General features: G+C 34.1%; 45 protein-coding genes and 2 tRNA genes. 27 read left to right on the forward strand and 20 right to left on the reverse strand.

What is annotated here, in order from left to right; translation table 11 throughout:
- Positions 1-235: 235 nt before the first annotated feature.
- The 7 genes from map to A8L32_RS16450 form a co-directional block, all read right to left on the reverse strand.
- Positions 236-1,000 carry a type I methionyl aminopeptidase gene (gene map / locus A8L32_RS16420; RefSeq protein ID WP_075590979.1) on the reverse strand — a complete coding sequence of 255 codons (765 nt, stop codon included), beginning with the start codon at positions 998-1,000 and terminating at the stop codon, positions 236-238.
- Between the two features lie 700 nt (positions 1,001-1,700).
- Positions 1,701-1,973 (reverse strand): hypothetical protein, encoded by a 273-nt coding sequence (locus tag A8L32_RS16425; RefSeq protein ID WP_143525145.1) that lies wholly within the window; start codon positions 1,971-1,973, stop codon positions 1,701-1,703.
- A 107-nt stretch (positions 1,974-2,080) separates the two neighbouring features.
- A complete protein-coding gene (locus A8L32_RS16430) occupies positions 2,081-2,539 on the reverse strand; it encodes a hypothetical protein (protein ID WP_075590981.1) in 459 nt (152 codons plus the stop codon).
- 327 nt (positions 2,540-2,866) lie between these two features.
- Positions 2,867-7,516, reverse strand: coding sequence for a T9SS type A sorting domain-containing protein (locus A8L32_RS16435; RefSeq protein ID WP_075590982.1), 4,650 nt, complete (start codon positions 7,514-7,516; stop codon positions 2,867-2,869).
- 7 nt (positions 7,517-7,523) lie between these two features.
- Positions 7,524-11,468 (reverse strand): FG-GAP-like repeat-containing protein, encoded by a 3,945-nt coding sequence (locus tag A8L32_RS16440; protein ID WP_075590983.1) that lies wholly within the window; start codon positions 11,466-11,468, stop codon positions 7,524-7,526.
- Between the two features lie 441 nt (positions 11,469-11,909).
- Positions 11,910-12,824, reverse strand: a complete 915-nt coding sequence (locus tag A8L32_RS16445; RefSeq protein WP_075590984.1) for a hypothetical protein — start codon at positions 12,822-12,824, stop codon at positions 11,910-11,912.
- Positions 12,825-12,996: 172 nt separating this feature from the next.
- Entirely contained in the window at positions 12,997-13,740 is a 744-nt protein-coding gene (locus tag A8L32_RS16450) for a coiled-coil domain-containing protein (protein ID WP_075590985.1), read from the reverse strand.
- Between the two features lie 254 nt (positions 13,741-13,994).
- Between A8L32_RS16450 and A8L32_RS16455 the strand changes: the two genes are divergently transcribed.
- From A8L32_RS16455 to A8L32_RS16465, 3 genes are all read left to right on the forward strand, one after another.
- Positions 13,995-15,137 (forward strand): MFS transporter, encoded by a 1,143-nt coding sequence (locus A8L32_RS16455; protein ID WP_075590986.1) that lies wholly within the window; start codon positions 13,995-13,997, stop codon positions 15,135-15,137.
- 164 nt (positions 15,138-15,301) lie between these two features.
- Positions 15,302-15,985, forward strand: coding sequence for a stage II sporulation protein M (locus A8L32_RS16460; protein WP_075590987.1), 684 nt, complete (start codon positions 15,302-15,304; stop codon positions 15,983-15,985).
- 124 nt (positions 15,986-16,109) lie between these two features.
- Positions 16,110-17,339, forward strand: a complete 1,230-nt coding sequence (locus A8L32_RS16465; protein WP_075590988.1) for a hypothetical protein — start codon at positions 16,110-16,112, stop codon at positions 17,337-17,339.
- A gap of 58 nt (positions 17,340-17,397) precedes the next feature.
- Here the strand turns inward: A8L32_RS16465 and A8L32_RS16470 are convergent, their stop codons facing one another.
- Together A8L32_RS16470 and A8L32_RS16475 are read right to left on the reverse strand one after the other, a co-directional pair.
- Entirely contained in the window at positions 17,398-18,597 is a 1,200-nt protein-coding gene (locus tag A8L32_RS16470) for a T9SS type A sorting domain-containing protein (RefSeq protein WP_075590989.1), read from the reverse strand.
- A gap of 209 nt (positions 18,598-18,806) precedes the next feature.
- Positions 18,807-18,879, reverse strand: a tRNA-Gln gene (locus A8L32_RS16475).
- 422 nt (positions 18,880-19,301) lie between these two features.
- On the opposite strand from A8L32_RS16475, the gene A8L32_RS16480 reads away from it, so the two are divergent.
- The 6 genes from A8L32_RS16480 to A8L32_RS16505 all read left to right on the forward strand — a co-directional run bounded on the left by A8L32_RS16480 (position 19,302) and on the right by A8L32_RS16505 (position 30,432).
- The gene (locus A8L32_RS16480; protein ID WP_075590990.1) at positions 19,302-22,157 is read left to right on the forward strand and encodes a glycosyltransferase family 117 protein; all 2,856 of its coding nucleotides are present in this window, start codon (positions 19,302-19,304) and stop codon (positions 22,155-22,157) included.
- Between the two features lie 177 nt (positions 22,158-22,334).
- On the forward strand, positions 22,335-25,700 hold the full coding sequence (locus A8L32_RS16485) for a glycosyltransferase family 117 protein (RefSeq protein WP_075590991.1): 3,366 nt from the start codon (positions 22,335-22,337) through the stop codon (positions 25,698-25,700).
- Entirely contained in the window at positions 25,700-26,308 is a 609-nt protein-coding gene (locus A8L32_RS16490) for a polysaccharide deacetylase family protein (protein ID WP_075590992.1), read from the forward strand. Before A8L32_RS16485 ends, A8L32_RS16490 begins: the two co-directional genes overlap by 1 nt.
- A gap of 82 nt (positions 26,309-26,390) precedes the next feature.
- Positions 26,391-27,659: a phosphoribosylamine--glycine ligase gene (purD, locus tag A8L32_RS16495; RefSeq protein ID WP_075590993.1), complete on the forward strand. Its 1,269-nt coding sequence runs from the start codon at positions 26,391-26,393 to the stop codon at positions 27,657-27,659.
- 149 nt (positions 27,660-27,808) lie between these two features.
- On the forward strand, positions 27,809-28,786 hold the full coding sequence (locus A8L32_RS16500) for a DUF6427 family protein (protein WP_075590994.1): 978 nt from the start codon (positions 27,809-27,811) through the stop codon (positions 28,784-28,786).
- Complete coding sequence (locus A8L32_RS16505; RefSeq protein WP_075590995.1) at positions 28,786-30,432, forward strand: carbamoyltransferase C-terminal domain-containing protein; 1,647 nt, start codon at positions 28,786-28,788, stop codon at positions 30,430-30,432. Before A8L32_RS16500 ends, A8L32_RS16505 begins: the two co-directional genes overlap by 1 nt.
- Before the next feature lie 48 nt (positions 30,433-30,480).
- Here A8L32_RS16505 and A8L32_RS16510 read toward each other — a convergent pair whose 3' ends face one another.
- The 6 genes from A8L32_RS16510 to A8L32_RS16535 all read right to left on the reverse strand — a co-directional run bounded on the left by A8L32_RS16510 (position 30,481) and on the right by A8L32_RS16535 (position 35,164).
- Positions 30,481-30,987: a hypothetical protein gene (locus A8L32_RS16510; protein WP_143525146.1), complete on the reverse strand. Its 507-nt coding sequence runs from the start codon at positions 30,985-30,987 to the stop codon at positions 30,481-30,483.
- An 82-nt stretch (positions 30,988-31,069) separates the two neighbouring features.
- Positions 31,070-31,579 (reverse strand): outer membrane beta-barrel protein, encoded by a 510-nt coding sequence (locus A8L32_RS16515; protein ID WP_075590997.1) that lies wholly within the window; start codon positions 31,577-31,579, stop codon positions 31,070-31,072.
- Positions 31,580-31,801: 222 nt separating this feature from the next.
- Positions 31,802-32,284: an outer membrane beta-barrel protein gene (locus A8L32_RS16520; RefSeq protein ID WP_075591060.1), complete on the reverse strand. Its 483-nt coding sequence runs from the start codon at positions 32,282-32,284 to the stop codon at positions 31,802-31,804.
- A 164-nt stretch (positions 32,285-32,448) separates the two neighbouring features.
- Positions 32,449-33,048: an outer membrane beta-barrel protein gene (locus tag A8L32_RS16525; RefSeq protein ID WP_075590998.1), complete on the reverse strand. Its 600-nt coding sequence runs from the start codon at positions 33,046-33,048 to the stop codon at positions 32,449-32,451.
- 193 nt (positions 33,049-33,241) lie between these two features.
- Positions 33,242-34,537: a tyrosine--tRNA ligase gene (gene tyrS, locus A8L32_RS16530; RefSeq protein ID WP_075590999.1), complete on the reverse strand. Its 1,296-nt coding sequence runs from the start codon at positions 34,535-34,537 to the stop codon at positions 33,242-33,244.
- Between the two features lie 102 nt (positions 34,538-34,639).
- A complete protein-coding gene (locus A8L32_RS16535) occupies positions 34,640-35,164 on the reverse strand; it encodes a CvpA family protein (protein ID WP_075591000.1) in 525 nt (174 codons plus the stop codon).
- 112 nt (positions 35,165-35,276) lie between these two features.
- On the opposite strand from A8L32_RS16535, the gene A8L32_RS16540 reads away from it, so the two are divergent.
- Both A8L32_RS16540 and A8L32_RS16545 read left to right on the forward strand, forming a co-directional pair.
- Positions 35,277-36,794 (forward strand): GH3 auxin-responsive promoter family protein, encoded by a 1,518-nt coding sequence (locus A8L32_RS16540; protein ID WP_075591061.1) that lies wholly within the window; start codon positions 35,277-35,279, stop codon positions 36,792-36,794.
- Between the two features lie 79 nt (positions 36,795-36,873).
- On the forward strand, positions 36,874-37,488 hold the full coding sequence (locus A8L32_RS16545) for a deoxynucleoside kinase (RefSeq protein ID WP_075591001.1): 615 nt from the start codon (positions 36,874-36,876) through the stop codon (positions 37,486-37,488).
- 1 nt (position 37,489) lies between these two features.
- Here A8L32_RS16545 and A8L32_RS16550 read toward each other — a convergent pair whose 3' ends face one another.
- Positions 37,490-38,149, reverse strand: coding sequence for an outer membrane beta-barrel protein (locus tag A8L32_RS16550; protein WP_075591002.1), 660 nt, complete (start codon positions 38,147-38,149; stop codon positions 37,490-37,492).
- Positions 38,150-38,290: 141 nt separating this feature from the next.
- Here A8L32_RS16550 and A8L32_RS16555 point away from each other — a divergent pair.
- The 10 genes from A8L32_RS16555 to A8L32_RS16600 all read left to right on the forward strand — a co-directional run bounded on the left by A8L32_RS16555 (position 38,291) and on the right by A8L32_RS16600 (position 48,006).
- Positions 38,291-38,372 (forward strand) — tRNA-Leu (locus A8L32_RS16555).
- Between the two features lie 132 nt (positions 38,373-38,504).
- Positions 38,505-39,332, forward strand: a complete 828-nt coding sequence (locus A8L32_RS16560) for a hypothetical protein (RefSeq protein ID WP_075591003.1) — start codon at positions 38,505-38,507, stop codon at positions 39,330-39,332.
- Between the two features lie 100 nt (positions 39,333-39,432).
- Positions 39,433-39,720 carry a helix-turn-helix transcriptional regulator gene (locus tag A8L32_RS16565; protein ID WP_075591004.1) on the forward strand — a complete coding sequence of 96 codons (288 nt, stop codon included), beginning with the start codon at positions 39,433-39,435 and terminating at the stop codon, positions 39,718-39,720.
- A gap of 24 nt (positions 39,721-39,744) precedes the next feature.
- Positions 39,745-40,731 carry a replication initiation protein gene (locus tag A8L32_RS16570; RefSeq protein WP_075591005.1) on the forward strand — a complete coding sequence of 329 codons (987 nt, stop codon included), beginning with the start codon at positions 39,745-39,747 and terminating at the stop codon, positions 40,729-40,731.
- A 638-nt stretch (positions 40,732-41,369) separates the two neighbouring features.
- Complete coding sequence (locus A8L32_RS16575; protein ID WP_075591006.1) at positions 41,370-41,741, forward strand: plasmid mobilization relaxosome protein MobC; 372 nt, start codon at positions 41,370-41,372, stop codon at positions 41,739-41,741.
- 28 nt (positions 41,742-41,769) lie between these two features.
- Complete coding sequence (locus A8L32_RS16580) at positions 41,770-42,666, forward strand: DUF4007 family protein (RefSeq protein ID WP_075591007.1); 897 nt, start codon at positions 41,770-41,772, stop codon at positions 42,664-42,666.
- Entirely contained in the window at positions 42,656-45,871 is a 3,216-nt protein-coding gene (locus A8L32_RS16585) for a hypothetical protein (protein WP_083631382.1), read from the forward strand. Before A8L32_RS16580 ends, A8L32_RS16585 begins: the two co-directional genes overlap by 11 nt.
- Complete coding sequence (locus tag A8L32_RS16590) at positions 45,864-46,967, forward strand: phosphoadenosine phosphosulfate reductase family protein (protein ID WP_075591009.1); 1,104 nt, start codon at positions 45,864-45,866, stop codon at positions 46,965-46,967. The genes A8L32_RS16585 and A8L32_RS16590 overlap by 8 nt, the downstream gene beginning before the upstream one ends.
- Before the next feature lie 6 nt (positions 46,968-46,973).
- On the forward strand, positions 46,974-47,615 hold the full coding sequence (locus tag A8L32_RS16595; protein ID WP_075591010.1) for a hypothetical protein: 642 nt from the start codon (positions 46,974-46,976) through the stop codon (positions 47,613-47,615).
- Complete coding sequence (locus tag A8L32_RS16600) at positions 47,608-48,006, forward strand: nucleoside 2-deoxyribosyltransferase domain-containing protein (protein ID WP_075591011.1); 399 nt, start codon at positions 47,608-47,610, stop codon at positions 48,004-48,006. The genes A8L32_RS16595 and A8L32_RS16600 overlap by 8 nt, the downstream gene beginning before the upstream one ends.
- Positions 48,007-48,304: 298 nt before the next feature.
- Here the strand turns inward: A8L32_RS16600 and A8L32_RS16605 are convergent, their stop codons facing one another.
- The 4 genes from A8L32_RS16605 to A8L32_RS16620 all read right to left on the reverse strand — a co-directional run bounded on the left by A8L32_RS16605 (position 48,305) and on the right by A8L32_RS16620 (position 53,123).
- The gene (locus A8L32_RS16605; RefSeq protein WP_075591012.1) at positions 48,305-48,616 is read right to left on the reverse strand and encodes a hypothetical protein; all 312 of its coding nucleotides are present in this window, start codon (positions 48,614-48,616) and stop codon (positions 48,305-48,307) included.
- A gap of 94 nt (positions 48,617-48,710) precedes the next feature.
- Positions 48,711-49,511, reverse strand: coding sequence for a HEPN domain-containing protein (locus A8L32_RS16610; protein WP_075591013.1), 801 nt, complete (start codon positions 49,509-49,511; stop codon positions 48,711-48,713).
- A gap of 11 nt (positions 49,512-49,522) precedes the next feature.
- Positions 49,523-50,668 (reverse strand): DUF262 domain-containing protein, encoded by a 1,146-nt coding sequence (locus tag A8L32_RS16615; RefSeq protein ID WP_143525147.1) that lies wholly within the window; start codon positions 50,666-50,668, stop codon positions 49,523-49,525.
- A gap of 13 nt (positions 50,669-50,681) precedes the next feature.
- Positions 50,682-53,123 carry a hypothetical protein gene (locus tag A8L32_RS16620; protein ID WP_198931803.1) on the reverse strand — a complete coding sequence of 814 codons (2,442 nt, stop codon included), beginning with the start codon at positions 53,121-53,123 and terminating at the stop codon, positions 50,682-50,684.
- Between the two features lie 633 nt (positions 53,124-53,756).
- Between A8L32_RS16620 and A8L32_RS16625 the strand changes: the two genes are divergently transcribed.
- The 6 genes from A8L32_RS16625 (at position 53,757) to A8L32_RS16650 (ending at position 57,659) form a co-directional block, all read left to right on the forward strand.
- Complete coding sequence (locus A8L32_RS16625; protein ID WP_075591014.1) at positions 53,757-54,467, forward strand: hypothetical protein; 711 nt, start codon at positions 53,757-53,759, stop codon at positions 54,465-54,467.
- A gap of 88 nt (positions 54,468-54,555) precedes the next feature.
- Positions 54,556-54,975: a hypothetical protein gene (locus A8L32_RS16630; RefSeq protein ID WP_075591015.1), complete on the forward strand. Its 420-nt coding sequence runs from the start codon at positions 54,556-54,558 to the stop codon at positions 54,973-54,975.
- Between the two features lie 391 nt (positions 54,976-55,366).
- Positions 55,367-55,636 carry a hypothetical protein gene (locus A8L32_RS16635; RefSeq protein WP_198931804.1) on the forward strand — a complete coding sequence of 90 codons (270 nt, stop codon included), beginning with the start codon at positions 55,367-55,369 and terminating at the stop codon, positions 55,634-55,636.
- A gap of 832 nt (positions 55,637-56,468) precedes the next feature.
- A complete protein-coding gene (locus A8L32_RS16640) occupies positions 56,469-56,858 on the forward strand; it encodes a hypothetical protein (protein ID WP_075591016.1) in 390 nt (129 codons plus the stop codon).
- A gap of 31 nt (positions 56,859-56,889) precedes the next feature.
- The gene (locus A8L32_RS16645; RefSeq protein ID WP_075591017.1) at positions 56,890-57,324 is read left to right on the forward strand and encodes a hypothetical protein; all 435 of its coding nucleotides are present in this window, start codon (positions 56,890-56,892) and stop codon (positions 57,322-57,324) included.
- Positions 57,325-57,407: 83 nt separating this feature from the next.
- On the forward strand, positions 57,408-57,659 hold the full coding sequence (locus tag A8L32_RS16650; RefSeq protein ID WP_075591065.1) for an AbrB/MazE/SpoVT family DNA-binding domain-containing protein: 252 nt from the start codon (positions 57,408-57,410) through the stop codon (positions 57,657-57,659).
- The last annotated feature ends 12 nt before the right edge of the window (positions 57,660-57,671 follow it).

The raw sequence follows: 57,671 nt of genomic DNA on the forward strand, positions 1-57,671 counted from the left end.
AAAAGTAAGGCTGAAAGCCTGACCGTTTTAGCGGTATTGCTTTTAATATATCCATCGCACTTACAGCGCTCCATTTACAAGGTGCTTAATTCATAGGGTTATCACCCTATGCTGATACCTAACAGCCTTACAGGCTATACTTACAATGTTGTATAGAGAAAATTGGATACAAAGCACGATTTGTTTTATGTATTCATGCTGCTTATCTTAAAACGATAGGAGAAAGACCAACGTATTAATCCCATATTCCATTTGATGTGGTCAGAATGATTGGTTCTTCATCGGTAACTAATATTGTATGCTCGTGTTGGGCAACATAACCGCCTTTGTTACCTACTAAGGTCCAGCCATCATCTAATTGCTCAGCCGTATTTGAATGCGTAGCAATAAAGGTCTCTATGGCCACCGTCATACCTTTTTTAAATACCTCTTGGTTGGTTTCGTCTTTGTAGTTTAATATTTCCTCTGGCGCTTCGTGCAAGCTATTTCCAACACCATGTCCAGCCAGGTTTTCAATAACCACATAACCTCTCTCGATAGCTGCCATCTCTATTATATCGCCCACATCACAAACCTTTATGCCTGCTTTGATATAATGAATGGCTTTATGCAATATTTGCTTTGAAGCATCCACAAGGACTTGATGATGATGAATGTCTTTTCCCATTACAAAGGAGCCACCATTATCCGACCAAAACCCGTTTAACTCTGCCGACACATCAATATTAATTAAATCACCTTCTTGTAATATTTTATCCGCAGAAGGAATGCCGTGCGCGGCTTCGTTATTTACGCTAATGCATGTGTAACCAGGGAATTTATAGGTTTCGTAGGGTGCCGATTTTGCACCATGCTCTTTTAAAATCGCTCCTCCGTAATCATCTAACTCCTTGGTCGACATGCCCACCTTAGCATATTCCCTCATTAGTTTTAGTGTAGTCCCAACCACTTCACTGGCCTTTTTCATTCCATCTAATTGCGACTCTTCTGTTATTAACATTTATCTAGTTATTTATGGCTTATTATTTTTATATCAATGATGCTTAGCATCCGAAGCTATTAAAACAAGCGTTCTTCATTCTTGTTTAACCCGCTTTTTTTCGCAGGCTATCGCACTTAATTCATAGGGTTATCACCCTATGCTGTTACCTATGAGCCTTTCAGGCTATAAAATGCAATATATGCTTTGGGATGATAATATAAAATAGGGTTCACTTATGTACCTAAGATATTAATGCAACCCCATACGATTCTTTTTTTGTGCTCTGCTTATATCATCTCGTAAATAAAACACTGAAAGTGTTTTCGGTACTAGCATAGTCATTTATGGCTATGTGTTAGGCAAGATGCAAAAGCAAGGCTGAAAGCCTGACCGTTATAGCAGTATTACCTTTAATTATGCATCGCACTTACAGCGCTTAATTTACAAGGCGCTTAATTCATAGGGTTATCACCCTATGCTGTTACCTATGAGCCTTTCAGGCTATAAAATGCAATATATGCTTTGGGATGATAATATAAAATAGGGTTCACTTATGTACCTAAGATATTAATGCAACCCCTACGATTCATTTTTTGTGCTCTGCTTATATCATCTCGTAAATAAAACACTGAAAGTGTTTCCGGTACTAGCATAGTCATTTATGGCTATGCATTAAGCAAGATGCAAAAGTAAGGCTGAAAGCCTGAACGGTATTTCTTTATTCCTCAACAAAACAAACTCCAATACCTTTTTCCTCCAACAGCTTTACCGACTTAGAGCAAATATTATTGTTACATAGTAAACTCACTTTTAACAAGGGTTCTTTATGCTGAATATCCTCAGCAATAGTCACTATTTTAAGCGCATCCTTCATAATTATTCTACTCTTAATGAGCTTAACAATAGCTATATGTCCATCGGTAATGGCTTGTAGTTTTACCCGCGATGATAATCCATAATATAGAGGAGAGGTGTTCATTTTAATTTGCAAAAGTTGATGTTATAAGTATCTCTTTTATTTCCTATTTTTTCCAGTTGGTTCCATCCAAGCTAAAAGAAACTAGGCTTCAGGTAAATAGTTTTTAAGCGTTATAGGTATTACATAACGATATCCAGCTGTTTACCCTCGGCCAATGCTTTTTTATCTTTTTGCGCACCTAATACCGCTCCAATCATCAAGCCTATGGGCAGTCCAACACCCATGAACCCTATATTACCAATGATAGGTCCAATAACAATACCCATAGGTAAACCAAATACAACCATACCCAGTGCTAACCACCTGTGCTTATAAAAACCTTTAGGCACAAGTCCTGTTTCTTTCTCTAGTTGGTTATATATCCCTGACTGCATTTTAACGATATGCCTTCTGAAATCAACACCTGCATCGGGCAAAGCATTAAAATCCTTTATTTTGCTGTTAATAAAATCTATTATTTCGGAGGGTAATTCCTTTGTTCTTAATTCAGCTAAAAGCTGATTTAAGCTTGTAAAAGCTATTAGAGCTTTATTGTATTCGCTAATGTCGTGTCTGATTTTAGGTTCTATAATAGTCATTCGTCTTTATTGTTTTATCTATATTTTTGTTAAATGCCATGCCATTGCACACTAGCTAAAGGTTCCTTTTTATTAACCGAACAAATATAATAATTGGAACGAAAGGCTCTCGTATACTTTTAATTTATGGGAGGTTTTGTTTTTATATAAACACATCTAACATAAACCACAACAGCTCTCTACAGTCACAGGTATTAGATAACTAATGAAAGCATAAGGGCATAATTAATGAAAGTTTTTGCTATCAAATTAATGATTTTTCCAGTTTGTTTGCTCCCCAAAAATTAATATCCCTTTTTAGGAAAAGAGAATTTATTATAAATGCATCTATTGTTTATAAACTTTCTTCACGCTTAATTTATCATCTATTTGAACCTGCAATAAATATATGCCTTTAGGAAAAGCCGAAATATTAATCTTGTGTTTGATTGAAGAAAGCGTCTTACTAATTTGTTCTTTTGCTAAAACCGATCCTGAAACCGATAAAATGGAAATAGATACTTCTCCTATTTTTTCGTCATCAATAAAAATATTAATTTCATTTTGTACAGGGTTTGGTGCCACGGTACACTTTAAGGTTTCTTCTTTTATGTCACTTTCAACCGAAGTATCTTGCGCATGAGGCAATATATAAAGATATATACTTTGCTTCCCATTTATGCCGGCAACTGACATGATAGAGTTAGCTGATAATTTGTGTTTCTGTCCGTAATAACAATTACTAGCGATATCACTAGGCTGATAGGTATTATCAAATATCATTTCTCCCTCAGTCTGTGAGAAAATTCCAACTGTACCTTCATTTGAACTATCCCCATTGTAATAAGGGCTTCCAATAGTCATATATAGTTCGCTCATATTCAATGTTAATGGTACGGAATTATAACCATATCCTCCAGAAATCCAACTTTGGTTTAACAAATCGTGCGTTGAATCAACTGTAATTGTATTATTCTTCAAGGAGCAAATTCCTAATTCCCTTTTGTAGGTATCGAAATAAGCTAATGAGTTTTCAAAAGTGGATAGAATAACATTTGAATAAGATGAATTATTTTCATTCACTTCATCAATATAACTTAGTTTATCCTCTTCTAACGCCCATATTTTAATACTTCTTAATTGATTGGAAAGCACAATTCCATCATTCAGCAATAAACATTTATCACCTAACGATTCCCTTTCGTCACCCTGGATAGAATCAATGGGAGCAAAGGCCGCGTTTTCGTATTTTAGAAGTTTTGCTTTTCCAGCGTAACTTGCTTCGTGCGGCGACGACACAAGTAATTTTGAATTTTTAAAATCAAAGTTATCTATCTGGTTAAACCCGGCAATAGAAAACTGTGATTTAAACACACAGTTATAGTCGTTGATTTCAAACATCAGAAAATTTCTTTCGGAATCGCCACATAAAATCCTGTTTTGATCAATTTTTATATTTCTCCAATATCCTTCAGGAATATCCAAAACACCTCCTTCTCGCCAAGAGTATTTGGTTTTTCTAAACCATACCAATTTTTCAACTCTATATTGTCCAAGAAGAGCCACCGCGTATTCATCACTTAAATCAAAGTCTACTATGTAGTCATCCAATTTATTTATCCAATTATACTCCCCAATGTCATCTGCTCTATTAATTACATTTATAGTCATTTCTTTATCCAGACTTAAACCAGTTTCATCCTCAACTCTTATTCTTACATAACACTCTCGGTTTTTTTCGTAGTCAATTTTTTTCTCCAATTTTAATGTATCACCATCTAAATAAAATAAATCATTGTGATCATCTCCATCACCTGAAACAAGACTATAACTAAGCGTAGAGCCCATATTATAATCCAAACCTTTTAATACGCTTACTTTTTCTCCTTTATACACTTCTTCCATGATCGAGTTTCCATCATGATAGAGCAGATGTGGTGCTTTCTCTTCATGAACATACCCAATCGAATTACAGCTATGGATTGTAAGTCCCTCTTCATTAATTACCCCAAAGAACTTACGAGTTAAGCATAATATTTTATCGGAAGAAGCCAAACCATTATAGCCCCACTCAACCTTTTTAACAAAATCCCAGTGACCATCTTGTTCCATGTATATTTTTACATAATCCTGCCCCAGAACAGCACAACTATTTCTGGTTAATTCAAAACTATTTGCAGTTCTTTTTTCAATAGTATCTGGTACATATAACATTGTACAATCCTTGAAATCGAACTTTTCGCCATACGGATATAAATAAACAGCTCCAACATTTTCTTTAAAGTTAAGCTCTATAGATCGCGCAGCAACACCTACGTATGATCTAGTTATAGCAACATCAGTTCCAAACGATCCTTCTAAATCTGTAATCCCCTCCGGATAAGGAATGTCAATTGCTTCACCATTCCCTGTTAGATCAAAAATATGAGCAGATGTTCTTCCGTTATAAGTTTCCGCTGCATTGGAATATGCACCTACCAAACCGTACTTACCATATACATCCACCACATACCCAAAGTCAGCTCTTTCAGGTAAATTATCTGCCTGAAGAGATGATACCAGCGACCAATCCCCATTTCCCATGTTTTTATATCGATATGCTTTGTTATCGTCAGTACTACCAACCATTAAGTATTCATCAGTAATAGCAATCTTTTCACCAAAATCACCCCACGACCTGTTACTCTTTATCGTGGTAATATGGTTAAACGCATCATGCTCTCGCTTGTATATATAAATATGATTTGATCCAGTTCCTACTGCTAAATAATTTAAAGAAAGACTTACATCATAACCATAAGCATCTCTATAATAGTTATCATCTTCGGGAAACAGATCCTGGAGTTTCTTCCACCCATCAGCGCCTTTTCGGAATATACTTACTTTGCCCGGACTGTCATCACTATACTCTTCGGAGTAATGATAACCCACAGCAACAATATTCCCAAAAGCATCAACACTACTGGGCTTATCCTTGTATTCATCAGACATATAGCCTAAGTTTTGTTTTAAGGGTATATTATCCAGTACTCCATTTACTGTCAGTTGTTTTTCAAAAGCATGTCCTTTCTCATCTACAACACGTACAGTAAAAGAATAGTCTCTCTCATTCTCATCCAGCTCTTTTTTCAGGTACAGGTATCCATCTTCAATTGTAAAATAGGAGGCATCTCCCTCGGTACTGTTTAAAATTGTCCAGGTATGCTCTTCGTCCTTATCCATATCACCAGCCCATATCTTTAATACATCCATTCCAGCCGGTTCATCAATAAATATAGAGTAAGCGTTAAGGATAATATCAGAAGGAGATTCAGGCAAATCACCAATCTCTATTATCAATTTCTTTTCTGTAATGATTTCTCCATCACTTTCTATTTTAATTCTTACAGTGCAGATTGGTGTTTCTTCATAATCTATTGGCTCATTACTTTTTAGAATATTACCATCGAGGTAGAATAATTCGTTATGGGCATCTCCCTCTCCCGTTATTATAGTATATGTGTAAGTATCCTCTTCGGCCGAACCACTAATAATGGTACCTAAAGTACTGTTTTTGGGTTCATTTTCGTTAAATATATCATCGTAAACCAATGTTCCTATTGGAACAAACTGAGTTGGCGTTACAGGAGTGGAAGCTCTGTTAGCAGCATCAACACGCTGAACCGTTATGTCAAATACTGTATCCTTGGGCAATGTGAAGTTTGCTTTACGAACAAAGCCCATATTTCCATTTGAATGCGACATTAACTTACCAGAAGAAGTGGTAAAAGGAGCTTTTAAGAATTTATCTCCTTGCTTTAAACTCAGGTTATAAGTGTATGCATGGCTTGGTTCGTCTAAATCCCAGCTTACCTCTATTTCTTTTTCGCCAATATGATTAATCGTAAAATTTTGAATAGGTTGCGGAACAGCAACGGGATCAAGGTTATTTAAAAAGATCCAGTTAAAATCATTCGCCTCAACGTACAAATCCAAATTACCATCATTATTAAAGTCGGTAAAAGCTAACCGCTTTTCTCCAAAGTTAAAATCTGGCAATCCATCTAATTTGCGATCGAACCCAGTACCGTTGTTTAAGTATATTGCTGTTGCGTTCCTTTCGGAATAAATAAATTGACCAGACAAAATTATGTCCGCTAATCCATTATTATCAATATCGCCCACCGCAACTTTTGAATTACGAACCAAAGGTAAACTAAAATGCAATTTCCAGTCATCATTATCTTTCACCCACACTTCAACCGTATGCTCGTTTTCCTCCGGATGGATAACCACATCCATTTTGCCATCACCGTTAAAATCAGCAAATTCATATAACGATTTGTATTTATATGGAATTGACGTCTCCACTCTAGTAAAACCTTCCGGCAGATTATAATAGCAATTTACATTTCCCTCTATACTTGGACCAAATATATCCAAACGACCATCTTCGTTTAAATCAACAATCTTGAAATAATGTGTTAATGCAATATTAGTAGAAAACTCAGTAGGCTCCTGATTAAGATCATTCCAGTATTGATAAATACTGGGATAAGCATTTTTAATTACACCAATAGATTCAATATAAAAATCGTTATCAAAATCAGCAATTAAACCATTCCAATAAATATCCTCCAAGGACGTAGGCAAGGGTTGATCAATCCATGAAGAATCTTCGTTTCCCAGAAGAACTTTTTCTTGCAGTATGAGGTCTGGGATGTTGTCATGGTTCCAATTAACACTATGATAATACTTATCCGTTTTTATTTCAACCGTATCCGCCTCATCATACCTTAATTCACCTTTAACGTTAGGTATAGTTACTATTTTGTACGGATACCTGATTTGACAAATCAGGTCAGGAAATCCATCTCCAAGCATATCAATCCAATCTACATGGTTATAATCCTTAGCAGGCAGTTTTATACTATTATCTTCGCTATAAATATTTTGAGCCGTATTTAATATTGGGATGGCAAATAATAAAATTGCCACAATTTTATATTGTAATTTCATTTTTAGCTTAGTTAAGGTTAAACTTTTTTACACCAAACGACTCGCTGTCAATTTGCATTAGGATGATGTATATTCCGTTAGGATGTTCATTCAGGTTTACAATTACATCCTGGTTATTTGTGTTAAAATAGTCTTGGTTTTTCACACACTGACCAGCTGTATTGAATATTTTAATAACTCCTTCTCCAAAATTCAAGTCGGAAGGTGAGAGTCTCAAAACTTTGTTTGAAACATGTACTCTAAAGTAGTCGTCGAACTTAACCTTGTTTATCCCAACAATACTTTTTTCAACCATGAAATAATATCGATTCCTACAGTTCTTATCATCGTAAATATCTACCCATAAATATTGCGAATCATTTAAGTCAGACGTATTCACCATTACACTATTCTGGTCGCTTCCATTCCACCATGCTACCGAATAAGTATCCGGTATATTCAATGTAAGGTTGGTATTATCATCAACTATAGTGTCGTTTATTATACTTAAAGGCCATTCAGGCATTTCTACATAAATAGAATCAGTATATCTACAGCCGTTATCTCCCAATGCTTCAACAATATATTTACCAGGTTCGTTAATAGTCCTGCTAGAACCATAACTTGTTTGTCCATCGCTCCAGATATATTTGCTGATATCATATGAGTTGGTCGCATACATTCTTACATAAGGTCTATTGCATGATTCAATCGTATCGGAATCAAACCAGAAATAAGGCTGACGCAACATCTTTACATTTATTTGCCTTAGCTCTTCGCAACCATTACTTTTTGTTACAGTAACTTTGTAATCATCTGAAGCCACAATCTGTAAAGTGTCGTTAACTTCCTGAGTAAACCAATGTACTGCTGCATCTTCCACATTCAGAATTAAATTATTCCCTTCGCATATAGAAGTATCTGAAGGAAGATGAAAACTTGGTCCTTCCTTGGCTAAAACCGCTAATATATCAGAAGTATCCCGGCATCCGTATTGATCAATAGAAACTGTTTGGTAAGCTCCCGCTTCTTTAGCCCAAAAATAGGCATGGTTGGCTTCATTAATTATATATTCCTTTAATAACCAATTGTAAGATAACCCTCCACTAGCTTCTAATTTAATAGAGTCGTGAGGACATAAATTTACGTCATCTTGAGTTGAAATTCCAGCTATAGCGGGCCGAACTATTGACCAATCCACTATTTCACTTGTGTCGTTACCTAGTGCATGATGTAATACCAACTTATATTTACCCGCCTCTGACAACTCCTTAGTCGCAGTCATACCGTCATCAATCGTTACACTATTTAATATCATCTCATATTCATATCCCTCTACTTCAGGTAAATTAACTGTGGTTGTTGCATTGGAACAAATAACTGTGTTAACATTAGGCCAGGCATTTTCTACCAGACTTATAACTTTGTTCCCATTTATGTTTTTATAAATTCTTTGTAATCCTGATGGCCAAAAAACTTTAAGAGAATCAACTGTTGCTTGATCTCCTAATCCAAAATGAATTACATGAGAAGTACTGACATTACCCTGACAACTATTTGTTATTTGCCTTGATTGTTTAAAAATTTTGCCATCTACTGTATTGTATAAATCAACCCTTGCCCCAATAGCATTCCAATTACTTTTAATGCCTTTTAACTTAAACTCAATCCAATTGTTGGTCAGGGATTTCCGACTTGTTGCATATGCTCTCGAATAGTTAATATGTACCCAATCCAGATTTCCATTTTCATCCAAATCAGAAAGCATTAACCTATTGTTATAACCCGTATTGATATCTAGTTTATTGAGACCAAATGACTGATCCACAAAAACCATTTCGCCCATGTTATAAAATAAGCTTTCTTTTTCAGTTCCAGAATATAAAATATCTATACGTCCATCATTATTCATATCTCCCATATCAAAGCAAACCAGCGAATTTTCCCTTCCATCCAATTCTGCTTCTCTTAAAAAACCATAGTCTAAAGCCTCATATGTTCCAAGATTATTGCTTTTTATAATATAAAAATATTCGCTCGATCCTACGGCAAAATCTGGATAACCATCGTTGTTTAAATCTCCCTGCCGGATATATGTCCCCTTGGCATTATTGAATTGCTTTACCTGAGTCAATGAATTCCCATTATTTGAATACATATGTACCGAAGAGCTGGTGGTAACAATCATATCGAGATATCCATCCAGGTTAAAGTCAGCCCAACATAAATTATTGGCTGAGATATAACTGCTAAACCCTAAGGTTGAAAATGAAAAATCACCATTATTAATAAACAGCTTAATCATTGACTGGCTATCTATTCCTGACACATCATTAAAACCATCGTTATTGAAATCTAAAGCTTGTACTTTCTTAAACCCTTTTATGTAATTAAAATCAACAGTCTCCACATTGTATTTCTTTGGGCTGGCTACTACTCCATAATTCTCATTGGAAGCTACAACTTCATCTATTCCATCATTATTTATATCGCCCACCGAAATATTTTGACTGGTATAATAATTGGTTGGCATAAACGGACCTGATAAATCATCGTATTTCAGAGGCTCGGTATTAATTGCCCAAAACCCCTTGTTAGTTTGCCAGCCTGTTGTAGCTATGTAAAAATCAGGATTTGCATCATCGCTGAATTGCCCCAATGCTAAACATTGAATCTCTCTATATACATCCGTCAATCCAACAACCTCTATTTTTTCAAAGTTGTCTTCAATGGTATTATCAGAGGAATAAACTGGAAAATATTTTTCAGCTTCTCCTTCACAATATTGGTTGGAGTGTTTAAATGAGGCTTTATAATAACCTGTACTTGTTAATTCATTTATTGGGTTAACTTCTGTACTCGTACTTCCATCGGAGAAATTCCACGAGTACTGATCCCACTGAAACCAGAACTTAGTGAAAAACTGCTGATCGGTTGATCCCAAAATATTAATGGTATTATCCTTTACGCCAATGTTATCTTCCTGACCGTCACAAGTTTTATGTAACATTCGAACAATACCTTTATCCGTTGCCAGTAGCAAGGCATTCCCGGCCCATACCATATCGTTTACCGCAGTAATGTCGTTTCCTAATTCTATTTTTTGAGGTTGGGTATTACCACTATAATCCTGAAGGTATAAACCACTGGATGAAGCCACCAAAAAGTCGGAACCGTAATAACTGAATTCTAAAGCAACAAGTTCATTAATTTTATCCTCAGGCAAAAATGGAACCCAGTTTTTTCTATTGAAGTATAAACCCTTATCCGTTGCCAACCACCAGTACCAACTCCCATTGTCCCAAAATTCAAAATCATTGGGTGTAGGAATATCGGTTGATTTGTAATAAGAGGATCTAAACACATTATAAGACCTGGGTGTACTTACTCCTAATTCAAATTCATCATCAGCCAATATTTCCAGTTTCTGCCCGGTTCTAATATATTTTACCTTACCCTGGTTGTATTGAGGAACCGTATATTTCAGCTGTTGATCATCATCAAATTCAAAAGAATGTTTAGAAGAGTCGGCACAAACACCGAAACTATTTCTTTTGTGATTATTGGAAGGATAAGAAATTGAGAAGACATCTTTTATTTCAACTGTATCTCCAAGAATTGAAGCATCTATCGCTTCCAATTTATCATTATGAAGATAGAATAATCCTTGCCCTTTGGTTCCAATGATGGCTCCTGTGTTTGCCGCAGCAAAATCTGTTATTTCTGTTGTAATTTGTTCATCCAAGATATCTGATACATCACTTATCTTCCAACCTGGCTTAATAACGTACAGCTGGTTCGTTTCATCCGCGTTTTGACACCAGATGTCGCCATAACCGGAGACTTTTATCTTACTAAAGGAGTTCTCTTTAAAGAATACTTTATCAACAACAAATTGGTTTTGAGCAGAAAGAAATTCAGGGAATAGCACCAACAGTATTGGCAACAACAAAATTTGGCAAATATTTTTCATGGGTTCTGGGCAAAGATATTAACAGTATGCTGCCAAAATTAATCAATATTTTCGACTGATTTGTTAAGAATTACGGAAATTTATCGCTCCTCAAAAGCAATCTCCAATTTAATAACGCATTTAAACTTACATCACACCGTTATTCACATGGGTATTTACCATGAATTATATGCTTTTTTCTAACATCTACTGCAAACAAATACCCTTATTAAAAATAAAAACGTTTTTTGGTCCAGAATTCTGAAATATTTTATACTTCATGCAGTAATAGCTTAGGAATAATTCAGCAAAGCAGTATTCATTCATATTATTACTTCAATTTTTTGGTTTCAGAAAATTGAACATTTGCTGCGGTTAAAAATGTCCCCAGGCATAAATTATTATTAACAAGCTATTGATTTGATTATGAAGCTATCTGATAAACTACTAATAACTATTCACTTACTTCAAAAACAAAAAGTAACCAATGCTAAAGGATAAAGTAGGTTTTACGGTATAGATTTCGTATTCAGAGAAACGATGGGGCATTTGGTGGGTGTATTCAAAGGTAAAATCAAAGTCACCTAAGTTAAGCTCTACGGGGAAAGAGATGGCTGCACTTAAAAAGCCAAAGGTGTTTTTATAATTGTAATCGTAAACGGTTTCTAGTTGGATTTCTGAAACTACCGTTACATCGGATAGGTACTCATGTTCCGAGAAGAATAGATTTAAGTCGGGCGTAAACTCAAGCGAGTTACCATTTTTCCATTTAAGGAGTTTAAAACGTTTATACAGGTTAGCGGTCAGCTGAAAGCTACTGTATTCGCCTATCAAGTAAGAAGCTCCAAAGCGAGTAGCTACATACTTTGCTTTAGGAAATGAGAGGGCAGTACTAAAGGTGTTAGAGCTAGATATTTCGTGTCCTGCCTCGCTACTGATAGAAGTACCACGACTGTAGCCAAATCGCATACGGGCTTTGTCATTTTTTCCTAAGCTAAAGGAATAGCCTCCTGAAAACACATAGGAATTATTCACCGGAAATTCTGCTCCATACTTTACCATGCCCACACCAAACATCCAGCCGCGTGTGTTAATATAAAATATTTGCGGCAATGTACTTCCCACACCTGAGTAATAATCGCGCCCAGCATAAGGCGTTGAGCTAGCCATGGTAATACCCGAATACAGGAAATGATGATTTGTTTTTACATTTAAAAATTCATCTACAATAGCATCACCAGAAGGTAGGTTCTCGTTGTATTCCTCAGAAATCTCTTCTGTCAGTTGATCCAAAATATCATCGCTGCTTTGTGCTTGAGCACTAAAGGAAACCAAAATCAAGAAGCATATCCATAATATGTTTTTAAGAGATTTCATAACGATGATTTTAAGATTTGAATTTTTGGATGTGGAAGACTCGACTTGAAACTTTTAGTTAGAAAGGAATTTTCCGGAATAAATAATACGACAAGCGCCTTTAAACAAAACTCCCCCAGGAAGGAGACTCTCTTACCCTGAGGGAATTTATTGCTTTTTTTATATGAAGCGCTTAGCTTTGCGTACTTTCGCTTTGCTGCTTTCTATTCTTCTTTTCTTTCGACATTCTTTTGGCCACTTTGCGTTTAGCCGCTTTCTTTTGCTCGTCGCTTAATGTAGATCTCAACTCTTGACGATTTTCTTTCACTACACTTTTTTGCGCTTTTACCAACTCTTTTTGCTCGTCGGTAAATGTAGTACGTAACATTTCTTTTCTTTCATCTTTAGATAAAGCTTCGTTTTCCAGAATAGCTAATTGCTCTTCAGAAAATGTGGCTTTAATAGATTCGCGGCCTTCTTTTCTCTCCTCTTTATGTGTGGCTACCAACTCTTTTTGCTCATCAGTAAGTGTTCCTTTGAGGGCTTTAGCTTTCAATTCTCTCTTTTGCTCATCGCTTAAGGTTGCTCTAAACTCTTCCTTACTAGCATCCAATTCTTGCTTATTCTCTTTAGCCATTGCTTTTTGGTCTTCGGTAAAAGTGGCTCGTAGCTGACTCATTTTTTCCTTCGGCTTCAACTCATCATTTTCTAAAATAGCCAGCTGGTCCTCTGTAAAAGTTGCTTTAAACTCCTCACGATTAGCTTCTTTTTGTTGTTTCTGTTCGGCCAGCATTGCTTTTTGCTCTTCGGTAAATTCAACTTTTACTTTCGCATTTTTAGTAGCTTTGGTATCTACTTCTGCCTCTTGTGCAAAAGCAGCTGTTGAAATAAGTAATGTACTTAATAGGGCGATAGATATATTTCTTAACATTTTCATAATTTCTATTTTTTCGAGATTAAAACTGTTTAGTGAACGTTCAATTATAAGACTGAGCGTTTTTATCAAGGTTTAATGAAGCTGTTAAAAAAAAATAATCACAACTTGGAGAAATTACATTACGGCACTATTATTCTGACACTTACAATGCATTTAAAAAAATACATTTTTAACTATAATCATTTAATATTTAACAGATATTGAAGAATACTTACCTGTAATTGCTGTAATTTTGCAGCCATAAATAATCTGTGATGATAAACGCTTTTAAAATAATTAGCATATATATTATGCTATATATGGCCAATGCCTTGTGGAAAGTATTTTATAATATTTACTTGGCTGAGATTGGTTTAACGGGTAGCGAGATTGGCACATTAAACTCCATTATACAAGCTACCATTTTTATAGCGGTTGTTTTATGGGGCAGGTATGCCGATAAAAAAGGAATTCGCCCAACCTTGCGTATTGGTATGATTTTCACAGCTATATTTATGATCGTGTTGGCCTACCTACAAGACTTTTGGGCCCTGGTGTTCTTTTTACCTGTACTTACTTTTTTTTATCACCCTTTAGGAGCCTTAACCGATGCCATGGCTATGCAATATGCTGCCATCGAAAAAAAGCATTCTTACGGTAGTTTTCGCCTTTGGGGTTCGTTAGGCTGGGCAGTTGCCGCTACAGTGGGTGGGTATTTATTTACTTCAGTTTCTTTAAAATATACCTTTGTAGCCGCTAGCATTTTGTATGTGCTAATTGTGCCGTTTTTATCTACCCGTAAAAAAGTACGTACCTACAAAGCCAATTTTAAGTTAGTTGGCATAAAGGAAGTAATCGCCAACAAACCGCTGTTATATTTTATCGTTATTTTAAGCTTTTATGGCATCGTATGTTCTCCCATGTTTTATTACCTGAACTTATATTTCTCCGAATTAAATGCTTCTAATACTATAGTCGGCTTGGCTTATGCCATTATGGCCATCAGCGAAATTCCCTTGTTTTTGTTAGGCACTAAATTATTGAAACGCTTTGGCATCAAACCTATCATGATTGTTGCCATGGCTTCTATTGCTATTCGATATTTTGTGCTGGGGTATTTTCCATTTGTAAATCTGGCCTTGGCTATTGGTTTATTGCAGGGTGTATCTTTTGCTTTCTTTTTGGTGGCTGCAGTTAGCATCATTGAAAAACTCATGCCCGAAGGTCAGCATGCCACTGCCCAATCGGTTATTTGGGGCTCATATATTGGTATAGGGCAAACCTTAGGTAACCTTTTTATTGGAGCTATGCTTAGTTCCACAAATGTGGTTGGTGTTATGCAAATATCGGTTTATGTTAGTTTAGCATGCTTGCTAGCAACAATCTTGTATTTTAAAAAATACGCATTACAAGCTTAACTATTTTTATAAAACAAGAACTCTTTTATAACTTAATTATTATTTTTCACGTACTGCCACTGAACATATTTGATGCAGAATGACTATTTTGCATTAAAATAGATGGTGTTGTTATTTTAAAGCACCATATTTTTAGTGATTAACCTAGTGAAAAATAACTACAAATGGAGTTTTTAGATTTTTTAAAGTATGGTGCCATAGGTATATCTTTGGCCTTAGCTATTCTTTCGTATCGTTTACTATCAAAGGAACAGGAAAAAGATGCAGAACGACCTGCCTTTTTAAAGTCGATTAAAAGCTATATGTTTTTAACCGTATTTCTATCGGTGTTCTTTGGTCTGATTGAGGTGTTTATTCCCAGTAAAAAATACAGTAAAAATAATACGCATGTGGATAACATCTGGAACAAACACTTTCAAGAATACAACGATTCTACCATGAAGCAGAAAGTTCGTAGAATAAATGACCATATCAATACTGCAGAAGTAAATCCCGATGAAGTATGTGAACAATATATGGCTCAGCTAGAAAAATGCCAAAACCAATTGTCGGAATACGATCAGGGTTTCTACCAGAATATTATCAAGCTCAAAAAGAAACTACAATCTACTCCCGACAGTTGGACCAATCTAAAATTTGACACCGCCTCAAAAGGAGAGACAATCACCCTGCTTAAAAACATTTTCATCAGTCTGGGATACGATTACCACCAGCTTAGTAACCAACAAATCATTAGTAAATATGAAACCACCAAAAGTACTTGGGCAGAAGACAGGCAAGCCTACATTTTTAACTCAGATATTACCGAATTAATTAAGATATATTTAAGAACCTACGAGAACAATTAACAGCAAGTATTTGCTTAACTCGTAACTTATTCATCTTTAACCATTTTCTTGAAATAGTAAGACTTGGCATTTATTTTGTTAAAAATACTATTCACATTTTACTGAAATATTAAAACCTAACAAAATGACAAACCTAAAGATTTGCATTTCAATCTTATTTATTGCATTTACCCTAAACTCCAATGCTAAAAAGAAACAAGACAGCACATGGATTCATTATTTGAATGAGGTTAAGCTGAATTTTGATCCTTCCTGCGAATTGCTTAAAAAGGCTGACGTTGAGCGTAATCAATATTTCTTTATTAATGAAGATCATGGATACAATGCCAATCATCAAATAGCATTACAACTTTTAAAAGAGCTAAAAGAAAAATCAGATTTCTCATACATTATGCTCGAAGGTGATTTGATGGCTGCTCACAATTTAAACTATTTTCTATCTACAGGGGATACTGTTTTTCTTAAGAAATACATAGATACTGGTAAGGGTCTATTCGCTTGGACTAAAGAAAATTACAATTATTACAAAGCTATATATCACCTTAATAAAAATTACAAAAACAAATTACGTTTTATAGGTGTTGATGTAGCATTCTCAGTACAATCAAACATAGATACTATTGCCGCTATTCGCCGCAAATATGACCTAACATGTGATTTTCCTATTGGAGATAAAAAACAGAATAAAGTAAATGATGAGCAAGCTTCATATGCGCAGCATATTCTTAAAACAAACACCAGTAAGTTTTCTATAGAAGATGCATTTATACATGAGTATTGCACTCAAAACCTTATTAACTATTATTCCTGTTTGCAATCCTCTAATTGGGATCAAACCAGAGATAGTTTGATATTTGAGAATTATAAAAAACTGACATGTCATTATACGCTATCCAGTGAAAAGATGATGGGTTTATTTGGGAGAAATCATGGGTACCAAGCCAAAGAAAGTGACGTTGATTGGCTTGCTTCCAGAATAAAAAACGAAAGCCAAAAGCAGGTATATTCTATTGCATTATTTTATATTTATGGCGAAAGAATGATACCTGACCATTTTATTCCTGGCGTGCTTAAGTTATTCCGTTCTAAAAATAAACTGTACTATAACCTTAAAATAACCCACGATTATAACAACTATAAAAAAGGTATTGAGCAGTTTTATGCAGTCACTAATGAGCACTCTATTCACTCATTTAATTTAAACAAAACCAACTCACCATATAAAGAAGCAAACCACTTGGTTAAACCCAACACTAAAACAAGCTCAGTAATAACCACAGATTGTTTTCAAACCGCAATAGTTTTCAGAGACCCTAAACCAGCAACGCCTCTAGGAGAGAATAAGAAAGACTAAAAAACAAAAGCCATTCAGATGAATTCTGAATGGCTTTTGTTTTTTTAGTAATTTTAATCTACTGTATCACAATTTTTTTTGAAGTTTTAAGATTATCCGATTCTAGTACCATCACATAGGCACCTGCAGTTATATCACTCATTGAAAAAATTGTACCATCAATAATATCACTCTTAACGAGTTTACCTTCTAGGTCGTATAATTTACAATAACAGCCAATCGTGCCTTCCTGATCTTTAATTATAAGCCTTTTGTTAAGATGATCAAAATAAGCTAAATCGTCCATCTTAACTTCATTTACGGCAATATCGCTATTCGCTAAACCATCCCAACCAGCAATTCTGGTTAAAATCCACCACATGGCATAGGCCTTACGGTTCGAAGTAATATGTTGGGTTGTATGAGATCCTCGACTTATCATACCATTTGGTTCACGCTTATTTTCATAAAAACCATCTCCAATACTTTTAGAATCCTCATAATCTTGGTAAAACTTTTCTGTTCCTCCATAATTAGTCGAGTTCCCATCATCTCCAGCATCATCCCAGTAAGCGGAGGTCATATCATGTGAATCAATCGCGTAATAATCCAAACAAAAATATTCATTCTCAATGCAGTAGTTATTAATCAAATCTGCTTGATTTTTCGGTTTTCCGTCACCAATATTATCATCTCTATTGGCATGTCCCGTCATAAAAATAAAATGAACAGGAACTACTCTTGTTTTTCCTTCGCCTGTACCAATTTTACTTCCTCCTTCCCCATATTCATCAATTAAACTTTGCATTCCTGGTAGGTAATTGCCAGTTGCGTTATGGCCTTTAATATCACACCAAGACCACATAACTACATTAATCTCTGCATTTTCAGGAGCGTCCAAATAATTTCTAGTTGTTTGAATGAAAGCGGTTTCTTCCCTGCTTAAATCAGCAGCATCAACTCCTTGAGGCGCATAGTCAGCCAATGCATAATCATGAAATTCTAATTTTCCTGCTTGGGGATTATCATTGGTGATAGCAAATAGTTCATCATCTCCAGGTTTGTAATCTGGTAATCCAAACATTCCCCTACTCACGTGTGTTCCATGCGAAGTATGCTGGTAGGCAATTTTTAACTCATTCCTGGCTTTATCAATAAATTCTTTCGGAATTATCCGAAGTACCTCTTCATTTGCTACAACATGATCTGCAATAAAATTTTGAGCATCAATATTAGACATTAAAACACACCACACTATTAAAGCAATTAACCTCTTCATCTCTGTTTTTTATACAATTAGTTCCCTGAATTTGTGCTGCAAATTATGACAGTTTTGATACAAAGTCAAGTTAAAATGAGGCTGGAGTAAATATTCGAATATTATTTATACGAGATCTATGCAATGGTAAATTAATAGGAGATGGATAGTTGAAAATTTATTATAAACGAAAAAAGCTTGAAATCGTATGATTTCAAGCTTTTTTGTTGTTGTCCCATTAGGTTTCGAACCTAAACTCTTCTGTACCAAAAACAGACGTGTTGCCAATTACACCATGGGACAATCCCTATTGGCTTTTGTTTTAAAAGCGATGCAAATATACGGCATTTTTTAATACGCGCAAATATTTTTTAAATATTTTTCGAAAAAAAATTGAATGCGCAATGTGAGAGGTTATTTTAGATATCTGTATTTTATTGAAAGCCTTGTTCTTATTGGCTTGGCAGACTGAAATGGAATATTTTTATTTTTTTTTGAAGTCTCCTTGATATGAAGTGAAAGAGCAAAATATATGGACATTTTAAAACTTTGTCTGACGGGATATATGTGAAAACAATCATTTTCTTGAGATTAATCAGTTAAAATGGTTGTAATATTTAAAAAGTCAGGAACATTGCATTCATTTCATCTAAATATATTATACTTGCTTGCAAAGACATTTTACATATATGCATCAGTCATCTTCTCTTTTAAAGTCACCTAATATGATAGGTGGATCTTTTGTTTTTATTCTTAGCTTTTTGGTATATAATTTAACCTTATCACCAACAGTTAGCTTTTGGGATTGCGGTGAATTTATTGCTTGTGCCAATAAGTTAGAGGTGGGGCATGCACCAGGAGCTCCATTTTATTTAATGATGTCAAGAGCATTGTCTTTTTCTGCAGTACCGCAGAATGTAGCTTATTGCATCAATCTCTTTTCAGCCTTTGCCTCGGCATTAACGGTTTGTTTGTTGTATGGGAGTCTGATCATCATATTTCAAAAAATAAATAAGGATAGCAAGAATATCATTAACCATATAGCGGCGATTATTGCTTCTTTAAGTTTTGCTTTTACAGATTCGTTCTGGTTTTCTGCGGTTGAAGCCGAAGTGTATGCACTCTCTTTATTTTTTACGGCATTTACAGTTTGGGCTGTTTTAAAATGGGAGTTAGAGTATTCTAGTACTTCCTCCCATAGATATTTGTTGTTGATTGCCTTTTGTTTGGGCGTGTCGGTTGGTGTTCATCTATTAAACCTGCTGTGTATCCCTGTGGTTACCTATTGGGTTTATATCCATATAAAAAGGGAGCAGAAGCATAGACAATGGATTGGTTTAGCCTTAGGTTTTATTGTTCTGGTACTAGTTCAATTCCTTGTTATTCAAAATGGCTTATGGTTAGCTAAATATGTAGAATTACTATTTGTAAACACCTTTAATTGGCCTGTTCATTCGGGCTTGGTGTTTTACGTTTTTACTTTAATTACTCTTTTAGTTGCGGGTATTTATTTGACGCATAAAAGGGCGCAGTTATTGAACTTTGCTTTAGTAGCTACTTTGTTGTTTACTATAGGTGTTTCTTCTTATGCAATGGTGATAATACGTGCTAATGCTCAACCAGGAATCAACTTAAATAATCCATCGCAAGTATTTTCATTAGAATCGTTTTTAAACAGAGACCAGTATGGGCAACGGCCTTTATTAAGAGGTGCATGGTTTGGGGCTGAACGTATCAGTTATGAGCCCAAATCTAGTTATCGCCTAAATGAAGATAATCAATATGAGAGCTATGATAAAGGTGGTGAGGTGGTATACAAAGATGAGGATGTCGCATGGCTCCAACGTATGTATAGTTCTCAAGAACATCATATCAATGGTTATCGATATTGGTCTCAGCTGGAAGCTGGGGAGAAACCGAGTTTTGGACATCAGCTTGATTACCTTTTTAAATACCAATTGGGACATATGTATTTCAGATATTTTATGTGGAATTTTTCTGGGCGACAAAACCATTACCAAGGTCATGGCGATTTTTTAGGTGGAAACTTTACCACAGGCTTCTCATTTTTAGATAAGTATTCATTGGGCAGTAGAAACTATAAGCATGCCAAAGAACTGATCAGTAGAGGTAGTAATAAATACTTTATGTTACCACTTATTTTTGGTCTTCTAGGAATTCTATTTTTAGTCCGTATGAAACAATGGGACCTATTGGTTTTATTAGGTTCTTTATTTGTGATTACAGGAATTGCAATTGCATTTTATTTAAACCAACCACCCATGGAACCACGTGAGCGAGATTATGTTTTTGTGGGCAGTTTTTATGCATTCTGTATGTTTATTGGGCTTGCTATTTGGGCAGTGCTTAACAAGGTAATGCAATCTTCAAGTTCTCGATTGACAACACTCTTGGTGGCTTTAATACTAGCATTAGGCTTGCCAGGTATTTTGTTTGCAAACAATTTTAACGACCATAACCGTAGTGATCGAACTTTAGCGTCGGATCTAGCGAAATCTTATTTAAATAGCTGTGAACTTAATTCCATTTTGTTTACTTATGGAGATAACGACACGTATCCGTTATGGTATATTCAGGAGGTAGAAGAGTTTAGGCAAGATATACGAGTAATAAATTTAGGACTTCTATCTGCTGATTGGTATGTGCAGCAGCAAACGTTGGCTCAAGAGGGGAGTAAACCTTTAAAGTATACAATTCCGCTTAAGCGATACATAAAAGGTGATTTAGATTATGCAGCCGTTGTGGAAAAAGATATAGCATTGACAAGTATGAGCGGTGTGCTTAGTTTTGTAGGAGATAATAGCGAAGAGACTCAGTTGCAAACCCGAGGAGGGAGTAACGTAGATTTTATTCCTCAAAAATCTTTAGTACTAAATGGTGATTCTACGATACGCATCCATATCAATAAATCCTATTTGATGAAAGGTGAAATAGCATTTTTGGATTTAGTTAGTTCTAATCATGAGAATCGCCCTATTTATTTTGCCAATGGAACACCAAAATCAGCTATGCTAGGATTTGAACAGTATCTGCAAACCCAAGGAATGGTTTCTAAGTTAATAGGTAGTAAACCTTTGTTGGATGAAGGGCAACTGTATGAACTTTTAATGCATAAAATAAATATTGCTATTCCGCAAAATAGTTGGTGGGATGAAAGTGGAGATAATGCTTGGAAGCTTACTCGATTGCATACAGCTAGTTTGCAATTAGCCAATTTATTTATTGAAGTAGGTGAGTTAGCCAAAGCCAAAGCCTTGCTGAACAAATACTATGCATTAGAAATGATGTTAATTAATACATCTTATAAACAATCTTTAATATGGATTGAAACTTTGTATAAGTGTGGGTTAAATGAAAAGGCCTTAAGGTGTTTAGATAGAGTGAGTGAAATTTCTATTCAAAACTTGAATTTTTATTTAGATTCGGAAAGTAACTTGGGGAATAACATGTCAGCTTATGCTAATGAAGAGCAGGCTTTTTTAACCCAGTTAAATAAATTAGCCATAGAAATAGAAGCTAATGATATGGCTAATTATATCCAATCGCTTATTAATTATTAAGCGTTTTACGGTTTATTTTTTTATGATTAATGCGTTAAAATCAAGTTAAACCCGAAACATTATTCAACAATAAAAATGGGTTTGATAAAAATTACTTATTTTTGGCATCGGAGTTCAAAAAGCTGAACCTAAAACATTAAAATATTAATCTGATATTCAGAAGCTAAGAGACTAAATATGAAGAATCATAAACTGCTCAATAATTTGCTAGGATGGTTATCTTTTACCATTGCAGCTGTAGTTTACACCTTGACACTTGAACCAACGGCCAGTTTTTGGGATTGTGGAGAATTTATTTCAACCTCATATAAATTATTGGTTGGGCACCCTCCAGGGGCACCTGTATTTATGATTCTAGGTCGATTCTTTACTTTATTTGCACCAGATTCAGGTTCAGTAGCTTTTATGATTAACCTGATGAGTGGTCTTTCCAGTGCTTTTACTATCTTATTCTTATTCTGGACCATCACTCACTTAGGACGTCGAATTTTCATGAATGAAAAGGATGAGGCTTGGAGATCGTGGGCTGTATTAGGAGCTGGTTTTGTAGGAGCTTTGGCTTATACTTTTTCAGATACATTCTGGTTTTCAGCTGTTGAGGGTGAGGTTTACGCTATGTCTTCGTTATTTACAGCCGTAGTTTTTTGGGCCATTTTAAAATGGGAAGATGTTGCTGATGATAAATATGCCAACCGTTGGTTAATCCTGATTGCCTATTTAATGGGACTATCTATCGGGGTTCACTTACTGAACTTACTAGCCATTCCTGCTATTGTTTTGGTGTATTACTTCAAAAAATTTGAAGTCAACAAAGAAGGGTTGGCTAAGGCGCTAGGAATATCAGCCGTGTTATTAGTAGGTATCCTTTATGGAATTATTCCTTACACTGTGAAAATTGCCAGCTGGTTCGAATTAGCATTTGTTAATGGTTTTGGAGCGCCGTTTAATACGGGTATTGCCGTTTATTTCATCTTATTAATGGGTGGATTAATATTCGGAATTTGGTACACCCAGAAAAATCAAAAGGTTATTTTAAATACCATTTTATTAGGAGTAACTGTTATTTTAATTGGCTATTCTTCTTTCGCAATGATTGTAATTCGATCTTATGCCAATCCAACCATGGATCAAAACTCACCAGAGGATGTATTTTCAATGATGAGTTATTTGAATCGTGAGCAGTATGGCGATCGCCCTTTATTTTCCGGTCAGTATTACAACTCGCCATTGGATAGAAAGAAGTCCAATGATAAAGAAGGGGCTCCGATAAGAATTAAAACAGATACAGAATACAAAACGGTTGATCACAAACCGAACTATGTGTTTGATAGTAACACCACTACTGTATTTCCTAGGATGTACAGTAGAGAAGGGCGTCATATATCTCAATATAAATATTGGGCAGGAGGTGAACCTAAAGGTTCTACCGTTCAAATTCCCGATCCTGAAACAGGAGAAACCAAAAGTTTAACCTTGCCTAGTTTCGGACAGAACATAAGTTACTTCTGGAATTATCAGGTGATACATATGTATTTTAGGTATTTCATGTGGAACTTTGCTGGACGTCAGAATGACATTCAAGGAAATGGTGAAGTACACAAAGGAAACTGGATTTCAGGAATCTCTTTCTTGGATAATTCCCGATTAGGAGATCAATCGAAATTACCAGATATCTACAAAAATAATCCCGCTCGTAATAAATACTATTTATTGCCGTTAATTTTGGGCCTTGTAGGAATGTTCTTTCAATATAGCGCAGGTAAAAAAGGAAAACAAGGATTTTGGATTGTGATGTTGTTATTCTTTTTAACAGGTTTGGCTATTGTTCTGTATCTAAATCAAACACCGTTACAACCTCGTGAGCGAGATTATGCCTATGCAGGTTCGTTCTATGCTTTTGCCATCTGGATTGGTTTAGGGGTGCTTGGATTGGTTGAAGGGTTGCGTAGGTTCTTGCCAGGAGGAGCATCTTCTATAATTGCCACAGTTGTAGCCTTAGTATTGGTGCCAGGAATCTTACTTTCAGAAAACTGGGATGATCATAACCGTGCAGGAAGAAATGTAGCACGCGATTTAGCCTTTAATTATTTAGATACTTGCGACGAAAATGCCATTATTTTTACCAATGGTGATAATGATACTTTCCCGCTTTGGTATGCTCAAGAGGTAGAAGGTTATCGACCAGATGTAAGAGTTTGTAACCTAAGTTATTTACAAACCGATTGGTATATCGATCAAATGGGACGTAAAGCTTATGATTCTGATCCATTACCATTCTCATTAACGCATGACCAGTATGTTACAGGTACCAGAGATGTAGTGCATTTACTACCTCGTTTTAAAGACCGTGTGGATTTAAAAGAAGCGATTAAGTTTTTAGCGAGTGATAATCCTAAAACAAAAGAAATACCAGGTTACCCAGGACGAATTGAGCATTTACCAGCTAAATCATTTAGCATTCCTGCAGATAGTTTAAGGATTATTCAAAAAGGGATAGTAAGTGAAGAGGATGCACATTTAATTGTTCCAGAAATAGAGTTAGACCTAAATAAGGAGTATATCTTAAAAAATGAATTAATGATTTTAGATATGCTTTCGAATAACGATTGGAAGCGACCTATTTACTTTGCGGTAACAGTAGGACAAGATAATTATGCCAGCTTGGAGGATTATTTCCAATTGGAAGGATTTGCTTATAAGGTAGTGCCTATTAAAACAAGATCTAACGAAGGTCAGTTTGGTAGAGTGGCTGCGGATAAAATGTACGATAAGTTCAAGAACAAATTCCGTTGGGGAGGATTCGATGATCCGAATGTATACTTAGACGAGAATCATCAGCGTATGGCTATGAATATCCGTAATAATATGTCGCGTTTAGCTAATTCATTATTAGATGAAGGAAAAGAAGAGAAAGCTGTGAATATATTGGATATGGCTTTGACTAAGTTGCCTGTGGATAGAGTTCCGCATAACTACTTCTCTATCTTTTTAGCGGAAGGATATTATAAAGCTGGACAGGAAGAAAAGGCCGATAATATCATGACGACTTTTGGTAAGCAGACTTATCAGGATATTGATTTCTTTACTTCGTTACCTCCTACAAAACAAAATAATGTAGGTGATGATTTTCAACGTAGCTTAGCTATTTATACGGAGTTAGCTAATATGTCTGTTAGAATGGATCGCGAGAAAGTAAGAGAGCAGTTAAGTGCATATCTTGCAAAAGTTCCTGCAGGAGTATTGCCAGATAACATGCTATCTATTTTTGCGGCTGAAGGTTTTTATATGGAAGGTAAAGTGTTAGAAGGTGATCAACTGCTTGAAAGTATTGCACGCCGAAGTTCTGAGATTATTCGTTATTACCAAGGTTTATCAGCTCAAGAAAAACAAAGGTTAGAGTATAATTACCGTCAAAGTATCATGTTCCAGAGCGAGGTTAACCAGTTAATGATAAAGTATAATCGTACAGATATGTTAAAGAAGTTAACGGGGCAAGAGGTGAGTAAAGAAAAGAGCTTGATGAAAGGTTTCGGGACTAACTAATGGTTCGTCCTCCGTTTGTAGGAAGGCTTATGCTGCCAGGTGCTACTTGGCGGCTTAATCATCAAAGTAAAGATGTATATGTTACTTTCGATGATGGCCCCATTCCTGAAATAACACCTTGGGTATTGGATGAAGCAGATAAGTGGAATGCCAAGCTTACTTTTTTTTGTGTTGGTGAAAACGTTCATAAACACCCCGCTATTTTTAAGGAAGTAATAAACCGAGGGCACGCAGTAGGCAATCATACCTATAACCATTTAAAAGCATGGAATACGGAGCGAAGCAGTTACTTCGAAAATATTGATTTAGCGGATCAAGTAATCCACTCAAAAATATTCAGGCCACCATATGGGCAGCTTTATCCGTGGGATATAAAACCATTACGCAGTAGGTTTGATAAGGTGGTGATGTGGGATATTTTAAGTAAGGATTATGATACAAAGCTAAGTGGAGAGCAGGTTTACAAAAACATAGAAAATCATATTAGACCAGGTTCTATCATTGTGTTTCACGATTCGCTTAAAGCAGAGCAGAGAATGAAATATGCTTTTCCAAAAACATTGGAGCTAATAGCCCAAAAAGGATATATAACAAGAGTAATAAAATAAAGATAAAAGAATGCTAAAAAGGGTTGATTATAAGTATTAACAGTATTAATTTGAGACTACTTTTTAACAAACAAAACTAACGATGAAAGTACTTTTACTAGGTTCAGGAGGTAGAGAACATGCATTGGCATGGAAGTTAAAGCAAAGCCCAAAGCTTACAGAATTATTAATAGCCCCAGGTAATGCTGGTACTGCGGATATGGGAACAAATATTGATATTGATCCAAACGATTTTGAAGCAGTAAAAAAGGTGTCTGTCGATAATCAAATAGACATGTTGATAGTTGGGCCTGAAGAACCATTGGTTAGAGGAATTAAGAACTTCTTTTTAAACGATCCGCAGTTAGCAAGCATACCAGTAATTGGACCTGGTAGAAGAGGAGCTCAATTAGAGGGAAGTAAAGAGTTCTCGAAAGACTTTATGTTCCGTTACGGAATACCAACTGCAAAATATAAAGCCGTTACCTTAGACAATCTGGAAGAAGGTTTATCATTTTTAGATGAAATGAAAGCGCCATATGTGCTAAAAGCAGATGGTTTAGCTGCTGGTAAAGGGGTGTTAATCATCGATAGCTTAGATCAAGCTAAAGCTGATTTAGAAACCATGTTAAAAGGTAAATTCGGTGAGGCCAGTAAAAAAGTGGTTATCGAAGAATTTTTAGATGGTATTGAGTGTTCTGTTTTTGTTTTAACAGATGGTTCGGCTTATGTGGTGCTGCCTGAAGCTAAAGATTACAAGCGAATTGGCGAAGGAGATACAGGTTTAAATACAGGTGGAATGGGAGCTATTAGCCCAGTTCCTTTTGCCGATGAGGACTTCATGAAAAAAGTTCATCGAAGAATTATCCAGCCAACTGTAACTGGTTTGCAATCGGATGAAATCCCTTACAAAGGATTTATCTTTATTGGATTAATTAAAATTGGTAACGATCCTTATGTAATTGAGTACAATGTACGTATGGGTGATCCAGAGACAGAGGTAGTAATGCCTCGTATTAAAAGTGATTTATTAGAGCTTTTTGAAGCTACTGCGGCAAAAAATCTAAAAAATTGCACCATTGAAATTGATGACCAAACAGTTACTACAGTAATGATGGTGTCGGGCGGTTACCCAGAGGCCTATGAAAAAGGCAAAGAGATGACTGGTTTCGATCAAGTTTCTGACGGTATTGCTTTTCATGCAGGAACAAAATTGCAAGATGGGAAAGTAGTTACCAATGGAGGTAGAGTAATTGCCATGAGTGGTATGGGTGCCAATATGAAAGAAGCTTTAGCTAAATCATATAAAAATGCAGAAGTCGTTAATTACGAGGGTAAATACTATCGTAAAGACATTGGTTTCGATTTATAAGTTAGTACTCGCTCGAAAAAATTAAGCACATAAAAAAGTGGTATTTTGCTTGTATTAATTAAGAAAATTAAAAATAGAGTTGGATGTAATCTCAGCTTTAACTCAAGACTAGTAACTAACAGCTAATAGCCAAAAGCTAAACGGCAAATATGATTATAAAACTGATACATAATAACAAGATAGGAGCATATGCCTTTATGCTCCTTCTTATTATTTTATTTTGGATAAAGCCATTGTTGGCGGGTGTTATCGTTGATGTTGCCTCATTTAAAAATGCCATGCCATTGTGGAACTTATTTAAGTTTACCGCTCATTCGGCATGGTTAGGTTTTGTTTTCTCGCTGGTGCTGGCGATTATAATTACCCTTTTTGTTACTCGATTTAACTCGCGTTATGCATTACTAAGCAAGCAAACTGCCTTATTGGGTTTTGTTTTTATTTTATTGGTTGCGGGAGTGTCTAAAGTACAGCAGTTTAATCCTAGCTGGATTGCCTGTTTGTTCTTAATCATTGGTTTAGAATTCTTGTTTCAAGGACATAATTATCGCAAAGCCATGCGGGAGTGTTTCTTGGCCTCGTTCTGGCTATCAGTGGGTAGTTTGGTGAGTTATAAAGTAGCGCTTTTATTTCCGTTGGTATTTATTTTAATGATTACTCTTAGGCTAATAAATATTAAAACATTTTTAGCAGCATTAATCGGTCTTGTATTGCCTTGGCTATTTTTATTGGGCTATGCACTTACTTGGGGTAGTATAGCCGAATACAATAGTTATTTACAATTTTCGTGGGATAAAATATATGAAGTTTTTCCTCACACAGCTGTGTCTTTGGGTTATTTAATTACGCTTGCATTTATTTTTATACTAGCTCTTTTTTCGGTTATTGGAGCTTATGGCACAAAAAAAATATATACCCGAAAACAATACCAGGTATTTATTTTTAGTGCATTATATATCATTGGTGTAGAATTAATCAGTGGATTAAACTTTTCTTTAATGCCAATGTTAGCTGTGCCCTTATCTATATTGATAGCGCACCTCATCGATAATATTCGATCTTCATTCTGGCAAAATACCTTGCTTATAGGTTTAGCTGTGGTAACTATTGTAGGGCAATTTTTAATGTAATGGATGCTTCAAAACCTACATTAGCTATTTATGCCATTCAGGACAGAGTAGATTCTGAAACCCCATATTTTGTGCATGATCATGCCATAACTTTAATGAATCAAGGTAAGGTTATCAAGCACCTTACTTTAGAACGATTAAGCAGGGTAAAGCACGATAATAAATTACATCAGTCTTTATACCAATTACTAAAGGATGAAAAGCTTTTGGTAGATGACTATGATATTGTATTTGTGGATAATGTGGTAGGAAGAAGCTTTATTTCCAGTTGTGGAAAAATCCGCTTTGAAGCGCCTTTAAATGAAAATTTATTGCCCAATGCTGAGCTGGGGAGATGTTGGTGGCTCGATCATCAGCGAAGTGCTTATGCCCTTAATCATGAGTTGGCCCATGTAGCCAGTTGTTTGCCTTTTTATGGATCGTATAAAGAGAATAGCTTATTGATTCATTTTGATGGAGGAGGTAGTCTTTCTAATTTTTCGGCTTGGCATTACAGCAATGGTAAATTAGAAAATATCACCTATCATTGGAAACTAAAATATTTGTCTTCCTTTTTTAATGCCAACGCCTTGGTATTTGCCATTATTGGTGCTAAATACGAACATCAAAATTCGGTTCCTGGTAAGATGATGGGTTTGGCTTCTTATGGCAATTATTCCGCCGAAATGGAATCGTGGCTAAAGGAGAATAACTTTTTTAGTGATTGTTGGGGTAAAAAAGGAACGTTCTATAAAAAAGCCAAAGAAAAATTCGACTGGAAAGCAAATCAGTTGATTACTGGTGATCCTTTTCTTCAGGATATAGTGGCTACTTTACAGCATATATTTATTCGTGACTTTTTACTGGAGTTAGAAAGTTTACAGAAGAAAATAAAGGCCGATTATCTATATTATGCAGGTGGTTCTGCATTAAATATTGTGGCTAATAACGCCATTTTAAAAACACAGTTATTTAAAGATGTTTTTATTCCGCCTTGTACCGAGGATAGTGGTTTGTCTTTAGGAGCGGCTGCCTTTATTGAGTGGCAAAAACATGGAAAGTTAGATGTTCATTCTGCTTATTTAAATAATTGGCAATTAAACAACGAAACGGTCATTGACCCTCAGGAGATTAGTGAAGTAGCTAAATTAATAAGTCAGGATAAAGTGATTGGTATTTGCAATGGTTTTGGCGAAATTGGTCCGAGAGCTTTAGGTAATAGAAGTATTGTTGCTAAGGCAGACAGTAAAGAACTTGCCAATAAGGTCAGTGTTTTTCATAAAGGTAGAGAATGGTACCGACCAGTAGCACCTTTGATGTTGGAGGAGAATGCTAAATATTATACTGGAAAATCGGAAATACATCATCTGAGCGATCATATGCTACTTGACTTTGCTATTCAATCGGATAAAAAAGGCGAGATTGAAGGGGTAGTGCACATTGGAGGTTCGGCAAGAATACAAACGATGCGTAACGAAAAGCAAAACCCATTTATGTTTGCGCTATTGCAGGAGTTAGATAATAACTTTGGTATTAAAGCCATCATAAACACTTCGTTTAATAAAAGGGGAGAACCCATTGTTCACAAGCCAGAAGGAGCCATTAGCTCAGCTATAAACATGAAGTTAGATGCTGTGGTTATCAATGGCAAGTTAAAATTGCTATAACTGTAGCTGTTTTCTGTTGGTGACCCTCAGCAATCAGTGCTTCGCTCATTACCGCACAAACACTTTCCAACCATCTTTCATTTTATACTTTACTTTTTTATCCGGAAATATTTTATTCAACGAAATATTGGTGGCCAATCCAATAGCGGTAGAGTAGAGTATTTCCTCAGTACTACTTAGTTGATCGGCATAGTTACGCATGGCGTAGTATGCACCTAAGGTGGCACCAACGGTTAAAGTAGTTTTTAGCAATAGCGATCCAGCCGATATTTTCCGAAATCCTTTAATATCTTCTATGCGAATTTCTTTTACCTGTGTAGGAGCAGCAAACAAGCGTGCTTTGCCAATCAATACAGTACTATCATTTACTTCTATTATGTTGTTAGTATATAGCTCCATTTGTTTTAGGTAGCCTTGGTACTCCACAACAATCATCGATCCTTTGATAAAAGGTATCGATTTTCCTTCTACTTGGTTATAGAATATAATACCTGTTTTCTGAGAGAATAATTGAACTCCAATAAAAAGTAATCCTATAATAATGATTAGGCGCATTTTCTTTTTGCTGTAAAAATAATAGAATAATAAGCATAAAAAAACCGGCATTGAGCCGGTTTAAAATATATTACATTTCGTATTAAAAAATAAAGCCCATCGTAAGTGCCACCTGATCATAACCAGCGTCATACTTAATCTCTCCAAAATACTTTTTATAAGTAGCTCCAAGGCCTAAATTGATTCCTGCCAACCCTTCCGTAGTACTATTATTCCCATAAGTAGTTCCATTCGTAGGGTCATAGGAATAAGAATAATTTTGAGCTGTCATTTTTTGTTCATTATAGTTAATACCTGCTAAGCCATATAGACTATATTTTTCTTTTACCAGGTAATTGTAGTGTATATCGCCGTTTATTTGCCACGAGGTGTATCTATTATTACTTGTATAGCTAGGAATAATGTAGGTATAACCAGTAGATAATGTAATTCTCTCATTAAAGGAGTAATTCGCTCTTACGTTTAAACCGCCACCAATATTTTGATTAGCCGAAATTTGGTTTCCTAAAGTTAAACCACCACCTAGTTTAAACTGAGCAAACATAGTACTAGTAGCTGTTAATACAACAGCGATCAATAATAATCGTTTCATAATTTATTTTGTTAAGATTAATTAAAAATATGCATTCGATAATCAAATATAATGCCATGATTAATGGCGGATTACAGAAGCACTTATGAAACAAAAGTAGATAATCATAAGTTACAATAGAGTTGCAGTTAGGTTAAAGGTGTGTTAAATAAGATACTTAACTCTATGGCATAAAAAACCAGCACTAGGCTGGTTTTAATATTGTAAAATTTAGTGTATGTTTTATTTTCCTCCGAAAAGAACACCTACTGTAATTCCTAATTGATCAAATGCAGTATCGTACTTAAGCTCCCCAAAAAACTTCGAGCCAAAGTTTATACCAGCACCAATGTTTAAACCAACTTCGCTATCGTCGAAATCCTCAACTTTTGCATACGTATAATTCAAACCTCCCAAACCATATAAACTATATGTTTCCTCACTTAGAAAATTATAATGAGCGTCTGTGTTTAGTTGCCATAAAGTATATTTTAAATCGCCAGGAGCGCTTGGGAAGAAGAAAGTAAAACCAGGTGCAATCGACCACTTTTCGTTAAAAGAATAATCGCCTCTTAAGTTTAGACCAAATCCTAATTTTCCACTTAGGTCATCATCAATTGATACTTCTGTACCAAGTGTTAAACCACCACCATATTTCCATCCTTGAGCGTTCGATGTTGTGACTACAGCAGCAATAAGTGCTACTACAAATAATAATTTTTTCATTGTTTTGTTTTTAAGGTTAAATAATGCGTTTAAATATTTGATAGGCGAATGTAAGAAAACTATAATTAGAAGCATATCTGTTATAAAACCATTCATCTAAGTAATCATGCCTTTTAAAAGAAATAATTGACTATTAATGTAGCTAATTAGAGTGTTTGCGTAATCTATAGGTAGACCGAAATACCGCCTGTAACACCAAATCCATCAGTTATAAGTTTAACCTCACTTCCTTCGGAATAATAGTTTAATTGTAGCTCATCATAAGTTGTGGTTGAATTAAAGTAAGCAATTCCAAAATCGAGAGAAACATGGTTTCCTAAGAATACGGCTACCCCGCCCCCTAAATCATATCCAAATGCTTTGGCTTTTTGTTTTTCACCATCATAATTCTGAATTACTTGACCATATCCAAAATCTCCCCTTAAAAAAGGGCGTACATTAGAGTTGCCAAAATAATAAATGGCATAAGGCCCTATTAAATAGTTTGTACTTATATCCTTGTCTTCTTTACTTCGAGCGTAGTCAATTGATAAACCCAACGCAAAATTATCAACTACAAAGTACCCTATAGAAGGCTTAAGTTTTAATTCTGAAGTTTTAGTAGCATTGTCTGTGTCTTCACCATCAAATTCTACTTTTTGATTTACTGAAAGAAAACTAAAATCAGATGAACCAGCTAAGTGAATGCTGCCTTCATTTAATTGGGAAAAAGAAAAAGTGCTCACTGTAAATAAAACGGCTAAAGCCGAGAAGAAAGTCTTCATGTGTAAGTAGTTAAAAGAGTTCACATGAATACACCAATTTTGCTTCTAGTAAATAGTTAGGGTGTAGTTCATGGTTTGATTAATAATTATTGATTAGCAAAATCGACGCAATATATGATAAAATACAGAAAACAAAAAAGCCATTGCTAATCAAATAACAATGGCTTTTAATATATAATATCTGAATATTGTACTACTCCGCAATTACTACAAAAAAGTTCTTTTTACCTTTTTGAAATAACAAATATTTGTCGTTAAGCAAGTAGTCGGCATTAATAACCGTTTCTGCGGAGGTCACTTTTTCTTTATTTAAGCTAACTCCGCCACCTTTAACCGTTTTACGAGCTTCTCCTTTAGAGGGGAAAATTTGCGTTTGCACCGCCATTAATTCTAATACATCAATGCCTGTTTCTATGTCCGACTTAGATATATTAAAAGTTGGAACACCTTCAAAAACGGAAAGAAAAGTATCTTCATCAATACCTTTTAGGGCTTCCATGGTCGACTTTCCAAATAGTATCTGGCTAGCTTCAACAGATGCATCGTAAGCTTCTCTTCCATGAATCATTACAGTTACCTCTTCGGCCAACCTTTTTTGAAGGGCACGAGCATGAGGAGCCTCTGCATGTTCTTTCGCTAAATTAGCTACTTCTTCTTGCGAAAGCAGCGTAAATATTTTAATATATTTCTCTGCATCAGCATCCGAAGTGTTTAGCCAGAATTGGAAGAACTTGTACGGACTTGTTCTTTTAGGATCTAACCAAATATTACCCGATTCTGTTTTTCCAAACTTACCACCATCGGCTTTGGTAATTAATGGGCAAGTCATAGCAAAAGCTTTGCCTCCTTCGCTCATTTTTTTAATTAGCTCGGTTCCTGTTGTGATATTTCCCCACTGGTCTGAGCCTCCCATTTGTAACTTACAATCGAACTCCTTATATAAATGTAAAAAGTCGGTTCCTTGCACCAATTGGTAGGTGAATTCAGTAAAAGAAAGCCCTGCATTTCCATCACCACTGATTCTCTTTTTTACAGAATCCTTGGCCATCATGTAGTTTACAGTGATGTGCTTGCCGATATCACGAATAAAACCAAGGAAAGAAAAATCCTTCATCCAATCGTAATTGTTCACCATTAAAGCTTGGTTTTTTTCGTCACTTTCAAAATCTAAAAAGCGGCTTAATTGTGCTTTTAAACAATCTTGGTTATGACGCAGTGTTGCTTCATCAAGTAGGTTACGCTCATCTGATTTTCCAGAAGGGTCACCAATCATTCCTGTTGCTCCTCCTACCAATACTATTGGTCGGTGACCAGATACTTGAAGGTGTTTAAGCATCATTACAGACACTAAGTGCCCAATATGAAGAGAGTCGGCAGTAGGGTCGATGCCCACGTATGCAGTGGTCATTTCTTTTTGCAATTGCTCTTCGGTTCCAGGCATCATATCGTGAATCATGCCACGCCATTTCAGTTCCTCAACAAAATTCATGGTAATATAATTGAATGTTTTTTTATGCTGTTTATTTTATGGATGCGCAAAGATAATAAAGTTAGAAGAGTATGGGATGCTTGGCAAAAACTTTATCTTGAATTAAATAGTTGCTTTGGTGGCATCTTCCACTTTATCCATAATATTTTCTTTATCAAAATTTAAATATGGGAAAACCTTTGGTGCGAACTCAGCTAATGGTTCATAAATGATGGAACTTTCGCGAGTTTCTTGTGGTAAAACGTCAAAAGTTTTATCAAATGAAGTAAATACCGATAACAGAATGCTTAAAATAAATCCGTATTTAATAAAGGAAAAGGCAGCACCTAGTATTCGGTTTACAAGCCCAAGGGCAACCGCTTTAACTAATTTATCCACCATCTTAGCAATTAGGTGAACGCCAACTACAATGCCTATAAAGGTGACTAAAAAAGAAATTATACCTATGTAGTCGCTATTAAAATGCTGAGTAAGCCAGCTTTCGGTAAAATTGGAAAATTTAATGGCTCCAAGTACACCCAAAACCAAGGCCGCTAAGGAGGCCAATTCAACTATTAATCCGTTTTTAAAACCTTTTACAATAGCGATAACCAGAATGATACCAATTACAATGTCGAAATAGTTCATTTCCCTTTTTAGTTTAATTTTTGCTAAAAATAGCAAAAAGCCTTATTTTATTACTTTTCAGATGACCTTATTTATAAGGGAAGTATTATATTTAAAGCATAAAATAAACCCTATGCCAATTCTAAATTCTATTATATCCCTGGTTAATATTCGACGATTGTCACAAATTGACCATTTTAAATCAAACCCCGAGGAGGTTCAGTATGAGCAACTTTTTGATTTGATTAAAAAGGCAAAAGATACTGAAATAGGGAAATACTATGATTTTGGGTCAATAAAAAGAGTCAAAGATTTTCAAGAGCGTGTGCCTGTTCAAAAATATGAGCAGATGGATACCGTGATTGATAAAATAAGGCATGGTGATAGAAATGTTTTATGGCCAGGCGAAATTAAATGGTTTGCGAAGTCTTCAGGAACCACCTCATCTAAAAGTAAGTTTATTCCTGTATCTAAAGAAGCTTTGGAAGATTGCCATTTTAGAGGAGGAAAGGATGTGTTGGCTATATACAATAATCTTTATCCTGATACCGAAATGTTTTCGGGAAAAGGTTTAACCTTGGGAGGTAGTCAGGAATTAAATCAATATAACAGAGATTCTTTTTACGGCGACTTATCTGCTATTCTTATTGGTAACTTACCTTTTTGGGTTAATTTTATTCGCACACCCGACCAATCTATTGCGTTAATGGATAAATGGGAGGAGAAACTAATTAAAATGACCGAGGCTACCATGGCCGAAAATGTAACTTCACTAACAGGAGTGCCATCCTGGTTTATGGTATTAATAAAACATATGCTTCAGTTTTCGGGTAAAGATAATATTCTGGAGATTTGGCCTAACCTGGAACTTTTCATTCATGGAGGAATCAACTTTGGGCCTTATCGTGAGCAGTATAAAAAAATAATTCCTTCGGATAATATGCGATATATGGAAACCTATAATGCTTCGGAAGGTTTCTTTGCGATTCAGGACGACCCGAATGATTCAGCTATGTTATTGATGTTGGATTATGGAATTTTTTATGAATTCATTCCTATGGAGGAGTGGGGTAAGGATTATCCTAAAGCATTAACCATTGATGAGGTGGAGCTGAATACCAATTATGCCATTGTAATTTCTACTAACGGTGGTTTATGGCGTTATGTGGTGGGAGATACAGTACAATTTACTTCAACGCGTCCACATAAAATTTTAATTACAGGTAGAACCAAGCATTTTATCAACGCCTTTGGTGAAGAGTTAATTGTAGATAATTCTAATAAAGCCATTGATCATGCTTGTAAACAAACCGGCGCTATCATTAAAGAATACACAGCAGCTCCTATGTATATGAGTACCGAGGAAAAGGGAAAACATCAGTGGATGATTGAGTTTGAAAAAGAGCCTAACGATTTGGCCAAGTTTTCTATTGAGCTCGATAATAAACTACAGGCTGTTAACTCAGATTATGAGGCAAAGAGATATAAGAACATTACCCTTGAGTCTCCGAAGATTGATGTAGCTCGAAAAAACCTATTCTTTGACTGGTTGAAGAAGCACAATAAACTGGGTGGACAAAATAAAGTACCGCGCCTCTCTAATAATCGAGATTTGATGGAGGAATTAGTAGCCATCAATCAAAAATTATAGGAGCATGACAAATTTGGTGCTTTAAGGTTTGTATTTTTTATACTTTTGAGCGAATTAACAATCAACTAAAACACACAACATGCATATCGCAATAGCTGGAAATATAGGGTCAGGAAAGACTACGCTTACTACATTGTTATCAAAACATTATGGTTGGGATTCTCATTACGAGGAGGTAGATGATAATCCATATCTGGCTGATTTTTATGAGGACATGCAGCGTTGGGCATTCAACTTGCAAATATTCTTTTTAAATAGCCGTTTCTCTCAAGTCAATGAGATTCATAAAATGGGTAAAACGGTTATTCAGGATAGAACTATTTACGAGGATGCGTATATTTTTGCACCCAATTTATATGATATGGGTTTGATGAGTAAGCGCGATTTCGATAATTACACTTCTCTTTTTGAATTAATGAGCAGTCTGGTTAAAGCACCTGATTTATTAATTTATTTACGTGCTTCTGTGCCTAAGTTGGTGGAGCAAATTCAGAGTAGAGGAAGGGATTACGAAAGCAGTATACGCTTAGATTATTTGAAACGACTAAATGAGCGTTACGAAGCTTGGGTTGAACAGTATTCGCAAGGCAAGTTATTAATCATTAATGTAGATGAATATAACTTTATCAAAAATAAATCTGATTTAAGCTCTATCATTGATAAGGTAGATACGCATGTAAACGGATTATTCTAGACTACTTCTTACCAAAAAATAATTTAGCTGTAAGTTCCCAATGGTTTTGTTTACCATGGGGATTTATAGTTACATCATCCTCAGGAAAATATTCAGGTTCGATATTTGGAATAATAGAATATCGAATACCAATTGTAGCGTATTGTTTTCTGCTTATTTGGAGTAAAGTGCCTATTTCGGGACCAAAACCTGCATGAAAAGTATTGCTAACATAGTTTACAGGGTCAATTCCATTGTCTGGCGTAAAGTTGACTAAATTACGTAGGTAATAAAAGCCAAAAGTCACCCCAATATATGGACGGACAGCATCTCCATTAAAATAAAATGCACCTTGAGCAGTTAAACTTGCCATCTGATAATTGACCTTTATATCTCCCTTAGGACTTTGATTCCAAGTATCTTTATCTTTAGGAAAGTAGGTATATGCTAACTCAGAACCTAACGATATTTGTGGGTTTGCAAAATATACCGTGCTCAGGTTTATACCTCCACCCATATTAGCCACATCGTTAAAACCAAAGTCATCGTTGCTTAATGTATTGGTTGGAGCTTTTATACTTATCCCTCCGCCATAGTAAAAACCATCTTGTGCAAAACTAAGCGTAGGTACAATGAATAGGCAAGCAGCCAAGTATAGTGCGTTTCTATAAAGTGATTTCATAGTGATTCTTTTTATCGTTGCTAATATAATTGATTTCACTTTAGTGAGATAAGCTATTTGCTGAAATATTTCGAGGAAAAATTTGCAAACCGTGTGCTTTTACATATATTTGCAACCGCAAAAATGTTAGCAATAACATTTGCCCAGATGGCGGAATTGGTAGACGCGCTGGTCTCAAACACCAGTGGGGCAACCCGTGCCGGTTCGATCCCGGCTCTGGGTACTTCGCAACCCCTTAACTAATTAATAGTTAAGGGGTTTTGTTTTTTACAGGGGCTAATAGGGGGCAAATATTTCCTGTTCTTCTTCTCTTTTACTTCCTTTGACGACTTTGTACAATATTAATTAATCTTTTATGAATACAGAAGAAAAGTCGTCAAACTATGTAAAGTTAGCTGCCTTAATGGTCAAAATTATTAAAAAATACTGTAATGACAGAAAGTTAAGTTTATACTACTCTAAACCGAGTTATTTTCGGTTACTTGAAGTTACTTATAACGCAAAACTACAATATTGGTCCTATTTCGCTCTTCTTTCTCTTTGCATCATTAGCTTCTTTATTTTATTAGGCGTTCTTTTTGTTCTGATCAATAAGTTTTGGATCTATTTTATAATTACAATTTTAATTACTGTTATATCTTATAATATTCTGATAAAGCATCTCTTTTTGTTCGATTTAAAGAATTGGTTCAGAATATTAAGTGTTTTTAGAGCCAGTGAAAATGAAAGTTCTCTTGGATTAAGATATACTCTCTATGAGATTATTTCTGAATTTAAAAAGGAAGATCCATATGTTAGAATCAGAGAAAGATGCACGTCTAAAATTTTCATTGAATTATGTGATCGGAATTTTGAAAGAAACTCTAAAGAAACTAAGATTGAAAATTTAGTATCACTTTACTACCTCCTTGATAAGAAACTAGCGTTAAAAACTACTAGTTATGAATTATTAGATATCGTCGGGACACTTCTAAACATTGCTCCCAACAGTCTAAGGTCTACGCACCTTCAGAAGTTGAATAATGTTATTAAGTTTTCCGAAAACGACTCTATCAATAGTCAGAAAATCTCAGATGAAGTAAAACGGAATATTAAGAAGACTGTGAAACTATTAAGAAGTCTAGCAGATGATCTTGAAAAAAAATCAAATAAACATTATATCATAGAAGAAAATATTGAATAATTTACCAATATCCTAATAGGATATTAACGAAAGAGAATTTTTTTAGCTATTTAATTTGCAGTCATACAATATTTTACAAAAATCGACTAAAATTAATAGCATGGAACAGATGATTTTATTGAATTCAACCGAATTTTATCAAAAACAAAAAGATTTAATTAAATCAATTCTTGACGAGTCTCTCCAATCGTTAAATACATTAAAGCAAGAGGAAGTATTAAGTATGTCTGATGTATGCGCCTTGTTACAGAAGAGCCGCCAGACGGTAATATCCTGGTCTGATCGCGGCATATTAAAGCGTAGGTATATAGGTGATTCCTCGGTTTTTTACTTACGAAGTGAAATCATGGCTGCAATGTCCACTAAAAAAAATAATGAAGAAAAGTAATCATTTTTTAATTGGAAATAAATTATGGATACTTATACTATTATTTATCAACCCAATCGGTTGACAGAAGCTGCATATAAATATACTCTTCTTCAGGAAAGAACGTTAAATGCAATTGTATTTCACTTACAAGATTATATTGTGCCCCAAATTTCAAAAAAAGTAGGATTTAGGCAACTGGATTTGTTTAAGAAAAATAATGAAGGTGTTATTCGTTTAAAAATTGCGTTAAATCATATTGGTAAACCAAATCAATATGATAGGATAAGAGAGTCTATTGTAAAGCTTGCTGGAGTTGTTGTTGATATTAAAGAGACTACTTCAAGTGGTATAGAAATGATAAGATATTCAGGTCTATTAAGAGCAAATATTCCATGCAATACTAAAAGAAATTCATACGTAATAATAGAAATAGAAAAAAAAATAGCAACTAAACTAATTGAGCTTGAAAGAAACATCAGAAATGAAGCCATCAACTTCACTCGTTATGAATATGAAATATGTCAACAATTAAAAGGAAAATATGCACCTAAAATATTTAAACTTATCTCTAGTTATCAAGGAAAGGGTGAATTTGTTATAAGCCTAGATCGTTTCAGAAGGATATTGGGTATTGAAAACAAGTATCTTAGGTATATTGATTTGCAAACTAAAGTACTTTTACCTGTTCAGAAAGAGCTAAAGCTTAAAGCTAAATTGTGGTATGATTGTGAACAAAAAGGGTTTGTGAAAAAGAAATTTGGAGAGGTATCTGCCTTATACTTTTTTCTTTATTCACAAAAGCTCTATGAAAGAAGAGATCTTCAAAAAGATAATATTATTAGAATGCTAGAATTACATTTTAGTTTTGGGGATACAGACATAGAAGAATATAAAACATTGCTGATGAATCCAAATAATCATCGTACTTTGAAGAATTTGATATTGCGAGCGGATAGTGCAAATAAAAAGATTATAATAAGAGATAAAAAAGCCTACTTGAAGGAATGCATAAACAATGAATTTTATTAAGTAGTTCACTTTTTATCATATATCATCCTTAATGTTCACTTTTCCTCACGGAATAGTTCACTTTCTTTCATATCTTATTCATTTTCTTTCACAAATAAGTTCACTTTTTGTCACGAAATATACGTGTAAGGAACTGAATACTATAATCTTATTGAGGATACAATCTACAATTGATAAAAACAATTTATTCAATATTTAATTAATCTTCAAAAATTGAATAATAGAGACCAAATTCATATAGACATAAGGGAAAAAAGGTAGATGTTAGAGGATAGTTTAGTAAAATTAGTATAAAGAAGAAGAATATGAAAATTGTATGTTCACTTTTTTTCACTACAAAGGTTGGTGAATTTGTAGAAGTTCACTTTTTCTCACTATACTAAATGTTTACCAATTAATAGTGAAAATCAAAATCCGAATTCAGGTCCACATATTTCCAAAGTAGAAGTATGAGATATAAATATTCAACAATATTTAAGTTGTAGATGAAATTGTTTAGTGATCGGAGCAAGTTATAGAAATGTCTATCCATTTACTAAATGGACATATCACTTGCCTTAAGATTTAATAATCTTAAAGAAGGTAATTACCTGTCCTACGGTTGGATAATTTGTGTTTGACAGCATTAAGAAAATAAAATGAGAGAAGTGAAAGAACCAAAGAGAAAAGAGAAAAGGAAGGCTAAAAACCTAGTAAATTTTTGGGTAACTGATGAAGAGTTAAAACGGATAGATGAATTAGCTAAGCCATTTAAGAATAGAAGCTATTTTTTACGAAACTTATTAAAGAACCATAAGCTTAAAATTCCATTGCCATCTATAAATTTAGATGCATTTCTGACTTTGGGTAAATCGGCTACAAATCTTAACCAAATTACAAGAAGAGTTAATTCAGCAGAGGCTAATATATTTCAGCGATCTACAAAAGATGAATTATTGAAAGTAATAGAGGAACTTAGAGGTGTGCTTGTCGAGGTTCAAAGGGAGATGCTTGTGAGAAAGTATAAATAATTAATCATAAAAACCTATCTTTGAATTTATGAATAAACTAAAGTTCTCTGGGCACGAAACATTTATAATCAGGACATTCTGGCCCAAGAAAGGATACGATTTTATCAATAATGGAGGGAGTTTCAATGCAGATGATGCAGTTGTGCATTTAGGAGTTGGAAAAAATATGGTTTCTTCCATTGCGTTTTGGATGAAAGCGTTTGGGCTTTTTGATGATGAAAATAAGGAGCTTACAGAGCTAGCACACTTCTTATTCGGAGAAAATGGTGTTGATCCTTACCTAGAAGATATTAATTCAATTTGGCTTTTACATTACAATCTAATAAAGACTAACTTTTCAAGTATCTACAATGCAGTTTTTAATCGTTTTAGAACGGAAAGAATAGTGTTTACGAAAAAACAATTAGCTTCCTTTATTTTTAGGTTATATAAGGAAAACGATGACACTAACTTTAATCTAAGTACAATTGAAAAGGATATACAGGTTTTTTGTAGATTATATAATACACCAGATTACAGGAATATTAAAAAAGATTTTGAAGATGAAGTTAGCAGTTTGATGCTGGAATTGGAATTAATGAAATCCTCCATTGATAAACAGGAAATTGATGGTTCTAGTAAAAGAGTAGAATGGTATAATCTGCAATTAGACGCAAGGCCAACATTGTCTCCTCTTATAGCATTGTATGTTATTTTAGATCAATTTGAAGGAGATAAAAATATAGCTATGAGGCGTCTAGAAACAGAACCAAATGGTCCTGGAATGGTTTTCATGTTAAGTAAAGAAGGGTTGTATAAGCAGCTTAAAGAGATAGAATCATCAATACCAGGAGTTATTGTTTCGGAAACATCAGGAAATGTCGTTTTAACGTTACCGGAAACAATCAATAAAGTATCTATACTAAGAAGTTATTATGCGAACTAATATATTTTCCCCTTCAATTAACATTATACGGGATCAAAATAGCGAACTAAACTATATCCCTACAAGAAATGCAGAGAATGCTTTTAATAAAATTGTCTCCACATCTGAAACGGGAACCAAATCTTTTAATCTAATAGGAGCTTATGGCTCCGGGAAATCCTCTTTTCTATTAGCCTTTGAAAGAGTATTAAATAATAAAAGTAGATATTTTGTAGGTCCTTCCATAGGTGAAGTTAAAGAGTATAAGAAAAGCTTTATTGTAGGGGAATATAATTCTTTTAAGAATGCTTTTTGTAAAGAGCTTAAATTAGATTCTAAAAAAGATATTCTACAGCAATTAAGTAAAAGAGTTCAAAAATTAAAAAAGGATAAGAATGGTCTTATTATAGCGGTTGATGAGTTTGGTAAATTTCTTGAATTTGCGGCAAAAGAGAGCCCCGAAGAAGAGCTTTATTTTATTCAGCAATTAGCTGAATATGTAAACAATCCTGGATTCCCTTTATTTTTCATAACAACTTTACATCAACCATTTGAAGATTATGCGCTTGAACTAAGTAAAGTACAAAAGAAAGAGTGGGATAAAGTAAAAGGGAGGTTAATTGAAGTTACTTTTAATGAACCAGTGGAGCAACTTCTTTTTCTTGCTTCAGAAAGGATTGCGTCTAAAAATATCCCGAACAATATTACTAAGGAGCATCAAAGAAATCTTTTCGAGGCTATTAGTCAATCGGGAGCATTTCCAATGAGGGATTACTTCTCATTTGAATTTGCTCAAAAGGTATTTCCTTTTGATATTTTATCAGCTTCAGTGTTAACTTTAGCATTTCAAACATACGGACAAAATGAAAGATCACTTTTTACCTTTTTGGAATCTCATGATTATTTAGGTTTAAGTGACTTTGGTAATGGGGATGGATTTTATAATATCGCAAATGTTTATGATTATCTAATTTATAACTTCCATAGTTTATTGAACTCCCGTTTTAACCCCCATGGGGTTCACTGGAGAGCAATAGATGATGCTCTTGGAAGAGCAGAAGCATATTTTGAAGGGGACCTTTTGGAGGCTAGAAAAATACTTAAGACAATTGGTTTGTTGTCAATTTTTGGACGTTCCGGACAAAAAATATCTTCTGATTTTTTAATTGGTTATGGAGAACATGCTTTAGCTCTTAGTAATGTCAAAGATATACTGGAGAAACTTGAAAGAAAACAATTGATTCGCTACAGAAATTATAGTGATAGGTATGTGCTTTTTAAAGGAACTGATTTTAATATTATTGAAGAACTTGAACTAGCCTCGGATAAAATATCAAAAGATTTTTCAGTTGTTAATTTACTTAGAAAGCAGTTTAACTTTCCGATTCTCCAGGCTAAAAGAAGTTTTTATGAAACAGGTACTCCTAGATATTTTGTTACAGAAATTACCGAACAGCCAATAAACAAGGAACCGCAGCACTCTGTTGATGGTTATATAAATTTAATATATAGTGATACTTTATCCATTGAAGATGTCATAAGGTTTTCAAAATCAAACTCACATGCTATACTTTATGGTGTTTATACAAATTTTGATGATGTAAGAGAGAGTTTAATTGAGTTGGAAAAGATTGAATTAGTTAAGCAGAAATGTAACGATGATTCTATTGCGCTTGGAGAATTAGAAAGTCAATCAAATGAGCTTAAGGCTGCATTAAATAAAATAGTTGAAAAGTCTTTCTTCGGAGAGAATGCATTTGTAAAGTGGTTTTTTCAGGGAGAAGAAGTATCGTTTAGGAATTCAAAATCACTAAATTCATTTCTATCCAATATCTGTGATATAACTTATTATTCAACACCTATTTATAAGAATGAGTTGATTAATAGAGAGAAGCTTAGTGGTACGATATCAGGAGCAAAGAATAGGTTAATTAATAATGCCTTAATCAATGACAATGTAGAGGATTTAAGGTTTGATAAAGGTAAATTCCCTCCAGAAAAAACAATTTATTTGTCATTATTGAAAGCTACAGGACTTCATGGTTTAGTTGATGGAGAATATCAATATTGTAGCCCTTCTGATAATTCGTTTAACGATTTATGGAATATATCTGAAGAATTTTTGGATGAATGCAAGGTAGCTCCACGCTTTTTATCTGATTTAATAAAAAAGCTTTCAGAAAGACCTCTAAAGTTAAAGCAAGGTTTTATAGAGTTTTGGGTGCCTGTGTATCTGATTATCAAAAGAAGAACTTTTGCTTTATACGAAAAGGATACTTTTATTCCGGAAATTACGGGTGATATCATTGAGATTGCCATGAAGCAACCTCAGAAGTATAAGCTAAATACGTTTGCGTTAGATGAAAATAAACTTAAGCTATTTAATAAATATCGACACTTTTTAAATCAGGTAGAGGAAGTTTCTCCTAATTCAAACTCATTTATCGAAACTGTCAAACCTTTCTTGTCTTTTTATAAAAGGTTAGTTCTATTTAGTCAGAACACAAATCAAATAAGTAAAGAAGCACAACGATTAAGAGTGGTCCTGGCCCATACCGAAGACCCTGAAAAAGTATTCTTTGATGAAATTCCAAGAGCTATTGGATATTCAACTAAAGATTTATTTTCAGATGAAAGTATGGAAAGTTTTACAATTGCACTTAAAAATGCGACTAGCGAACTAAGTGCTGCATACTCTGAATTAATCAATAGAATTGAGGAATATATAAATAGTATAATTGATAGTAGTCAATTATCTTTTCCTGAGAATAAATTGCTTTTACAGAAGCGATTTAAGAAAATTAGAAAGGAACACCTTAAAACGAAAAATAAAGTCCTTTTACAAAGGATTAACACACCGTTAGACGACAGGCAATCATGGTTGACCTCCATTGCTTCTGCGGTTGTAAATAAAACACCAAATAACTTTTCGGATGATGATGAGAAAGCATTTCAAAATCTATTCCAGCAGTATATTTCTGATTTAGATAATATTTCAGATATTAGCAAAAAGGATATTGACTCAGAAAAGGAGGAAGTATTAAAACTGGAAGTGACGTCATTTGTAAAAGGGGTTCAGAAGCACTTAATAAGAATGCCTAAAGTAAAGAGCCGAAGGTTGGATGAGAAGAAAAACTCAATTAGAGAATTTTTATCATCTGAAGATAAACAAGAAAATATTACTTTGCTTTTAAAATTATTACAAGAAGAAATAGATAATGAGTAGAAAGGTAAGACATGTGATGGGGATATCCGGGGGGAAGGACAGTACAGCCTTGGCTATATATATGAAGATTAACCATCCTGAGATAGATATGGAGTATTACTTTTCGGATACCGGCAAGGAATTGGAAGAGGTGTATACTCTAATTGAAGAGTTGGAAAGCTTCTTGGGGAAACCTATTTTAAAACTTAAAGCAAATAATAGTCATAAGGATCCGTTTGATCATTATTTAGATTTATACAATGGTTATCTTCCTTCGTCTATGGCAAGGTGGTGTACTAGCAAGCTTAAGCTTGAACCGTTCGAAAGCTGGCTTGGTGAAGATTTAGCGATAAGCTATGTAGCAATTCGAGGAGATGAAGACAGGGAAGGGTATGTTTCGACCAAATCAAACATACAGACTATCTTTCCTTTTAGAAAGCATATGTGGAGTATGGAAATTCTCCATAAAGTACTTCATAACTCAGGTATTGATAAGCTTGAGAAAATATACAGCGAAATTGGAGAGCATAACAAGCAGGATCGTTATAGAGAGGTTATTACACATAAACAATCCGCTAAGTACCTGTTTTCCCAAAAACTTGGAGATCTTTTAAATTTAGGGATAGCAACGTTCAATCTTGCCGTTTATGAGTTTTTAAAAGGAAGTGATTATCCTATTGCTCAACTTGAAGATTACGGTTTACTTAAAAATGAAGATTCCGTTGATTTACAAGGCGTATTTGATTTATTCAACTCTGCAGGAATTAATCTACCTGGTTACTACAATGAGGTTGAGTATGAGGTAGATGGTGAGATCGGTACTTTTCATCGTTCAAGGTCAGGCTGTTATTTTTGTTTCTACCAAAGAAAAATTGAGTGGATCTGGCTTTACGAGAGACATCCAGAGCTTTTTAAAATGGCTCAGAAATATGAAAAAGATGGTTATACTTGGATGGATAATGAAAGCTTGAATGACATCGTTAAACCTAATCGTATGAATCAAATAAAGCGTGACCATCTTAATAAGATTAAAAATAAACTATCTAAACCAAAGTCAAACAGACTTATTGATATTTTAGAGGATGGAGATGATTTATGTGCTAATTGTTTTATTTAGGATAGTATGGAAAAAGATTTAGTTCAATCGCTTAAAGAGTTCTTTTTTGACATTATTGGATTCCTAGTACCTGGAACACTAATATTAGTAATAATAAACCATTACTTCAATTTAAAGATAGAATTTAAAGACGGCTCGTACATTTTGCTAATTATTTCATACAGTACAGGATATCTGATTTTCGCAATTACTCTATTAAAAGACAGACTACTTGACAAGTTAAATAAATGTAAAAAGATTTTATGTCAGGATAGTGTTTTAGGAAAATTGAAAAATCGAAAAACGTATATTGAGGTATCTGAAATCATTAATAAAAACCTTGGTGAAAATAAGGAGTTATCATACAAAGGGTATAGAAATATTGCGATGTCGGCAATACCAGAATCGGATAAAAAGATCTTTACTTTCATGTTTCGTGCAGAATTATTCAACCAATTACATACAATTTGTGTTATCTTGTTCATGTTCTGCATTATTCAAACTGCATATAACCTGACAAAATCAAAGAGTATCATAGAAATGACATACTCGTTAATGGTATCACTGATTGGTATATTGGCCTTACGAAGAGGGTGGGAAAGGTTTTATAGTATTGCTATGAGCCTTCCATTTTCAATATACTTAGAAAAAAGAATTAAAAATGATTAAACCAAATGTTTATTTAGCTGGAGGGATGGGATCCGGATGGCAAGATGATATTATAAAAAAGTTTGAAGGAAAATTTAACTTCTTTAATCCAAGAGATCATCATTTAGATGCTCCTGAGGAATATACAAATTGGGATTTGTTTTTTGTTTCTAAATGTGATATTTTGTTCGGATATATGGAAAAGGACAATCCTTCTGGATTTGGACTAACATTAGAGATTGGTTATGCTAAAGCTCTTGATAAAACAATAATATTAACAGACGCACGAAGTACTATAGATGAAGTCTTTTCAAAACGATTTAATATAGTTCGGGAATCAGCAACCGTAATTTATCAGGATTTAGAGAGTAGTCTGAAGTTTCTTGAGAGATTCAGTGCCTATTCTATTTAAAGAACCAAGTTCTTTTTGTAACTCATTAACTTTATTCTCAATTACTATATCAAGTTCGCTCGGAAAAGTGTAGTCCTCAAACCTTTCTGGTTCTCCTATTAATTCGCGATCGTATAATTTATTAATAATAGTTACATGGTTAACTAAAGCGGGGGTAAATTTTGTTAGTATCCCTTTATCTTCACTGTCAGTAACGAGATTGCCATTTTCAATATAGCCTGCTTTTAAAGTTACGAGTTTCTGGCACTCTCTACCTATTTCTAAAATCCTTTCCAGTAATTCTTTATCATTGCAAATTTTACTCCGTTGGCAAGTTCTGTAACCGTTCTAAACTTTTTACCATTCTTAAAAAGATCATGTAGTTGCTTACTACTTTGCGATATACAAGTAATGGTGCATATAATTTAGTAAGTTTGTTATATATATCTTTCCGTTTCTGGTCTCTTAATTCTTCAACAAATTGAAATTCTTGCAATCGAAGCCTATATTCATGCTTTTTTTCTTGCATTTTCTTTTGATTTCTTTGTGCTATAAAAACACTTACTAAACTTATAATAGTAGAAGTTAAAATGGCAAACAGTGTGATGTAAAATTGATAATCTTCTTTCATGATAGGTTTTTATTCTTAATTTAAGCAGTAAAACTATTTCATAAATTAGATTGCTATTAATAAACCTTATTAATCAACTTAATACTTTTCCACATTATTGGATAAGGCTAACTGTTTGTTGTTTCTCCTTTTGCTTTACAAACAACGGACATACACTTGATATCGCAGCTCCTAATTCCTTTAAAAATTCAATATAATCAATAAATTCACTGATTGATAGCCAAGTTACATCATTTGAAGGATGAGCGATTCCATTTCTTTTACTCATAAAATCATTTAGTTTCTTTTCGCAATCACTTTTTACTTTGCTTGGTTCTTGACCATCAAAATAGAATCTTATATTTGCCTGTGCAGCAATATCTTCCCAAATTCTTTTATAGCTAATTTTTTTAAATAATTCACCAAGAATATTGGCCTTCATATTCCTTTCTGTCGTAGAAATGCACTGATAATTAATCGTAGAAAGATCGTTGTTGTGAATATTGTTATGTAGGTTTTTAATAAAACTATCTCTTGCACCTTCTCCATGCTGAAATTTACGTGGATCTGCTATAACTTTAGAGGTATCCTCAATAAGCGATGATTGAAATTCCGAAGGAAGTTTTTTAAACATAGGATGGATTTTTGCTACCTGTGTAGCTGTTTCTTCAAAAATTGTTTTTACGAATATTTCAAATCGACCTGCTACATACGGCACTATGGTTCCAGGGATCTTGTTAATACCTTTTGAACTATCTTTATATAGATTTTGTACTTCAATAAACTGTAATTCAAACTCACTTTTTTCATCTGTTGTACAGTTTAAGTTCTTTTTTTGCTCTAATTTCGCAAGAAGATTAACGACTCCAACAATATCATCTAAATCAAGCGAAAACTCGGAAAAGATACTTTGCATTATAATTTATCTTAAATTGTTGTTGTTAAAATCTCAATTGCTTTATTCACTCGATATTTAATGTTTTCAATAGAATTACCTTTAGTTATGATTTTATCATATTCTTCTGGTTTACCAAGCACTATTTTAAGATTGTTTAAGACGGTTTCCTTAGGTTGTATCTTATCCTCTTCTGTTATTGAGTATGCAACAAGCATACTGTCGTATAGGTTTCTAGCTCTTCTTGGTTTTTCCAATGTTGAGTTCATGATAGACTCTATTCCTATGTTTGAAAATAGACCTTGAATTGAAGAAGAAAAGTCTAATCCAAACTTCTCTAGTTCATCATCATTAGCTGACTTATACTTTTTCATAGTATCATCAAGAAGCTTCTTCATTGACCCCTCCACTTCACCATAATATGCCTCTTTTATTGCGAAAAAACGTAATACTAATTCGCAATCAGACATGTTTCTATACAACGGATTATTTTTAATTTTCTCAATATTTTCTGGGATACTCCAAAAACTTCTAAAAAATTGGTTTGTGGACAATTTAAATATAAGATCATTAAATCGACTTGAATAAATGGCATTTCTTAATTCTTGAAAATTTAGTTTTTCCCCACCTGTATTGAGCCGATTAAATAATATCATTCTCAGGTCATATTTATCAAAACTATTTGATTCAACAAGTAATATTGTTGCTGTTATTGTTCTTCTATATAACAAGCGTTTATTTTCATCTTCTAAGGTTGAAAACTTTTCTCCATCAAGGTGTGTTAAAAATTCCAACCCCTTTAATTTAAACCTATCTTTAAAGAAGTCATTAATAGCTTCTAAACGTTGCCTACCATCAACAACCTCGTATTCGTAATAATCATTTTCGTATAGAAATATAGGAGGGATAGGTATATTCATTAGAAAAGACTCTATTAATCTTGATTTCTGAATAGCGCTCCACCTTGATCTTCTTTGATAATCAGGACCTAATTGAATGTTTTTATCGATTGAATTTGCCAAATAGTCAAGATTGTAGTCTTGGTTTGATTTAATGACTCTTAAACTCTTTAGCTTATGATTGTCAGAATTGTCCTCAGGAATGGAGTTATCTTCTTCTTCCCATTTTTTCACTTCTTGTTCTTCTATTTCTTGGTTCTCAAAAAAATTATCCATCATATTAAAATTATTGTCATTCACTTAACCCTTGCATTAACTCTTCCATACCCCCAAAATTTAAAATAAACTCGGAGTAGTAAGACTGAAATACATCTTTCAAGTAATCCGCAATATCTACTGATTGTTCTTGATTATTTTCATCAACCCTTATTAATGAATATTTTTGCTTTTTTGTAATCGTGTATAAGAAAAGGGTATGAAAATACACCGATGAAATGTATTTGTTATCTGCAACGGTTAATTGTTCTTGGGTTATGTTTTTATTTTTTGATTTATAGTTTAGTATAACACCTGAATCCATATTAATGATGACCTTTTCTAAAGCATCCCCAGATGCTACAGGAATCATTACAACTTGGTGATCAATTTCTTCTCCCATTGCCGCAACATCATCCCAACTGCCTTGGTTTTCATTAGGCTCTTTGTATGCTAGTTGAAATTCTGGTAAACCAAGATTTTCTTCGGAAACCTTATCTTCATCAGGAGCCTTTTCTTTGGGCTGCTCTTTGTCGGCAATTTTAACCCAAAAAACTTGGTCAAATTCTTCGCCCGTACCATTTAAGGTTACCTTTATTTGGCACATATCACCTACCTCTAATGGAGCGCTTTTTAAAGGATTTAGACCAATTTTAATATTACCATCTTTAGGGCTACGCTTATCAACATTAAATATATCCTCTATGTCACTAATTCCGGCTCTATCACCTCCTGATGTTTCGTTTTCCTTTTTAAAGTTTAATAAGGCAATTTTCATTTCTCCTGGTTCTTCAACTCTGTCGAAATAATGATTTTCTACATCCGTGTCAAAAGACATGGTTTTTTCTCCACCTAGAGGAATACTGGCCACTTCTTTTTCTCCATCATTTTTCGCGTTTAACTTAAAAAAAGATGGAAATCGTTGTGGATTGAATGGCTCTTTTTCTTTGTGAGTTTTTGCTTGCTTGTTCTTTTCTGCTTTAGGTTTCTCTTTCTTTTGTTCCAGTTTAAACGTTTGATCTAGAAGCTTTAAAAGATCGCTATTCATAGGGAGCGATTTAGTAAAGTTCTTTAGTAAGTCTTTTGCATCATTACTGTCCGTAGAAAATGCATTCTTTCGCATCTTTTCTATTTCAGCAAGTCTTCCATCTTTTTGAGTTAACTTTTTAGAAAGAAACTTTCTCAATGCAGAAGTTTCGTCACCATTTTTTAAACGATCCCGGGAAGCCATAAATAGCTCTTTTCTAAAACTGTAATCCATATGTGTACAATCAACATGAATTAGAAGGTGATTTTTTAAAAGATTCATTTTAAGACTGCGAGAAATAAATTCAGAAGTAAAGTGACCATGAACTTGCCCATTCATAGAGAACAATACGGACATATTATTTTTGAAGTATCTTTTTTGAATATTTTCTTTGGTCTTTTTTACATCATTATCTTTTACCTTGGTTTTAAATACATAAGATGTGACCCTAGTTTTACCTATATTTTCCTCTTTATACTCATTGGACCAATACTCTTCTAAATACTCTTCCTTTTCTGCTTCCAACCTTCTTTTTAATCCAAATAAATCAAGTTCTAAAACTTTGTTGTTTGGATATCGCTTTTTTGTCTCAACTGTCAATATTGGAAGTGCAGGTTGAAATAAAAATTCATTAATACTTTGGTTTAATTCTTGAGCAAACCCATAAATGCCAGGAGGAAATTGGTAGGAGTAGAGTTTAATAATTGAGCCTGTTTTAAATTCTCTACCATGAAGATTTAAGTCAAGTTCGGTAATCTGAAATGCAGGAATTTTGCTATTAATAACAAGATATTCATACCAAGTGTTTTTCTTTTCCAACTGATCTTGCTTTGAAAAAGGGTGCTCACGTACCAGTGTGAAACCAAATTTACCAGAATTGTCATAACGTTTAGAAGCTATTAATTGGTAGCTCTTTTTACCACAAAATACTATTCCACCACTTCCGCCCATATTATACTTTCCTTGTACAAAATGGATTTTATTCTTATTGCCTCTTAATAGAGATAGGAAAGAATCTTCAAATTGTTCTGGGTGTTGTCCTTCACCATTGTCGTAAATTATTACAGAAGTATTTCTTGGCGAACCATCTGCTATAATTTGAATTTCTTCAGATTGTTTTCTTCTTACAGTTTTTAAATCCCAATCTTTATGTTTGGGGTAAAAGCGTTCTATGGCTTCAGTCATAGATCTTGGTGAATCCTTAGATTCTGGATCTATGTTTTCTTCCAAACATCTTTTTGTAAGAGTAGCATCAATGGAGTTTGTTATTTTTTCAATAAGAGCGGCTATAGGACTAGCTTGCTGGTTCTCAATGACACCATAAGTAGTTTCACTTCCGCCTAATGGCTTCCAGTTTTTCTTCTGATTAAATATTTCTGGATGTTTAGTTATTACATCTTCAACTTCTTGTTCTGTTCCTGCTTTGTACAGTTCAAAAAATAAATCTTGCATATCTGAGTTAAGAATAATTAAATGAAAAACTCAACACCTAGTAAGTAATGTATAATGATGTCAACTTTTGTAAGTTCATATTCAAAAGTAGCATAAAATATATTAGACTTCAAAATTTTAGAGGTACAAAAGTTTGAAGAACATAATGGTCAGCTAAAAAAACTAAAGTCATATTCAGCCGATAAGTATAAACTGCTTACACTATAGCATATCTTTACCAGTAGCGTTTTTCAATCTGAAATGTGCCAGTTAACTCAAGTAATCTATAATCTAAAGAAGAATATTTTTCATTACATTTATACAGGTTTTGGGCATTTGTATGGGTGCGAAGGTGCCGGTGCTTATTTATGTTAATTTTTTTAATAAAATAGAAATGGTAATACCTAAATTAATATAGTGGTTTGCGTTTACTTTATCGGCAATTGTACGGGAAGCAATCAAGAGTTACGGGGAAATTAAGGTGGCCAAGCTGTAACAGCAAGAAAACAAAAACTGTTACACAAATATTTTAAAAACTTATCATATTTACATATGACTGTTATCCAGCGATGAACACACCATAATCTATTTACCCTCTGACGTAAAGTAAGGAGGCTTGTTTAATAATACCTAATTCCACACTCCAAAAAGTAAATGAGCAATTTTAATAAAGCAGTATTTAGAGGAACAAAGGGAATTGTTTTGCATAAACAACTCCTTTCAAGGAAATTTTCTAAAATTAAGGAGTACGTGCACGAGACCAAGTCCCTTATTGAGAAAAAGCATAATGAACTTGAAGAACATGTTGGGGGAGAACTTGAAGGAATTGAAGATGCTACTACAGCTTCAAATATTATTGAATTTTATAATGAAGATTTCAATAAATATGAAAACACATATACAGAGTTACTTATGAACTCGACATTTATTACTGCGTTTTCTACATTTGAACATTCTTTCTATAGAATTTGCCAATATGCTAAAAATCAAAAAAAAGCAATGGTTTCGGTGAACGATTTAAGTGGAAATGGAATTATTGTAAAATGTAAAAAATATATTGAAAAAGTAATAGAGCTTGATTTAAGCACGTTAAATAAGGATTGGCAAGAATTAACCTACTATAATAAAATAAGGAATGTATTAGTTCATAATGCAGGTAGTTTCAAAAAAGAAAAAACTAAACCTATTGAAAAGCAGGAGCTTTACTCCTTTATTACAAATAACCCGTTAATTAAACAAAAAAATGAAAAGCATGGCTATTTTTATATCGATAATAGTCAATTTATTATAGAGTTTTGCGAAAAGGCTGAAAAGTATTTGCTGCATATTGCAGACTTGGTTTTACAGGTTAAAAAAGAAGTTTAATTAAGTTATGGCATCAATTATGCATTATGAATACTAAAATATTTGTCTTACAAAGGTATAATCGTTGGGGTAAATAAAATAATTGGGCATGAAAAATATACCAACAGAAGAAGAATATATGAAAGCTGAAGAACGAATGGAAGAAATCATCAAATCCAATCTAGTAACCAACAATACGCCGTCAAATGATCAATTGTTCCAGGAACTAGATAAGGTTTCTGATATTGTCAAAGCTTACGAAGAAATACATTTTCCAATAGAAGAATCAATAATAAAATACCGCGATTACAGAGGAACTGTCGAGTTTAGCAAAGCAGACGGATGTTATTTTGGTCAGGTTTTAGATATTGGCAAATCTCTGATTTCATATGAAGGCTCAACACTTGAAGAGATGGAAATAGATTTCAGAGATGCTATTGATGAACACATCAATGATTTGGCGGAAGAAAAGTCGCTTCATGAAGTAGCTGAGGGGGCGGCAAAAAAGAGAAATGGGAAGGTAATTTAAATATAATACGTTTAATTAATGATGAGTACATTTAGCTTAAGATATACGAATTCACAATTTGCGAATCGGCATAAATACACTTTATATGTGTGGACAAATGCGTATTGATATTATGCAGACTCGCATAAAAATAAAGTTTTTCAAATTGTTAACTTGATAGAAAAGCTGACAACAGCTTTAGAAATATCATATAAAAAGCCACAGTATAACGTTCATACTGTGGCTTTTAATCTTTAACCAAACCTAACCCTAAACTATGAGTTAGTTCAAATATAATGCTTTTTTTTACAATTGTATAGAGTCTTATCTAATTGTTTTTTATTTTTCAGCAATGAAATATCATAAATACGATCAAGTTCACTGTTGAGTATGAATTAATACTTAACTAAAAGTGAAACATTACGAGGAGGAATTTCCGTATGAATTGAAAGGGAAAGCCAAAAAAGAATTCCGTCTTAAAAAGGCATTCGGATATTATTACCCAGGATTAGTTGATATTCCGAAAAAGTTTAGCAACGTTAGAATTTCTAGGATTCAAAATTATATTGAGGTTGGAGGTTGTAATTTTTGCTTTCCTCATGGAATCGATACTCCCAATTCAACACATGAAAAAAGGAGAAACAGAAACTGGAAAAGATACCGAAAAACAAGATGGAAATGAGATTACAAGGCATCATTTATGGTGCCTTTTTTAATACCGACGAGTTTTTATAATTCCATGTTGGCGTCTTCAATGAATTTGAGAGCTTCATTATTTACCAAAGAGAGCCTGGCATTAATCTATACTTCTATTCTCTGACCTTTTATGAACTGCTCACATACGGCACCCATTACATCCATAATCAAGAATTCTTTTTGCATAGGTACATTGTTCCACTGTACATCCAGCTAAAGGAATCTTATAATTTTTTTCTTTTTTCGACATAGGTCCGGTCTTTATTTGTACGTATTTATAATGACTATCTGAATAAAAAAGCGAATAGAATTAGGTGACTTTATTAAAAAAACAAAATATAATAAGCATTGAATTGCTCAGCCATACAGAATGTTACGCCTGTTTTGTTTATGATGAAATCATTAAAATATAATATCATTATAAAATTAAAACATACTATTATACTAAAATGAAATAAGTATTTGATGATTATATGCTATAATCAATAGGCAGACAAAGGCATAAGGGAATATATTGATTACGAAACATACCCTCCTTAAAAATATTAGAAAAACTCTCTTTGTTAAATATGATTTGCTATTTTTGAAACGTAAAATATTAATAGCAATAATTGCGTCACTGACGCTTCTTCTTAGAAAAACGACCAATTTTATCAAGAGAGAGAAGCTGGAAAGTGAACGCACCTGATATGGGTGTGTTCCTTTCGCTTATATGGTTCTCTCAGGTGCTTGGTCGTACCTTCTAAGACTATATATAGCAAAGGTTCATGCCCACCTTCATTTATTTAGAGGTCATGAACTGTTAAAAACTAAAGTTTATGACCAAGTATCCAAGAGTTTACATCCCTGTTTGTTTGGACTTTAATCATCTCTCGAATGAAGGTATTCGTGAAATGGCGGATGATTACCTTAGCAAAGGAATGCCTTATGAAGAAATAGAAAAAAAATATAACGTTTCTGTTGACAAACCACTTAGGTTTGATGAGTACTTCCCTCCTTTTCAACATGATGAATGTGTTTGTCCCGAATGCGAAGTGGTATCATGGATAGATCATAACTTTCTTGGAGAAATTCGCCCATATTGTCCTATCTGTAGGGAAGTACTTTATCTGGAAATTAATGATTTAAGTAGATTTAGGTTTAACGCTTATAAGAGTTTATATGAGGAAATGGGTATTAATAAAATCCCATATCATGCTTCCTTATAATACTACAATTAATCACATTTAATTTTAATATATGAAAAAATCAATTTTATTTCTGTCATTTCTTGCGGTTGTGTCAATCGTCCATGCTGCAAAATTTAAGGTTTATACAGAAGAAGTATTTGGTAAAAATCGTTATCTCTTTATCCATGCAGAGGATCGAAGTGGTGATCTTTGGACCGATATGTCCAACTTCACTTACAAACTCACCAAAGAAAGCGAAGAGAAACAAATGGAGACTACTGTTTTGTTATTCTTTACTCAGGAAAAACACATGCCTCCCAAAGGGAAAATTAAAACAGAAAAACATATGGAGAAAGTAATAATGTTTTGCCTCCAGTATGAAGACATGAATGCTTTTTTAATTGGGTATGCAGAGACTAAAAATAAGGCAACAAAAAAGGTAGTTAAATATCCAATAAGAACACTAAAGGAAGAAGCCTTAAAAGAGGCTCTAGAAAATAATTGAGATTCGTATTTTGTGCAATGCCTGTGCACAATCTACTTTTGGGTTTAGGGAGGCAACGGCCTCCCTTTTTAATTTGTATGTTTATGAAAAAATATTCGGTCAAGTTAGAGATTCTGGAAAACGGAGATGGTTTAATAAAGTTTCCTGATGAAATTGTGAATCAGTTTCGGATAAAAGAAGGTCACAAGGTAGAGCTTATTTCCACAGCTGAAGGTATTCTGATTAAACCTTTAAAGAGTGCACCTAAGCTGGATATTGTACTTGATAGAATCAATGATGATAATTTGCATGATGAGATTGATTATGGAGAATCTCAAGGAAATGGGGAGTGGTAATTCTTTCTTCCC

Origin of the sequence: Labilibacter marinus (genome assembly GCF_001659685.2) — a bacterium.
Lineage (GTDB): Bacteria > Bacteroidota > Bacteroidia > Bacteroidales > Marinilabiliaceae > Saccharicrinis > Saccharicrinis marinus.

Bases quoted from the DNA above. Each gene is read 5' to 3' on its own strand.
- map (WP_075590979.1), bottom strand. From the start codon at position 1,000: ATGTTAATAACAGAAGAGTCGCAATTAGATGGAATGAAAAAGGCCAGT.
- A8L32_RS16430 (WP_075590981.1), bottom strand. From the start codon at position 2,539: ATGACTATTATAGAACCTAAAATCAGACACGACATTAGCGAATACAAT.
- A8L32_RS16435 (WP_075590982.1), bottom strand. From the start codon at position 7,516: ATGAAATTACAATATAAAATTGTGGCAATTTTATTATTTGCCATCCCA.
- A8L32_RS16440 (WP_075590983.1), bottom strand. From the start codon at position 11,468: ATGAAAAATATTTGCCAAATTTTGTTGTTGCCAATACTGTTGGTGCTA.
- A8L32_RS16445 (WP_075590984.1), bottom strand. From the start codon at position 12,824: ATGAAATCTCTTAAAAACATATTATGGATATGCTTCTTGATTTTGGTT.
- A8L32_RS16450 (WP_075590985.1), bottom strand. From the start codon at position 13,740: ATGAAAATGTTAAGAAATATATCTATCGCCCTATTAAGTACATTACTT.
- A8L32_RS16455 (WP_075590986.1), top strand. From the start codon at position 13,995: ATGATAAACGCTTTTAAAATAATTAGCATATATATTATGCTATATATG.
- A8L32_RS16460 (WP_075590987.1), top strand. From the start codon at position 15,302: ATGGAGTTTTTAGATTTTTTAAAGTATGGTGCCATAGGTATATCTTTG.
- A8L32_RS16465 (WP_075590988.1), top strand. From the start codon at position 16,110: ATGACAAACCTAAAGATTTGCATTTCAATCTTATTTATTGCATTTACC.
- A8L32_RS16470 (WP_075590989.1), bottom strand. From the start codon at position 18,597: ATGAAGAGGTTAATTGCTTTAATAGTGTGGTGTGTTTTAATGTCTAAT.
- A8L32_RS16480 (WP_075590990.1), top strand. From the start codon at position 19,302: ATGATAGGTGGATCTTTTGTTTTTATTCTTAGCTTTTTGGTATATAAT.
- A8L32_RS16485 (WP_075590991.1), top strand. From the start codon at position 22,335: ATGAAGAATCATAAACTGCTCAATAATTTGCTAGGATGGTTATCTTTT.
- A8L32_RS16490 (WP_075590992.1), top strand. From the start codon at position 25,700: ATGGTTCGTCCTCCGTTTGTAGGAAGGCTTATGCTGCCAGGTGCTACT.
- purD (WP_075590993.1), top strand. From the start codon at position 26,391: ATGAAAGTACTTTTACTAGGTTCAGGAGGTAGAGAACATGCATTGGCA.
- A8L32_RS16500 (WP_075590994.1), top strand. From the start codon at position 27,809: ATGATTATAAAACTGATACATAATAACAAGATAGGAGCATATGCCTTT.
- A8L32_RS16505 (WP_075590995.1), top strand. From the start codon at position 28,786: ATGGATGCTTCAAAACCTACATTAGCTATTTATGCCATTCAGGACAGA.
- A8L32_RS16510 (WP_143525146.1), bottom strand. From the start codon at position 30,987: ATGCGCCTAATCATTATTATAGGATTACTTTTTATTGGAGTTCAATTA.
- A8L32_RS16515 (WP_075590997.1), bottom strand. From the start codon at position 31,579: ATGAAACGATTATTATTGATCGCTGTTGTATTAACAGCTACTAGTACT.
- A8L32_RS16520 (WP_075591060.1), bottom strand. From the start codon at position 32,284: ATGAAAAAATTATTATTTGTAGTAGCACTTATTGCTGCTGTAGTCACA.
- A8L32_RS16525 (WP_075590998.1), bottom strand. From the start codon at position 33,048: ATGAAGACTTTCTTCTCGGCTTTAGCCGTTTTATTTACAGTGAGCACT.
- tyrS (WP_075590999.1), bottom strand. From the start codon at position 34,537: ATGAATTTTGTTGAGGAACTGAAATGGCGTGGCATGATTCACGATATG.
- A8L32_RS16535 (WP_075591000.1), bottom strand. From the start codon at position 35,164: ATGAACTATTTCGACATTGTAATTGGTATCATTCTGGTTATCGCTATT.
- A8L32_RS16540 (WP_075591061.1), top strand. From the start codon at position 35,277: ATGCCAATTCTAAATTCTATTATATCCCTGGTTAATATTCGACGATTG.
- A8L32_RS16545 (WP_075591001.1), top strand. From the start codon at position 36,874: ATGCATATCGCAATAGCTGGAAATATAGGGTCAGGAAAGACTACGCTT.
- A8L32_RS16550 (WP_075591002.1), bottom strand. From the start codon at position 38,149: ATGAAATCACTTTATAGAAACGCACTATACTTGGCTGCTTGCCTATTC.
- A8L32_RS16560 (WP_075591003.1), top strand. From the start codon at position 38,505: ATGAATACAGAAGAAAAGTCGTCAAACTATGTAAAGTTAGCTGCCTTA.
- A8L32_RS16565 (WP_075591004.1), top strand. From the start codon at position 39,433: ATGGAACAGATGATTTTATTGAATTCAACCGAATTTTATCAAAAACAA.
- A8L32_RS16570 (WP_075591005.1), top strand. From the start codon at position 39,745: ATGGATACTTATACTATTATTTATCAACCCAATCGGTTGACAGAAGCT.
- A8L32_RS16575 (WP_075591006.1), top strand. From the start codon at position 41,370: ATGAGAGAAGTGAAAGAACCAAAGAGAAAAGAGAAAAGGAAGGCTAAA.
- A8L32_RS16580 (WP_075591007.1), top strand. From the start codon at position 41,770: ATGAATAAACTAAAGTTCTCTGGGCACGAAACATTTATAATCAGGACA.
- A8L32_RS16585 (WP_083631382.1), top strand. From the start codon at position 42,656: ATGCGAACTAATATATTTTCCCCTTCAATTAACATTATACGGGATCAA.
- A8L32_RS16590 (WP_075591009.1), top strand. From the start codon at position 45,864: ATGAGTAGAAAGGTAAGACATGTGATGGGGATATCCGGGGGGAAGGAC.
- A8L32_RS16595 (WP_075591010.1), top strand. From the start codon at position 46,974: ATGGAAAAAGATTTAGTTCAATCGCTTAAAGAGTTCTTTTTTGACATT.
- A8L32_RS16600 (WP_075591011.1), top strand. From the start codon at position 47,608: ATGATTAAACCAAATGTTTATTTAGCTGGAGGGATGGGATCCGGATGG.
- A8L32_RS16605 (WP_075591012.1), bottom strand. From the start codon at position 48,616: ATGAAAGAAGATTATCAATTTTACATCACACTGTTTGCCATTTTAACT.
- A8L32_RS16610 (WP_075591013.1), bottom strand. From the start codon at position 49,511: ATGCAAAGTATCTTTTCCGAGTTTTCGCTTGATTTAGATGATATTGTT.
- A8L32_RS16615 (WP_143525147.1), bottom strand. From the start codon at position 50,668: ATGATGGATAATTTTTTTGAGAACCAAGAAATAGAAGAACAAGAAGTG.
- A8L32_RS16620 (WP_198931803.1), bottom strand. From the start codon at position 53,123: ATGCAAGATTTATTTTTTGAACTGTACAAAGCAGGAACAGAACAAGAA.
- A8L32_RS16625 (WP_075591014.1), top strand. From the start codon at position 53,757: ATGAGCAATTTTAATAAAGCAGTATTTAGAGGAACAAAGGGAATTGTT.
- A8L32_RS16630 (WP_075591015.1), top strand. From the start codon at position 54,556: ATGAAAAATATACCAACAGAAGAAGAATATATGAAAGCTGAAGAACGA.
- A8L32_RS16640 (WP_075591016.1), top strand. From the start codon at position 56,469: ATGACCAAGTATCCAAGAGTTTACATCCCTGTTTGTTTGGACTTTAAT.
- A8L32_RS16645 (WP_075591017.1), top strand. From the start codon at position 56,890: ATGAAAAAATCAATTTTATTTCTGTCATTTCTTGCGGTTGTGTCAATC.
- A8L32_RS16650 (WP_075591065.1), top strand. From the start codon at position 57,408: ATGAAAAAATATTCGGTCAAGTTAGAGATTCTGGAAAACGGAGATGGT.